The sequence below is a fragment of the Bacillus sp. FSL W8-0848 genome (assembly GCF_038007805.1).
Lineage (GTDB): Bacteria > Bacillota > Bacilli > Bacillales > Bacillaceae > Bacillus > Bacillus glycinifermentans.
This window is the reverse complement of the sequence record NZ_JBBOYB010000001.1, coordinates 771,525-829,195: the sequence shown is the minus strand read 5'-3', so window position 1 is coordinate 829,195 and position 57,671 is coordinate 771,525. Positions and strand designations below refer to the sequence as shown.

At 46.8% G+C, this 57,671-nt stretch carries 49 protein-coding genes and 3 pseudogenes (1 of these 52 only partly in view); 11 read left to right on the top strand and 41 right to left on the bottom strand.

Annotation, left to right across the window (positions count from 1 at the left end):
- Positions 1-68: 68 nt before the first annotated feature.
- The 4 genes from NSQ39_RS04325 to NSQ39_RS04310 all read right to left on the bottom strand — a co-directional run bounded on the left by NSQ39_RS04325 (position 69) and on the right by NSQ39_RS04310 (position 4,038).
- Entirely contained in the window at positions 69-449 is a 381-nt protein-coding gene (locus NSQ39_RS04325) for a LysR substrate-binding domain-containing protein (RefSeq protein WP_175075911.1), read from the bottom strand.
- Between the two features lie 19 nt (positions 450-468).
- Positions 469-861, bottom strand: a complete 393-nt coding sequence (locus NSQ39_RS04320; protein WP_175075892.1) for a LysR family transcriptional regulator — start codon at positions 859-861, stop codon at positions 469-471.
- Positions 862-943: 82 nt separating this feature from the next.
- Positions 944-2,563, bottom strand: a complete 1,620-nt coding sequence (gene maeA, locus NSQ39_RS04315) for an NAD-dependent malic enzyme (RefSeq protein WP_175075891.1) — start codon at positions 2,561-2,563, stop codon at positions 944-946.
- A gap of 26 nt (positions 2,564-2,589) precedes the next feature.
- Positions 2,590-4,038, bottom strand: a complete 1,449-nt coding sequence (locus NSQ39_RS04310; protein ID WP_202049264.1) for a DASS family sodium-coupled anion symporter — start codon at positions 4,036-4,038, stop codon at positions 2,590-2,592.
- Positions 4,039-4,285: 247 nt separating this feature from the next.
- Here NSQ39_RS04310 and NSQ39_RS04305 point away from each other — a divergent pair, with 247 nt between their 5' ends.
- The gene (locus NSQ39_RS04305; protein WP_175075889.1) at positions 4,286-5,239 is read left to right on the top strand and encodes an AEC family transporter; all 954 of its coding nucleotides are present in this window, start codon (positions 4,286-4,288) and stop codon (positions 5,237-5,239) included.
- Positions 5,240-5,633: 394 nt separating this feature from the next.
- Here NSQ39_RS04305 and NSQ39_RS04300 read toward each other — a convergent pair whose 3' ends face one another.
- Positions 5,634-6,404, bottom strand: coding sequence for a hypothetical protein (locus NSQ39_RS04300; protein ID WP_046130408.1), 771 nt, complete (start codon positions 6,402-6,404; stop codon positions 5,634-5,636).
- A 178-nt stretch (positions 6,405-6,582) separates the two neighbouring features.
- On the opposite strand from NSQ39_RS04300, the gene NSQ39_RS04295 reads away from it, so the two are divergent.
- Positions 6,583-6,921 (top strand): ArsR/SmtB family transcription factor, encoded by a 339-nt coding sequence (locus tag NSQ39_RS04295; protein ID WP_046130486.1) that lies wholly within the window; start codon positions 6,583-6,585, stop codon positions 6,919-6,921.
- Positions 6,908-7,126 (top strand): hypothetical protein, encoded by a 219-nt coding sequence (locus NSQ39_RS04290; RefSeq protein ID WP_046130409.1) that lies wholly within the window; start codon positions 6,908-6,910, stop codon positions 7,124-7,126. The genes NSQ39_RS04295 and NSQ39_RS04290 overlap by 14 nt, the downstream gene beginning before the upstream one ends.
- A gap of 84 nt (positions 7,127-7,210) precedes the next feature.
- On the opposite strand, the gene NSQ39_RS04285 is transcribed toward NSQ39_RS04290, so the two are convergent.
- The 11 genes and pseudogenes from NSQ39_RS04285 to NSQ39_RS04235 form a co-directional block, all read right to left on the bottom strand.
- Positions 7,211-7,930, bottom strand: a complete 720-nt coding sequence (locus tag NSQ39_RS04285) for a YebC/PmpR family DNA-binding transcriptional regulator (RefSeq protein WP_046130410.1) — start codon at positions 7,928-7,930, stop codon at positions 7,211-7,213.
- A gap of 108 nt (positions 7,931-8,038) precedes the next feature.
- Positions 8,039-8,943 (bottom strand): annotated as a pseudogene (locus tag NSQ39_RS04280) (DMT family transporter).
- Positions 8,944-9,001: 58 nt separating this feature from the next.
- A pseudogene (locus NSQ39_RS04275) lies at positions 9,002-9,613 on the bottom strand (aminotransferase-like domain-containing protein); the annotation flags it as partial.
- Positions 9,614-10,085: 472 nt separating this feature from the next.
- The gene (locus NSQ39_RS04270; RefSeq protein ID WP_082094083.1) at positions 10,086-10,208 is read right to left on the bottom strand and encodes a PhrK family phosphatase-inhibitory pheromone; all 123 of its coding nucleotides are present in this window, start codon (positions 10,206-10,208) and stop codon (positions 10,086-10,088) included.
- On the bottom strand, positions 10,208-11,317 hold the full coding sequence (locus NSQ39_RS04265; RefSeq protein WP_175075887.1) for a tetratricopeptide repeat protein: 1,110 nt from the start codon (positions 11,315-11,317) through the stop codon (positions 10,208-10,210). The genes NSQ39_RS04270 and NSQ39_RS04265 overlap by 1 nt, the downstream gene beginning before the upstream one ends.
- 236 nt (positions 11,318-11,553) lie before the next feature.
- On the bottom strand, positions 11,554-14,712 hold the full coding sequence (locus tag NSQ39_RS04260) for a type I restriction endonuclease subunit R (protein ID WP_341014292.1): 3,159 nt from the start codon (positions 14,710-14,712) through the stop codon (positions 11,554-11,556).
- Between the two features lie 20 nt (positions 14,713-14,732).
- The gene (locus NSQ39_RS04255; RefSeq protein ID WP_335498734.1) at positions 14,733-15,944 is read right to left on the bottom strand and encodes a restriction endonuclease subunit S; all 1,212 of its coding nucleotides are present in this window, start codon (positions 15,942-15,944) and stop codon (positions 14,733-14,735) included.
- The gene (locus tag NSQ39_RS04250; protein ID WP_341014289.1) at positions 15,934-17,526 is read right to left on the bottom strand and encodes a type I restriction-modification system subunit M; all 1,593 of its coding nucleotides are present in this window, start codon (positions 17,524-17,526) and stop codon (positions 15,934-15,936) included. The genes NSQ39_RS04255 and NSQ39_RS04250 overlap by 11 nt, the downstream gene beginning before the upstream one ends.
- 21 nt (positions 17,527-17,547) lie before the next feature.
- Positions 17,548-18,117 carry a restriction endonuclease subunit S gene (locus NSQ39_RS04245; RefSeq protein ID WP_341014287.1) on the bottom strand — a complete coding sequence of 190 codons (570 nt, stop codon included), beginning with the start codon at positions 18,115-18,117 and terminating at the stop codon, positions 17,548-17,550.
- A 233-nt stretch (positions 18,118-18,350) separates the two neighbouring features.
- Positions 18,351-19,739 (bottom strand): 23S rRNA (uracil(1939)-C(5))-methyltransferase RlmD, encoded by a 1,389-nt coding sequence (gene rlmD, locus NSQ39_RS04240; protein WP_046130417.1) that lies wholly within the window; start codon positions 19,737-19,739, stop codon positions 18,351-18,353.
- A 51-nt stretch (positions 19,740-19,790) separates the two neighbouring features.
- Positions 19,791-20,702 (bottom strand): diacylglycerol kinase, encoded by a 912-nt coding sequence (locus NSQ39_RS04235; protein WP_046130418.1) that lies wholly within the window; start codon positions 20,700-20,702, stop codon positions 19,791-19,793.
- Between the two features lie 176 nt (positions 20,703-20,878).
- Here NSQ39_RS04235 and NSQ39_RS04230 point away from each other — a divergent pair, with 176 nt between their 5' ends.
- Together NSQ39_RS04230 and NSQ39_RS04225 are read left to right on the top strand one after the other, a co-directional pair.
- On the top strand, positions 20,879-21,832 hold the full coding sequence (locus NSQ39_RS04230) for a nucleoside hydrolase (protein WP_175075885.1): 954 nt from the start codon (positions 20,879-20,881) through the stop codon (positions 21,830-21,832).
- A gap of 13 nt (positions 21,833-21,845) precedes the next feature.
- Positions 21,846-22,385 carry a GNAT family N-acetyltransferase gene (locus NSQ39_RS04225; protein WP_175075884.1) on the top strand — a complete coding sequence of 180 codons (540 nt, stop codon included), beginning with the start codon at positions 21,846-21,848 and terminating at the stop codon, positions 22,383-22,385.
- A gap of 40 nt (positions 22,386-22,425) precedes the next feature.
- Here NSQ39_RS04225 and NSQ39_RS04220 read toward each other — a convergent pair whose 3' ends face one another.
- A complete protein-coding gene (locus NSQ39_RS04220; RefSeq protein WP_175075883.1) occupies positions 22,426-25,530 on the bottom strand; it encodes an efflux RND transporter permease subunit in 3,105 nt (1,034 codons plus the stop codon).
- Between the two features lie 146 nt (positions 25,531-25,676).
- On the opposite strand from NSQ39_RS04220, the gene NSQ39_RS04215 reads away from it, so the two are divergent.
- Positions 25,677-26,525 (top strand): TetR/AcrR family transcriptional regulator, encoded by an 849-nt coding sequence (locus NSQ39_RS04215; RefSeq protein ID WP_175075882.1) that lies wholly within the window; start codon positions 25,677-25,679, stop codon positions 26,523-26,525.
- A 45-nt stretch (positions 26,526-26,570) separates the two neighbouring features.
- Here NSQ39_RS04215 and NSQ39_RS04210 read toward each other — a convergent pair whose 3' ends face one another.
- On the bottom strand, positions 26,571-27,617 hold the full coding sequence (locus tag NSQ39_RS04210) for a 2,3-butanediol dehydrogenase (RefSeq protein ID WP_175075881.1): 1,047 nt from the start codon (positions 27,615-27,617) through the stop codon (positions 26,571-26,573).
- 277 nt (positions 27,618-27,894) lie between these two features.
- On the opposite strand from NSQ39_RS04210, the pseudogene NSQ39_RS04205 reads away from it, so the two are divergent.
- Positions 27,895-28,152 (top strand): annotated as a pseudogene (locus NSQ39_RS04205) (glycosyl hydrolase); the annotation flags it as partial.
- 38 nt (positions 28,153-28,190) lie between these two features.
- On the opposite strand, the gene gatB reads toward NSQ39_RS04205, so the two are convergent.
- From gatB to gatC, 3 genes are read right to left on the bottom strand one after another with little or no spacing between them, the layout of a single operon-like run.
- A complete protein-coding gene (gene gatB / locus NSQ39_RS04200; protein ID WP_175075880.1) occupies positions 28,191-29,621 on the bottom strand; it encodes an Asp-tRNA(Asn)/Glu-tRNA(Gln) amidotransferase subunit GatB in 1,431 nt (476 codons plus the stop codon).
- A 13-nt stretch (positions 29,622-29,634) separates the two neighbouring features.
- Entirely contained in the window at positions 29,635-31,092 is a 1,458-nt protein-coding gene (gatA, locus tag NSQ39_RS04195; RefSeq protein WP_175075879.1) for an Asp-tRNA(Asn)/Glu-tRNA(Gln) amidotransferase subunit GatA, read from the bottom strand.
- An 18-nt stretch (positions 31,093-31,110) separates the two neighbouring features.
- Positions 31,111-31,401, bottom strand: coding sequence for an Asp-tRNA(Asn)/Glu-tRNA(Gln) amidotransferase subunit GatC (gene gatC / locus NSQ39_RS04190; protein WP_046130426.1), 291 nt, complete (start codon positions 31,399-31,401; stop codon positions 31,111-31,113).
- Between the two features lie 434 nt (positions 31,402-31,835).
- Between gatC and putP the strand changes: the two genes are divergently transcribed.
- A complete protein-coding gene (gene putP, locus NSQ39_RS04185; RefSeq protein WP_046130427.1) occupies positions 31,836-33,314 on the top strand; it encodes a sodium/proline symporter PutP in 1,479 nt (492 codons plus the stop codon).
- 36 nt (positions 33,315-33,350) lie between these two features.
- On the opposite strand, the gene NSQ39_RS04180 is transcribed toward putP, so the two are convergent.
- Positions 33,351-33,557: a DUF3951 domain-containing protein gene (locus tag NSQ39_RS04180; protein WP_175075878.1), complete on the bottom strand. Its 207-nt coding sequence runs from the start codon at positions 33,555-33,557 to the stop codon at positions 33,351-33,353.
- A 93-nt stretch (positions 33,558-33,650) separates the two neighbouring features.
- Here NSQ39_RS04180 and NSQ39_RS04175 point away from each other — a divergent pair, with 93 nt between their 5' ends.
- Positions 33,651-34,349: an MgtC/SapB family protein gene (locus NSQ39_RS04175; RefSeq protein ID WP_096892051.1), complete on the top strand. Its 699-nt coding sequence runs from the start codon at positions 33,651-33,653 to the stop codon at positions 34,347-34,349.
- 30 nt (positions 34,350-34,379) lie between these two features.
- Here NSQ39_RS04175 and NSQ39_RS04170 read toward each other — a convergent pair whose 3' ends face one another.
- The 7 genes from NSQ39_RS04170 to NSQ39_RS04140 form a co-directional block, all read right to left on the bottom strand.
- The gene (locus tag NSQ39_RS04170; RefSeq protein WP_046130430.1) at positions 34,380-35,573 is read right to left on the bottom strand and encodes a CamS family sex pheromone protein; all 1,194 of its coding nucleotides are present in this window, start codon (positions 35,571-35,573) and stop codon (positions 34,380-34,382) included.
- Between the two features lie 15 nt (positions 35,574-35,588).
- The gene (gene ligA, locus NSQ39_RS04165; protein ID WP_046130488.1) at positions 35,589-37,592 is read right to left on the bottom strand and encodes an NAD-dependent DNA ligase LigA; all 2,004 of its coding nucleotides are present in this window, start codon (positions 37,590-37,592) and stop codon (positions 35,589-35,591) included.
- 34 nt (positions 37,593-37,626) lie between these two features.
- Positions 37,627-39,843 (bottom strand): DNA helicase PcrA, encoded by a 2,217-nt coding sequence (gene pcrA, locus NSQ39_RS04160; protein ID WP_175075877.1) that lies wholly within the window; start codon positions 39,841-39,843, stop codon positions 37,627-37,629.
- A 58-nt stretch (positions 39,844-39,901) separates the two neighbouring features.
- Positions 39,902-40,588, bottom strand: coding sequence for a heptaprenylglyceryl phosphate synthase (locus NSQ39_RS04155; protein WP_175075876.1), 687 nt, complete (start codon positions 40,586-40,588; stop codon positions 39,902-39,904).
- A gap of 144 nt (positions 40,589-40,732) precedes the next feature.
- On the bottom strand, positions 40,733-41,032 hold the full coding sequence (locus NSQ39_RS04150) for a YerC/YecD family TrpR-related protein (protein ID WP_046130432.1): 300 nt from the start codon (positions 41,030-41,032) through the stop codon (positions 40,733-40,735).
- Between the two features lie 2 nt (positions 41,033-41,034).
- Positions 41,035-41,970 (bottom strand): DUF3048 domain-containing protein, encoded by a 936-nt coding sequence (locus NSQ39_RS04145; protein ID WP_231947475.1) that lies wholly within the window; start codon positions 41,968-41,970, stop codon positions 41,035-41,037.
- Between the two features lie 73 nt (positions 41,971-42,043).
- A complete protein-coding gene (locus NSQ39_RS04140) occupies positions 42,044-43,783 on the bottom strand; it encodes an adenine deaminase C-terminal domain-containing protein (RefSeq protein WP_046130434.1) in 1,740 nt (579 codons plus the stop codon).
- Positions 43,784-43,906: 123 nt separating this feature from the next.
- Here NSQ39_RS04140 and NSQ39_RS04135 point away from each other — a divergent pair, with 123 nt between their 5' ends.
- The gene (locus NSQ39_RS04135; protein ID WP_046130435.1) at positions 43,907-44,137 is read left to right on the top strand and encodes a YgaP family membrane protein; all 231 of its coding nucleotides are present in this window, start codon (positions 43,907-43,909) and stop codon (positions 44,135-44,137) included.
- Between the two features lie 294 nt (positions 44,138-44,431).
- Here NSQ39_RS04135 and NSQ39_RS04130 read toward each other — a convergent pair whose 3' ends face one another.
- Entirely contained in the window at positions 44,432-45,661 is a 1,230-nt protein-coding gene (locus NSQ39_RS04130) for a cytochrome P450 (protein WP_175075875.1), read from the bottom strand.
- Between the two features lie 139 nt (positions 45,662-45,800).
- Between NSQ39_RS04130 and NSQ39_RS04125 the strand changes: the two genes are divergently transcribed.
- Positions 45,801-46,379, top strand: coding sequence for a TetR/AcrR family transcriptional regulator (locus tag NSQ39_RS04125; protein ID WP_046130437.1), 579 nt, complete (start codon positions 45,801-45,803; stop codon positions 46,377-46,379).
- Positions 46,380-46,426: 47 nt separating this feature from the next.
- Here the strand turns inward: NSQ39_RS04125 and purD are convergent, their stop codons facing one another.
- The 11 genes from purD to purK all read right to left on the bottom strand — a co-directional run.
- Positions 46,427-47,695 (bottom strand): phosphoribosylamine--glycine ligase, encoded by a 1,269-nt coding sequence (gene purD, locus NSQ39_RS04120; protein ID WP_175075874.1) that lies wholly within the window; start codon positions 47,693-47,695, stop codon positions 46,427-46,429.
- A gap of 13 nt (positions 47,696-47,708) precedes the next feature.
- Positions 47,709-49,247, bottom strand: a complete 1,539-nt coding sequence (purH, locus tag NSQ39_RS04115; protein WP_046130439.1) for a bifunctional phosphoribosylaminoimidazolecarboxamide formyltransferase/IMP cyclohydrolase — start codon at positions 49,245-49,247, stop codon at positions 47,709-47,711.
- A complete protein-coding gene (purN, locus tag NSQ39_RS04110; RefSeq protein ID WP_175075873.1) occupies positions 49,244-49,831 on the bottom strand; it encodes a phosphoribosylglycinamide formyltransferase in 588 nt (195 codons plus the stop codon). Before purN ends, purH begins: the two co-directional genes overlap by 4 nt.
- On the bottom strand, positions 49,828-50,868 hold the full coding sequence (gene purM / locus NSQ39_RS04105; protein WP_046130441.1) for a phosphoribosylformylglycinamidine cyclo-ligase: 1,041 nt from the start codon (positions 50,866-50,868) through the stop codon (positions 49,828-49,830). The genes purN and purM overlap by 4 nt, the downstream gene beginning before the upstream one ends.
- A gap of 123 nt (positions 50,869-50,991) precedes the next feature.
- Complete coding sequence (gene purF, locus NSQ39_RS04100) at positions 50,992-52,422, bottom strand: amidophosphoribosyltransferase (RefSeq protein WP_046130442.1); 1,431 nt, start codon at positions 52,420-52,422, stop codon at positions 50,992-50,994.
- Positions 52,398-54,626 (bottom strand): phosphoribosylformylglycinamidine synthase subunit PurL, encoded by a 2,229-nt coding sequence (purL, locus tag NSQ39_RS04095; protein WP_175075872.1) that lies wholly within the window; start codon positions 54,624-54,626, stop codon positions 52,398-52,400. The genes purF and purL overlap by 25 nt, the downstream gene beginning before the upstream one ends.
- Complete coding sequence (purQ, locus tag NSQ39_RS04090) at positions 54,610-55,293, bottom strand: phosphoribosylformylglycinamidine synthase subunit PurQ (protein ID WP_175075871.1); 684 nt, start codon at positions 55,291-55,293, stop codon at positions 54,610-54,612. Before purQ ends, purL begins: the two co-directional genes overlap by 17 nt.
- Entirely contained in the window at positions 55,290-55,544 is a 255-nt protein-coding gene (purS, locus tag NSQ39_RS04085) for a phosphoribosylformylglycinamidine synthase subunit PurS (RefSeq protein ID WP_046130445.1), read from the bottom strand. Before purS ends, purQ begins: the two co-directional genes overlap by 4 nt.
- Position 55,545: 1 nt before the next feature.
- On the bottom strand, positions 55,546-56,262 hold the full coding sequence (purC, locus tag NSQ39_RS04080) for a phosphoribosylaminoimidazolesuccinocarboxamide synthase (RefSeq protein WP_046130446.1): 717 nt from the start codon (positions 56,260-56,262) through the stop codon (positions 55,546-55,548).
- A gap of 75 nt (positions 56,263-56,337) precedes the next feature.
- Positions 56,338-57,633, bottom strand: a complete 1,296-nt coding sequence (purB, locus tag NSQ39_RS04075; protein WP_046130447.1) for an adenylosuccinate lyase — start codon at positions 57,631-57,633, stop codon at positions 56,338-56,340.
- Positions 57,630-57,671, bottom strand: the end of a protein-coding gene (gene purK, locus NSQ39_RS04070) for a 5-(carboxyamino)imidazole ribonucleotide synthase (protein ID WP_175075870.1). 1,101 nt of this gene lie beyond the right edge of the window; the window shows 42 of its 1,143 coding nt (coding positions 1,102-1,143); the start codon falls outside the window, past its right edge — the gene reads right to left on this strand; its stop codon occupies positions 57,630-57,632. The genes purB and purK overlap by 4 nt, the downstream gene beginning before the upstream one ends.

The following is a 57,671-nucleotide window of genomic DNA, read 5'->3' as shown; positions in this document are numbered from 1 at the left end:
CATCATATGTATCGGCTGACTTTCAAGGAAATTCAGGTACCCGCCGTTTTTTTGACATAAAAAAGATTTTACCGGGCGATTTCGGTAAAATCCTTGTGCGCTTCGCACGCCTCTTTTTCGTGGGCTTGAAACAGTTCGATAATTGATTTTTCTTCTTCGCTCAGCGTATGGTTTTTATTAAAGCAAATCGATACGTAAAAATAAGGGATGACCTCTTCATCAAGAGGAACCATCGCGATGTCTTCCGCGTCTGAAACGACCATTCTGCTTAACAGGCTGATCCCGCAGTCGACGGCGATCAAAGCTTTCAGCGTCTGGATTTTATCCGTTTGATAAACGACCTTCGGCTTGATCCGGTATTTTTTTGAAAAGTACTGAAAGGCCGTGCGGTGTACGAACGATTGGCCGAGCAAGAGCATCTTTTCATGCTCTACTTCCTGAAAGTTAATGTTGCTGCGGCCGCTGAATCTATGCTGCCTGGAGGTGCATTACCAAATTAATGAAAGGCAAAAGCCCTTTATCATCGATCTGCTTCATGATATCAGCGGCGTAGTAGCCTCCGATGATCGGCGGCAGCCCGAGGCGTATCGTCGGGTGGTTAAACTCTCTGATTTCCCTGACGGTGTTTTCGACTTCTGTTAAAATATGCCCGGCTTTTTTCTGCAAAAATTGGCCGGCAATCGTCAATTCGACGGAGCGGTGCGACTTATTGATCTCGAACAGCTTCACGCCGAGCTCATCTTCGAGGCGGTGAATCGCAAAGGTCACGGATGGCTGTGACACATAGAGGGCTTCTGCGGTCTTTGTAAAACTTCTCGTATAGCAAAGCGTCTGAAAATACTCTAAATCTTTTAAGTTCATATCACAGGTGTCTCCTTTGTTAAAAGGCTATCATTTGTAAATGATAGCCTCTCTTCCGGAATGCTTACAAGTGACAGTTTTGTTAATATCCCGGCTCCCATATTAAACGGCTGACTTCTTCTTCGGCATGTGTGATTTCTTTTTGATTGACTCCGTCTTCAACCGCCTGATTCACAACGGCTTCAGCGACGATTTTTGAGACTTTTCTCATCTCGGCGACCGGAGGCAAAATGGCCGCTCCTTCAACTTGCGGATTGACCAAATCGCCGACGGCCCGCGCCGCGGCTGACAGCATGTTTTGCGTGACGATTTTCGCTTCGGCGGCGATGATTCCGAGGCCAAGTCCAGGATACATCAGCGCATTGTTGCCTTGCCCGATCTGATAGGTGACGCCATTGTATTCGACATCATCAGACGGAATTCCAGTACATACCAGGGCTTTGCCGTCCGTCCATTTGATAACGTCGGCTGCTTGTGCCTCGATCAGCTTCGTCAGATTTGAGATCGGGAAGATCGCCGGACGCTCGACGTGTTTCGCCATTTCTTTGATCGCACCTTCAGTAAATGCCCCCGGCGTAGTTGATGTCCCGACCAAAACAGTCGGTTTCACGAAGGCGATAATGTCTTGTAAATCTTTATACTGCTTGCCGTTCATTTCGCCATGAGGACGTGCGAATTTTTGTTGGCCGTTCGTGAGATCCGGCATGTCATCCGTCAATAATCCTTGTTTATCGACTAAATAAAACCGTTTTTTCGCTTCTTCTACAGTGATGTCCTCCGTCCGCAGCATCTCTTCCAGAATTTGATTGGCGATTCCGACACCAGCCGTCCCTGCCCCGAAAATCAGCACCTTTTGTTTATTTAACGGGATGTTTGACACTTTCATCGAACCTAAGAGAACCGCTAAAATGACGATCCCCGTTCCCTGAATATCGTCGTTGATCGTGCAGATGTCTGATTGATATGTTTCGAGAATCTTGGCTGCGTTCGCACGGCCGAAATCTTCCCAGTGAAGCAATGCTTTCGGGAATGAATTTGTGACTTCTTTCACAAATTTGTCGATAAATTGGTCATAAGCCTCGCCTCTCACCCGTTCGTGTTTATTTCCCAGGTAATGAGGATTGTCCAACAGCTCTTTGTTATTCGTCCCGACATCAAGGACTACGGGGAGAACCTGGTTCGGATTAATGCCCGCAGCCGCCGTGTAGACGGCTAATTTCCCGGTTGCGATTTCAACTCCGTTGATGCCGCAGTCGCCCATCCCTAAAATCCCTTCGCTGTCTGTCACAACGATTAACCGAATATCCCGTCCGCCGGCAAAGCTTTCAAGCGCCGCTTTCATATTGTCCTGATCATGGATTGACAAATAGACGGCATCCGGGGAAACAAAACGATCGCTGTATTCCTCAATCGCCTCAGCTACGACAGGATCATAGACGACCGGCATAAATTCGACAAGGTGCTTTTCCATCGTATAGTAAAAAAGCGTCCGGTTTGTTTTGTAAATATCCATTAAAAAGATTCTTTGCTCAAGACGAGTTCCCTTTTTTTGATATTGGCTGTAAACTTGCCGCTCCTGTTCGTCAATCGTTTGAACGACGGGCGGAATCAAACCGTTCAGCCCTAATGCATCACGTTCTTCTTGTTTAAATACGGTTCCTTTATTCAATAATGGGTTCGTTAAAATACCAATATTTGACATACTATTTCCTTCTCTCTTTTTTATATTTACATGATTCCGATCATGTGCCACCAAAGCATGCCAAGGCCTGTCCAAATCGCAAACGTCAAAGCGGATACGGCGAAGCCGAGGCTGAACCACGCTTTTGAGGAAACATACTCAGAACTGAAATAAAGCGGTCCTGCCAGCGTTCCGTAATTGGTCGGCTGCGCGCACAGCGCCGTCAGGAAAGCCAAATACAATGCGGATGCGACAGGCGGAGCGCCCATGCCGATCAAAATCGCCAAAAACGGCGTATAGAACGCATTGACGTGAATGATCAGGCTCGTAAAGAAATAATGACTGTAATAGTAGATCAAACCTAACACAACGAAAGCGACGCCCCATGACAAACCATGGACCTCCGCGCCTACAGCGTTGCTGAACCATTTGATAACGCCGAAGCGATTGAGCTGAGCTCCCATCATCAACAGCGGTCCGAGCCAGACGAGCAGGTTCCAGGCGCTCTTCTGTTCCGGAATATCAGACCATTTAATAACGCCAAAGAAGACGAGCATCGTGACCCCGATAAAGGCCGCAATCGTTGTGGAGACGCCGAGCGCATTTCCGAAAATCCACAATAAAATCATGACGAGAAAAGAAATCAGCATGTAGATTTCCGAGCGTTTGACCGGACCCATTTTCTCCAGTTCCTTTTGCGCCATCGCCGGTGCTTCGGGCATTTTCGTAATTTCCGGTTTATAGACCAGATAGATGAACAGCGGGATCACGACTAATGAGACAACCGCCGGCAACAACCCGGCCAACGCCCATTGCCCCCACGAAATGTGGACACCGAGTTTGTCCGCCAATGACACCGCGATCGGGCTCGTCGAAATCGCCGTCAGAAATATAGCCGATGTCAGCAGATTAGCGTGGAATCCTAAAATCACAAGGAAAGAGCCAATCTTTCGCGATGTGCCGAGCTTCGGATCAGAACCGTACGATTTCGCCAGCTGCTGGATAATCGGAAAAATGATTCCCGCCCCCCGCGCCGTATTACTAGGAATGGCGGGCGATATCACCAATTCGCATAACACAAGGGCATATCCTAACGTCAATGTCCGTTTGCCGAACAGTTTGACGAACAGATAAGCAATCCTTAATCCGAGTCCTGTCTTCGTAAATCCGACGGCCGCACAATATGCCGCCACAATCAACCAAATCGTGCTGTCACTATAGCCTGAAAAAGCAACTTCACCGCTCACCGTATGCGTCACTGTTAAAATGATCAAATCAATAAATGCATAAAGTCCGAGCGGAGCCGCATTCAATATGCAGCCAAGAATCGTTGCGAGGAACAATGCCAGCACATGGCCGCCCTGAAGAGAAATGCCTTGCGGATAGTGTAAAAACCAAAGCACCGTTCCAACAATGATAGAAATGAGAAACGGAATCGGCTTAAACGCCAGCTGCCGGGCTTTTCTTTCAGGACCGCTTCCCTCAGCCACAACCATCAACTCCTTATTCCATTTTCGGTACGCTGCTATTGTAGACCCGGCGCCCGGCCAAAAACCCCTATATAATTTTTATACGATAATAAATAAAACTAATACGGCCCGCCCCGTCAGGCTATACGGCGTACTGATAAATCTTTCTTATCGGCCTATAAATAAACCGTATTTGTGAGTGTTCTCCCGGCTGAACTATTATTTTACGCAGGGAATATTTCATTTCCATAAATAAAGAAAAGAAGGAATGCACATGAACATTTGGACATCGATTTCAAGCGTCATTATCATTTTGTTATTAATTGCATTAGGGTATATTTTGAATGAGAAGGGCTGGTTTGTGGAAGGATTCAACAAAAGCATTTCAAACCTGATTACAAAAATAGCGCTGCCCTGCTCTATCTTTGTATCCGTCTTAAAGTTTTTCACGAAAGAAAAACTGATCGATTTATCCTCCAGCTTAATCTGGCCTCTGTGCGGGGTCATCATTTCCTATATCATTGCCTTTTTACTATCAAAAGCATTGCGGACGAGAAAAGGCAGAATCGGAACGTTCAGAGCTTCTTTTGTCAACGCGAATGCGATTTTCATCGGTTTGCCGCTGAACATCGCGTTGTTCGGCGAAAAAAGCCTTCCTTATTTCCTTGTCTACTATATTATTAATACGATTTCGCTCTGGTCGCTGGGAGCCTTTTTAATCGCCAAAGACAGCAAAGACGAAGCGCACAGCACGCAAAAAATAACGTTCAAAAAGCTGATTTCGAAGCTTTTGCCGCCTCCGCTCCTGGGCTTTCTGATTTCAATTGTGTTTCTATGGTTCCAAATTCCGGTGCCTGAGTTCGCGAATTCTGCGCTGACATACGTCGGCAACCTGGTCACGCCGCTGTCATTGATTTTTATCGGGATCGTCCTTAACAAATCCGGGCTGAAAAGCATCCGCTTTGACAAAGATACAATCGGCGTTTTACTCGGGCGCTTCATCATTTCGCCGCTCGTGCTGTTTTTGCTGCTTCTGCCGATCCCGCTGTCATCGCTGCTGAAGCAAACATTAATCGTCCAATCGGCTACAGCGACGCCGACCGTCACCCCGATGCTCGCCGCAGAAGCAGGCGGCGATGTCGACTTTGCGACAAACACCGTTGCGACAAGTACGATTTTGTTTATGTTTGTTGTGCCGATTTTGATGCAGTTGCTGCAGTTTGTATAAAGATTAAAGCAGACCGATTTTTTGTGCGGTCTGCTTTTTGCAGAATCCCCCCCTGTCCTAGCTTTTTGTACAAAGACAAGTTATTTCTCGAAGCTACACATAGCTGATTCACACCTCCTAAGGTTCAAATCCAAGTGCGATCATTCATTTAAACAGGGGTATAATCAAATGTCTTAAAATTGTCGGGGCACTCTAAAAATAAATACAGAGTGCCGTAAGCAATCTTAATGAATAAAATATAACTAACTAACATCTTCGAAAAACAACAAAGGCTGAGATGTAGCAAGAAAGAAAAAAAATAGGAAATGACTCTTTTTACTTCAAACGAAAAATGACAGCGTTTAAGCTGTCGAAATTTAATCTAACGAACAAATTATATTTTTTTACAGGGCTATCACTCAGTAAATTTGTAATTTTGATAAACGACAGCAAATTTCTTTTTCTTATTTAGCTTACTTAACTTGATTGTACTGTATATTTCTGATGTGAAAGATTTATATATACCTGAAATCCCCAGTTTCCATTTATACGAACCTCTTGCATTCATATCATGCCCTACTTTTACAGCTTTACCATCAGGAACCGATGTAGAAGAACTAGTGATAATCATTAAAGGATCTGTTCCAGATGTACCATTATCGGATGCATACCTCATTTTCAACCCAAAACTCCCTACCGTATAGTGATTTCGCAGCACGAGAGATCCTAATGTGATACCAAGTGATTTCACACTAACCCTGCATGTAAATCTTCTAGCACCGTATTTTTTTTGGAGTATGTTTCCCTTTGAAAAATCGTATCCAGAAGTCTTTACGAATTCATCTTCAGGTGCCTCAACAACATCAGAAGATTCTAATTCAATAGTCGTTCCCATGCCTAAATCTATTTCTTGATTTTCACCTAATTCAACATCAACTTCATTTAAAGTATTTTGTACTCGTTTCCCTACTTTTTCAAGATATTCAGTCTTCTCCGCATGAGTTGCATCCTCTAAAGCTTGGATAAACTCTTGTTTTTTAACTTGAGTTGATAAATCGCTTTCATCAATTTCAAAAATTTTTTCTTCCAAACTTAAATCTTGTGTTTTTTCCTTTGCACTAGCAGTCCCTAAGGCAGTAGGGAATACTAACAAAAAGGAAAATAATAAGGCTAAAGATCTCTTCATTCCAATCACTCTCCAAATAAAGTAAATTTATTGGGTGTATTTAACTGGAAGTCTATTCAACTAATGTTAATATTATCATATATAATCTCTCTCAAAATTCACACAATTTAACAAACAAATCATTTTTTTGAAAAAACACCTTTTTTTTAGATGCACATGTGTTAAATTATTGTTACATATGAATAAAATAAATGAACCAAACCAATTAATCTTAATTGCAAAGGCCCTTGGAAATCCATTTCGTTTACAGATTTTAACCATCTTATTAAAAGGAGGTTGCTATGTTAGCGAGCTTGCACGCAAGTTAGGAATCAATAGGACATTACTTTATTTACATTTAACCAAACTTGAGGAGGCAGGAGTTATATTTAGTGAAATGAAAGTTTCATCAGATGGTAAAGCTCTAAAGTATTATTATCTAAAGGAATTTTCCTTTACGATTGATAATGATTTGATTGAGAAATTAGCAAAACAAAAATCTACAGAATGTAAGGAGAATAAAGATGGGAGCCGTTGATATCATCACAATTTTAATACCTATATATTATGCAGTAATGGCTGCGCTTGTCATCGTGGGTATCGTTGCCTTAACCAAGGTTGTCAAAAGGTATTTAAGGAACGGTAAACTGGCTGAAGAGAAATTCAAACTTGAAAGCGAGGAAATAAAGGAGATCAAGCAGCGTCTTGATAAAATTGAAGCATTATTAAAAGACGTAGAATAGTATATTCCCCATTCAGCAGTTATGTACAATGGGGCTTTTTTGCAAAAAACCACCCATGATTTCAATCACGGGTGGTGATGAGGATTACTCTCCTAAATCGACATTATGATAAACTTGCTGAACATCCTCCAAATCTTCCAGAGCATCGATCAGCTTTTCAAATTGAGCCTGAGCATCCTCGGGAAGCGTTACTTCGTTTTGCGCGAGCATTGTCAGCTCTGCGACCGTGAACTCGGAGATTCCGGCGTTTTGCAGCGCTTCCTGCACGGCGTGGAATTGATCAGGCTCGGCGTAGACGATCACGGCGTCGTCTTCTTCGATGATGTCGCGGACATCGATGTCGGCTTCCATCAACAATTCAAGCGTTTCATCCGCCGTTTTGCCTTCAAAGCCGATGACAGCCGTCGGGTCAAACATGTATGCGACAGATCCGCTCACACCCATGTTTCCGCCATTTTTGCCAAATGTGGAGCGCACATCAGCAGCCGTGCGGTTGACGTTGTTTGTCAACGCGTCAACGATCACCATCGCTCCGTTCGGACCGAAGCCTTCATAGCGCAGCTCGTCGTAATTTTCCTCAGAGCCGCCCTTCGCTTTTTCGATCGCCCGCTCAATAATCGCTTTCGGGACATTGTATGTTTTGGCGCGCTCAAGCACGAACTTCAGCGCCTGGTTTAATTCGGGATCCGGTTCGCCCTGCTTTGCCGCCACATATATTTCACGTCCGAATTTGGCGTATATCCGGCTCGTATTCGCATCCTTAGACGCTTTCTTTTCTTTTATATTGTTCCATTTACGGCCCATAATGTAACCACTCTCTTTCCATTTCATTCACAAAATCTATTATACCGCAGGGCTTGGCGATTTCATCAAATTGATGCATTAAATTTGCGACATTTTTTTGGAAATCTGCTAGGATGCGAGATTTTGGCCGTCCTCTTTCACAACCACGGTGACAAATATCCCGGCGATCACAAGCGTGATTCCGATCAGGTGGATCATGGTAAATTGCTCCTTCAGAACGATGCCGGATAAGACGACGGCGGAAACGGGCAATACCGACGTGAAAATCCCGGAAATGCCGGCGGAAACCTTCGCCACACCGCTGTACCACAAGTAAAAGGCAAGCACCGTGACGATCAGCGCATAATAAAGCACGTATGACCAATCAAGAAAACCCGGTGCTGTGAAATCGAAAGACAGCGCTTCGATGACGGCAAAAGGAAGAAAAAACAAAAACCCGAACAGCGACACAAACGTGCAATCGCCAAAGCCGAAATATGCGGGGACAACAGTTTTGCCAAAAGCGTAAACATCGCCTCGCCAACCACAGCAGCTGCGATTAATAGATTCCCGATCAAAGCGTGCGGGCTTCCTGCCGCGTCAGCTCCAAACAGATTGATCGTCATCACGCCCATGACAGCGAGCACGATTCCAATCGCCATCCGCTTTTCGATTCGTTCTTTCAATAGAAAAAAAGCCAAAATCCCGGCAGCCATCGGCGTCGTGCTCGTAATCATCCCGCTCTCCCTCCCCGTCGTCAGCTTGACGCCGTAAAGCATGCAGACGCTGAACAGAAAAACGCCGGTAAACGACTGCATCACTAGCACAAACACGTCTTTTTTCGTAAGCGCCGGAAACCCTTTTTCAAAAACAATAAGCAAGGCGATTAAAACGGCCGCCGCGATCAAAAAGCGAATTCCTGACGAAAGAAACACCGGAATCGTTTCGACCATCAGCTTGCCGACGACGACAGAGCTGCCGACGATCGCCATCGCAAGCGCCATTGAGGTGTAAGCCTTCAGTTGATGCTGCATCGATTTTCTCCTGTCTTTATGTATTTAGGGAAATTGTATCAAATTTCCGGAGCATTTTTTATTTTTTTCCGCTTTCTGTCGCTAACGTCTTGATGATCAGGCTTAATTGATAGATTCCCTTTTTAAGATCGCCGGGGGAGGCAAAAGCATAGGATAGCCTGATAAAATTCCCGTTTTCCTGCGCATAGATGCTCCCGGAATTCAGAAGAATGCCTTCTGCCAATGCTTTTGCATAAAGAGATTTCATCGACAGGGGCGGCAGTATGTTCAGCCAAATAAAAAAGCCGCCCTTTGGCACGCTCCATGACGCCAATCCTTTCAAGTGTTCTTCCAAAACCTCCAAGACAAAATCCCTTCTCTTTTTAAGCTGTTCCCTGACGTTTTCGAGGTGCTTCTGATAATGTCCGGTTGTCAGCCATTCGGCGGCCACTCTTTGAGACAGCGAGCTTGAACCGTAGTCTGTCTGCATTTTAATATCTGATAAACGTTCGACGACAGGCTCAGGCCCGACGATCCAGCCGATCCTGAGTCCCGGGCTCAGCGTTTTGGAAAAGCTTCCGATGTACAAAACATGCCCGTTTTGATCCATCGACTTGATCGGAGGGGGCGGAGCCTGGTCGATCCACAGCTCGCGGTAAATATCGTCTTCAATGAAAGGAAGAGCCTCATTATTATCAACTTGAACAACCTGAACCCCTAAAGGCGTCAATCGTTCCTTTGCGACAGGCACATTAGGCAAATAACTTTCTGTAGCATATGCTGACGGTGGAAAAGGGCCCAATTTGGATAAAAACTCCCCGCCGCCTGTTCCCATATCCAACATTGATGTGGCATCTTGAATAAGAGAAAGAGCCATGCTTCCATATGACCATGAGAACAGCCCGCTTGTCATTCTTCCTGTGTCAGTAATAAATGAAAAATCCCAGCCGACAAAAGGTTCATCTGCATGTTTTAATAACGAAAAAAATTTGTGATCATTCATTTTTCATCCCTCCAATTCGTTAAAAGATTTCATACGCCTTCATGCGTTGGAGGGCTTCTTGCAAATGTGAAAGGATGTTATGTTTCGTGTTCTTTCGGTTTCTTCTTAAATTACACCCCATTTCATGATTGCAAAAAAAGAAGCCCTAAAAAGGACTTTATTAACCCCCGACAGGCAATTCCGCTACTTGAACACTTCCTGACGCCGTATTATGGCTCTGGGATAAAGCAGCACCGCCAAAGATCACAACTGTTAACGACAAGCAAAGAATGATTTTTTTCATTACAATCCCTCACTCCCTAATGATCTCATTTTGTTTTCGGCTTTCATGGCTATTTTAGCAAATTCTAGTGCTTTCTTGTAATCTCCTTTGTCTTCAAAATAGCTTGATATGAGCAAAGAAAGGTCGTAAACGCCGTCTAAATCGTTCATCTCATCCAAGGAATGGATGTCATCTTTGATGCTCCCTACGTTTTCACGACAATACAGTTCATATATAATATTTATTTTCTTTTCATAATGCTTATTCCCGTTTTTCTCTAATTCCTCTTGTCCTTTTTGATAATAGTAAAGAGCCGCCTCTGTTTCGCCGATTTTGAAAAACTCCCTGACCAGCATGTAAAGAGAGTTGATATAATAACTCGATTCACGCCACTCTGGATTGCTCAAGGCGTGCTGTACTGCCAGGATACAATCCTGGGATCGGTCTGAATAAGAATAAAGAATGCTGATATTGTGGTGAAGCATCGCCTCTAAAAATGGATCGCCAATCTCTTTTGAAATTCCAATCGATTCCGCGAAGTATTTCTCTGCGTCTTTAAAGCGCTGCATTTGCATATAATTTGTCCCCATGACAACCTGAGAAATCGCCAGCTTCTTTTTATACCCGTCATACATCTTGTAAATATTCATCGCATCTTTTGCATAATTGAGAGAAACCGCATTTTGCCGGAGAGACATGTACAGCCAGGACACTTTGAAATAAAACTCAGCCGCTTCAATATCATCGGGAATCTTCGCTAATTTTTTCTCGGCAACCTTATAAAGGCTGATCGCCCGTTCAACATTCTTGTTGTATGCTTCATGCATCGCCTCAAAAAAGTAAAAATAGTAATCAATCATATCATCCGTCTGTTCGATACTCTTGATTTGCGAGGCATTAAAATAAGATTGGCGCGGCAAACGTTCTCCCCTTGCATCATAAAGCATCATCCGATACCGTTCTTCAAGAAGCGAGTAGTAGACCAGGACATTTTGGTTTTCTTCCATTTCTGTAAACATCGACTTAGCCTTTTCAAAAAGCATTTTTGCCTGTTCAATATCGTGCTTTTTAATCGCCAAATGGAATTCGTTCAAGACACCCGCTACAACCTCAGAAGCGACCTTGTTCATATCAAGCCCCCTCATTTCATTTAAGATTGTTGTTTATCTTTAACATGATCTTATCATATGTGTAAATTTTTGTAATGCCCTTTTGTCAATTAGTGAAGTGGCTCTATGTTAGAGTAAACTGGTTAAACAACAAAAAGTCTTGGTAGTGTTTGACCAAAGCTTTTAATTCAAATCTAAATATTACTTATTTCATTAATCGTTTAAGTCCTGAAAAAGTAATTTTGATCCAAACGGTTTTATCTCAACTCATCATCCAAAGGTACAATGACTTCATCTAATGTCTTTCTCCACTGCCGCTTCATTTCTGGTCCATATTTCAATGGTTTTGCATCTGGATGTACGGCTTTATACTTCTCAAATTGTTTACTGTTGATGATTCGACCAATATTCGGAATCGGATCTGTTCCTATTACATATTGTATCGCGGACAAATGCAGCTCATCTTCTTCCACAAACCACGTATTTGCAAATTCATGAATCGCTTTGTCACGTGCTCTAGTGAAGAAGCTTCGTTTCACTGCAAGAATATCTTCCTCTGCATCTATTTCATTGGCATCAATAGCATTTAACATCGTGCGGTATACGTCTTTAACAATTTCTGATTTCTTCAGTTTTTGAAGTGCATTTTCGATCTCGTCGCGGATGTTCTGATTATTGGCCGAGTATGTTTCTAATAGTCGGTCAATATAAGTTGAGTCGATATCATAGATCTTAACTGCATTTTCTCCATAGAATTCAATGTCTGAGAAATCTGGTCCCGGTCCATCTTGGTTCCCTTCATCTTCGAGTGAACCCTTAACCGTGTTATATATACCAATGTATTCTTCTAAGGTTTTCACCTGCTCTTGAAGTGCTGTTGATTTCTCCATATCATCGTTGTAGTCATTATATGTAACTAAAGCTTCGTATGAATTGTTTAGCTCTTGAAATGCTTTCACGAACTCAATTCGGATTTCAAGAGATGTGTTCTCATCAATATCGGTTGGATTTGGAACTAACGCAGTTAGCGCTTTGTGAGCCTTTTTAAAGCGTTTCTTCGTTTCATCATAAGTCGGATAAACAAGACTAGATTCCTCTTGTGCTTGTGAATATAATTTCGTCGCATTCTTTACATTTTGCTCCATTGTTGAAGGTTTCCGGTATGTCACAATTAATCCTTTTTTCTTTCCTGGATAAGTACGATTGGTTCTAGAGAATGCTTGAATCAAATTCGCATAACTTAAATTTCGATCCACAAATAATGTTTGTATCGTTGGTGCATCGAAACCAGTCAATAACCGATCGACAACAATGACAAGGTCAATTTGTTTACCAAATTCTTTGAACTCTGCTTTCTTACGAGCTAAACGATTGTTAATATCACCATTATATCGTTCAATATCTTCTATCGACCAAGCAGTGTGATAATAATCGTTATATTCCTTAATAATCTCTTTCATTTCATCTTGAATTTGTTTCGAATTGTCTTCGTTTTCTTGAATCGAATAGGTGATCGCAATTCGTGGAAAATCCGGATCTTCAATCGTACGTCCGGTTCGGATCGGATGTCCAGCAAATTCTTTCGTCAACCATTCTGGATCTTTCGTCATTTCCTTGATTGCCCGATAGTAGAGCTTCGCCATATCAATGGAACTTGTTGTTAAAATGGCAGACTTTTGCGGGCGGCCGTTTTGGAAATCAAATTTAGTATAGGCATTATCCGGTCTGAAAATTTTGTGAATAACTTTTTGAATATGATCATCATTTTCAAACGAAGATGGTTCAAGATATGCTTCCTTTTCTATTCCGTCCATTTGATCAATGATGTGATTAATTTCATCTGCAGTCAAATTGGCGTATTTTTCATTTTGACGCAGTTGATTAAAAATATAATTATTTAATGATGTTGGATCAATCGTATCTTCGTGCTCTACTTGAAACCCTAAAACAGCACCATCATCTAATGCATTTTTAATGGTATAGGTGTGCAAAACTTCTCCATATTGATCACGAGTGGTGCGAGCTAATTGACCTTTTGCCTGTTTTTTATTTTCGTTAAATATCGGTGTACCTGTAAATCCAAACCAAGTTGAATTTGGAAAGAATCCCTTAATGACTTGCATCCCTTCTGCACTTAACGCACGATGGCACTCATCCACGACAAAGACAATATGTTGCCCTAGTAGTTTCTTAAAGCGCTGAGTACCTTTTTGCTCCTCTTGCCTTTGGGCATAGCGCAAGGCAGCTTCTAATTTTTGACGAGTGGTAATAATCACTGTATTGGAATTGGCATCAGACAGTAGAGTATCACTTAACTCCTTCGCACTTCCAGTTCCGACAATCAAGCTATTCGATATTGCATCACCAGAAGAAATACCGGTATTAAACTCGGAAGCAAACTTGATGAATTCGGTCGTCGTTTGATTATCTAAGTCTTTTCGATCAATCAGCATAATGGTACGATCTACACCTGCTTTGCGAGCTAATAACTTCGTAGAAACAAAACTTGTCAACGTTTTTCCTGAACCAGTCGCATGCCAAACATAGCCGGATTGATGTTTCATGGCAGATGTAAACAAGGCTTGGATCGCATGAATTTGATACGGCTTTAATACTATTACAGCTTTGTTGTCTTGATCCTCACTTACAATTGTATAATCGGCAATCAATCGATGGGCATCTGGAATATTTAAGACTTGTTTTACAAATTCATAGAGATTTTCTACTTTTCGATTGTCCTTTGTTCGCCAGTTAAAGACAAATTTCTTGTGCATGTCTTTTGGCATCGCATTGGCAAAATAGCGAGTCGTTTGTTCGTTAGAGATAACAAATAATTGAAGAGTAGAAAAGATATTATTTCTAAACATCCCTTCTTCTGAGTATTTCTTGATTTGATTAAAGGCTTGAAATACGCCGTCTTTGGCACTGACCTTTTTCAATTCAATTTGAACAATTGGCAACCCATTGATTAAGAGTGTTACGTCAAATCGGCGATCACGACCATCAACGTTAGACTTTTGTTTCGCAATCTGATGAACAACTTCGTATGTAGAAATTCCGCCACCTATGTCTTGGTTAGAATACAGCACTAAAGACATCGAACCTAAAGAGACATCTTCACGTTCAATCGTAATCCGGGCAATTCCATTTTCCCCTTTGAGCCACCTAGCAGCATCAAAGGGGGTCTGTGTTTTCAATAGTAATTCTGTTTTAATCGTATCGAATTCTTTATCAGTAATTGGATGTTCCCCAATTTCTGATAAGTTATTTTGTGTAATCTTTTGACGCAAGTTCTTCCATAGATCTTCTTCAGATTTTAAATCAGGACGATAATTCCACTGATTATGCCCTTCCCCTAACACTTCGATCAGGCGACGTTCTACCTCTGCTTCGTCTTTATGCTGGATCGTTGTCATGTTTACCCCCTCTTTATTCGTTAGACAAACATTTTTTGTAGGAATGCTTTTTTCGTTGCTTTTAAGGCTTCTAATTCGCTTTCATGGAGAACAATCGTGTCGTCTAGTTGTTTGAAGAAGTTGCCGATTTGAGTTTGTTCTTCTACACTTGGAAGGTTTATGAGAAAATTACTTAATGCTTCCTTTGTTATTGTTTTTATAGTTCCTCCTGGAGCCTTCTGCTTTTCCTTCTCAAACAATTGTTGAATAACGTATGCAAAATAATATTTGTTTATTGGTACCTTATAATTTTCAAAAATCAATAGTGTTCTATCAACATAAGAAGAGTATTGTGTAATAGCAACCCTACCAATACTCCCTTGTAAAGTAATTATCACCTTTCCTTCCTCAACAAACACACTTTTGGGTTGTGCTAATTTACTAATCTTTTGCTTTGTATTATCAACCAATTTAAGATTTTCACCGACATCCACAACTTGTACAAAAGGCATCCCATTTTCTTCATCGTACCATTCCTTCTTCCCATATGGTTGTGGAAAAGAACCTCTACGATAATTAGCTATCTCTTCCAACTTTCTCTGTTCCCAATCTCCAGTAAACCCTGGGAACCGAACCTCCGGGACAGACTCCCCTTCTCTTGGAAACATTTTTTGCAAGAACCCCTGTTTTGTTTGTTTGAGGGTGGTTAGTTCTTGCTGATGAAGAGCAATCGTGTCGTCTATCTTTTTAAAGAAAGTTCCTATATCAGTTTGTTCTTCCACCGAAGGCATTATTAAAGGCATATTAAAAAAAGTATCTGAATGAATTCTTTTAGCTTTTCGAGATCCATTAGCAATCGTTCCTTGATATAGATAAAATTGTTTTCTTGATACGTATTCAAGAAAGAAAAATGAGTTAAGATTTTCTGCGATATCAAATGCAGGTGAATCTAATGTTGATTCATAGCCATCTAGATTATCAGGAATAATTCCAAAAGCTTGATGGAGAAAATCTAACTTCCCATAAATAAATTGGCCTGCTTTGCGAATATAGTATTTGGTTTCTTCACTACCTTGGTAAATTTCTTCCTTTGGAACGACGCCTTTTCCCCAAAGTTTTACTGTCAATTTTTTAGCCTTAAGACCATTTGTCCCTGAAATTCTACTTTCAGTCAAAAATTCCCCAATCTTACGCTCCTCCCAATCTCCGCTATATCCAGGAAATCGAATTTCTGGTGTATTGTTATTTTCCACGATTAAACACCTCTAACGCACCCTTGATCCATTCAGCATTTTCTTCATCAAATTGTAGCGAAGAAATCATGTCATATAAGCTAGATTCTAGTTCTACTTTTTCTTTTCGAATATCTTTGATCTTTGAGCCAATCGCAGCCATATCAACAGGTTCTTCTTCCTCAAAGGTATCTACATATCGAGGAATGTTCAAATTGAAATCATTCTCTTTGATTTCCTCAAATGTAGCGACATGGGCATATTTCTCAACATCTTCTCGCTTCTTATACGTTTCGACAATCCTATCAATATGTTCTTTAGAAAGTTTATTTTGGTTTTTTCCTTTCACGAACTCCTTACTTGCATCAATAAATAACACATCACGAGTGCTACGATTTTTCTTCAAGATGATGACTGTTGTTGGAATCGAGGTTCCAAAGAATAAGTTTGCTGGCATGCCAATCACGGCATAAATACTACCATCTTCTAATAATTTCTTACGAATCACACCTTCTGCAGCTCCACGGAACAGGACCCCATGCGGTAAGACGATGGCCATTGTTCCCGAATCTTTCAAATGGTAGAACCCATGTAAAAGAAAAGCAAAATCCGCTTTTGATTTTGGCGCTAACTTTCCGTAACGATTGAAACGAGAATCATCTAAAAATGTAGCATCTGCAGACCATTTTGCAGAGTATGGAGGATTCATAAGAACGGCATCAAAGGTATAAGGCTCTTCTGTCGGCCAATCTTTGTTCAATGTATCCCCATTGCGTAACCGCATATCTTCCTTATTCACACCATGTAAGATCAAGTTCATTTTCGCTAGATTATAGGTTGTTGTATTTAGTTCTTGTCCATGATACTTTACACTTTCAGGATAGTTAATATAGTTTCGAATATTCAACATCAAGGAACCCGATCCCATGGTAGGGTCAAATACGCTAAACAATTTTTTGTCTTCTTGACCAATCGCGGCAATACGAGCCATCATGTCAGATACTTCATGAGGGGTGTAAAATTCCCCCGCTTTCTTACCAGCTTCTGAGGCGAATTGACTAATTAAGTACTCATAGGCATCCCCAATAACATCACCATTATGTTCTATCACATTGACATCATTTAGTTTCTTCAGTACTTCTGTAATAGTGATGTTCCGCTGCTGATCATCTGATCCCAGTTTTTTTGATTTCAAATCTACATCATCAAACAATCCATTAAATTGATCATACCTCGTAGACAAATCGATAAAGGCTTTATTCAAGTCATTCAGCTGAAACGTATTTTGTTTCGCTTGATTGGCTAATACACTGAATAAATGCTTTGGCTCAATATCATAACCTAATGTATCGACTAACGTTTCAATCAAGTCATTTTTCATCTCATCATCTGCTAATAACTTCTGGTACAAACGAGTTTGTTTTTCTTGTGTGTTGTATTCATCTGTTGATTCACCTGCTATTTCAACTACTTCCTTTAATAATTTATCAGATAAGTATTTGTAAAAGATCAATCCTAATAAGTAGTTTTTATATTCTGATGCATCCATTTTGCTTCGCAAGTTGTCTGCGGCGCTGTATAATTTCGAATATAATTCAGCCATGGTTGTGTTCCTCACTTTTTTCTATTGTTGGTCTAATTGTTTTAATATTTCTAAATAAAGCTGCTCTTCAAGTTCTGCTTGCTTTTTCGCCAAAGCTTGACGCTTTCTTAAACAGAAATAAGCTTTTCCAATTATCCTTTGTTTCTCAATACTTGGTAACTGGATTTCCAACTCTTTTAAAATCGCTGGAGTTAATTTTGGCACAGCACTTCCTTGCATCGAAATTGCCATTTGCCTTTTCATTGCATACGATTCATTCAACGCATAACATAAATAGCTACGATCCAATTCATCATGTTCGATCATGAGTTTCGCAAAATTTTGATTAATGATTTTCCCTCGGTTTAAGTCACTCACTATTCCAGCTTTGGAACTAACAAAGCTGAAAACAACGTCTCCGGCATTGCTCAAATAGCTTTCTTTATGATTTGAATGTCCAGCATCAAAACTAGCTTGTGAGTCTAGAAATGAGCCATCTAAATCATTCATTAAATCCTCATATGTATAAGCAACTAATGTATGATCATTTTTAACGTTGCCTCTAGAAAGGTTTCTTCCTATCTTAACCGTTACAATATCTTCAAGTTTCATATCCCACCCTCATCGATAGAGTATTTCTTTAAAATTACTCAATCTAATTACAATTTGAATCATATCACTCTAAAAATACCCCGTCAACAATTTATCGTGTAATTTTTACGAATTACAACAAAAAAGACCGGGATAAATCCAGGCCTTCAAAAAAAGTTATCAAAGAGCAACATCAAAAAGATTAAGTCTTTGAAGAAGAAAAGATGTCATCCGTAAAGTTTTAAACTATTAGTTTAATCAACTGTACCTTTCAAAACCAACTTCGCCACACACTCCACATGGCTCGTATGCGGAAACATATCAACAGGCTGCACTTCAAGCGTCGCATACCCGCCATCCTCAAGCACCCGCAAATCGCGCGCCAAGGTTCCCGGATTGCACGACACATACACCACCCGCTTCGGCTTCATTTCAATAATCGTCCGCAGCAAAGCCTCGTCGCAGCCTTTGCGCGGCGGGTCGACGACAAGCGTATCAGCCTTGATGCCTTCCTTATACCACTTCGGAATCACGACCTCAGCTTCGCCAACTTCAAACTCGGCGTTCTCAATGCCGTTCAACTCAGCATTCCGCTTCGCATCCTCAATCGCTTCCGGCACAATCTCGACGCCGTACACTTTTTTCGCCTGCTTCGCCAGAAACAGCGAAATCGTGCCGATGCCGCAGTAGGCGTCGATGACGGTTTCTTCGCCGTTCAGTTCGGCGTATTCGAGCGCTTTGTCGTAGAGCACTTTCGTCTGTTCGGGGTTAACCTGGTAGAACGATCTGGCGGAGATGGCGAATTTGATGCCGCCGATGGTATCGTAGATGTATTCTTCTCCCCAGATGACCGTTGTTTCGTCGCCGAAGATGACGTTTGTTTTTTTCGGGTTGATGTTTTGGACGATCGATTTGACGTGCGGGAATGAGGCGGTGATTTCCTTCATGATCGCGTTTTTGTGCGGGAAATCGTTTGTCTTCGTGATGAAGACGACCATCATTTCGCCTGTCGCGGCGCCGTATCTGACCATGATGTGTCTGAGCCAGCCTTTGTGGCGCTCTTCGTCGTACGCTTTGATCCCGTAGCGATTGCAGATTTCTTTGATCGCTTGAACGACGCGGTCGTTTTCCGACTGCTGGATGAGGCATTTGTTCATGTCGATGATCTCGTGGCTGCGCTGCTGGTAGAAGCCTGCGACGAGTCCGCCTTCCCGTTCGCCGACAGGGACCTGGGCTTTGTTTCGGTAGTTCCACGGGTCTTCCATGCCGAGGGTCGGGTGGACGGTAATGCGGCTTAAGTCGAGCTTGCCGATTCGCTCGAGCACGTCTTTGACCTGCTTCTGCTTGTAAAGCAATTGGCCTTCGTAATTGATGTGCTGCAGCTGGCAGCCGCCGCACTGTTTGTAGATCGGGCACGGCGCTTTGGTGCGGAAGCGGCTTTCTTCCTTTACATCGATCAGACGGCCGAAGGCGAAGCCTTTTTTGACGCGCGTCACTTTGATCTTCGCTTTTTCGTCGGGCAGGGCGTTCGGGACGAAAACCGGGAAGCCGTCGACCTTTGCGACTCCTGCGCCTTCGTGGGTCAGATCTTCAAATACGACGTCGTAATATTCGTTTTTTTGTACGGGGGCTGTTTGTTTCATTTCCTTCACCTTCTATAAGAAAAACTTGGCCGCGTCTGTATGAGACCAAGTTCAATCATCGAGTCTTTGTGCTTTTTCTTTTGACATGACGACGTTGATGTGGCGGTAGAGGTTTTCGAATTCTCCGGGCAGTTCGCCGCCGTATTCGCCGTCAAGGTTTAAGAGCATTTTGTCCTTCTGCTTCACTTTTACGCGGTTCGCTTTCGTATAAATGACGTGTTCGTTGTGGATGTGGTCGCCGCGGAGCGCGAGTCCGGCAAGCCGGATAAATTCGGCGAGGTTTGTCCGTTTTAAAATAATCAGGTCAAACATGCCGTCATTCAGGCTTGAGTCCGGGGCAAGCTTTTCGAAGCCGCCGACCGAATTGGTGAGCATCACCAAAAACAGCATCACTTCGCCGTGGAACAGCTTGCCGTCGTATTCGATTTCGACTTCTGTCGGCTTCAGCGACGGAAGCATTTCCATTCCTTTTAAATAATAAGCGAGCTGGCCGAGCATCGTTTTCAATTTGCTTGGTACGTCATACGTCAGTTCGGTCAGGCGTCCGCCTCCGGCGATATTGATGAAATACTGGCCGTTTACGCGCCCGATGTCGATCGGACGGGGTTCTCCTTCTAGTATTGTGTCAACGGCCTTTAAAATATCCTCTCTCGGTATGCCGAGAGCTCTTGCGAAATCATTTGTCGTCCCGACCGGTATGACCCCCAGGTTCGGACGGACTTCCAACGGCGCCAGGCCGTTGACGACTTCGTTCAGCGTCCCGTCGCCGCCTGCTGCAACAATTAAATCAAACTCTCTCTCTGCGGCGCTTCTGGCGGCCTGTACGGCGTCCCCTTCTCCCGTCGTTGCGTGGCATGATGTCTCGAAGCCCGCCTGTTCGAATTTTTGGAGAACTTGGGGAAGATTTTTTTTGAAAATTTCGCGTCCGGAAGTCGGGTTGTATATGATTCGTGCACGTTTCATGTTCATCATCCTATTAGAGTATCCGTATCATTTCTTTACCAACAACCTTTAATTATACTAGTTGTTGAAAAAATCGCAACTAAATGGATGCCAATCTTGGTAAATAAGAACGTGAAAAGACTTTGAAGGTCGATTGATGTAAAATAATAAATATTAAGAAAAAAGGGTGTGATCACGTGAAGAAGCTTGTTTATTTCAACCATGACGGAGGGGTCGACGATCTCGTCTCCTTATTTTTGCTATTGCAAATGGACGATATCGAATTGATCGGGACATCTGTCATACCCGGTGACTGCTATCTGGAGCCTGCGCTGAGCGCAAGCAGAAAAATCATCGACCGCTTCGGCCCGTACCGTGTCGAGACGGCGGCATCTGATTCAAGAGGGGTCAACCCTTTTCCGAAGGAGTGGCGCATGCACGCCTTTTATGTTGACGCCTTGCCGATTTTAAACGAAAAAGGGACGGTAGAGACTCCCATTTCCGACCTTCCCGCCCACCTTCATCTGATTGAGAAGGTAAACGGCAGCAAAGAACCGGTGACATTGCTGTTTACCGGACCGCTCACGGATTTGGCGCGCGCGCTTGAAAAAGATCCGTCGATCGAAAAGCGGATTCAAAAGCTCGTCTGGATGGGCGGCACCTTTCTTGAAAAAGGGAATGTCGAGGAGCCCGAGCACGACGGGACGGCGGAATGGAACGCGTTTTGGGACCCGTACAGCGTGAAGACGGTGTTTGCGAGCGGCATTGCGATCGATATGGTCGCGCTTGAAAGCACGAACCAGGTGCCTTTGACAAACGGCATCCGCGCCCATTGGGCAAGCCTGCGTAAACATATCGGCATTGATTTCATCGGCCAATGCTATGCGCTGTGCCCGCCGCTTGTACATACGGAGACGAACTCCACCTACTACCTGTGGGATGTGCTGACAACGCTGACGCTCGGCAGGAAGGACATGATCGGCTCAAAAACGGTCAATGCGATCGTTCACACGGAAAGCCCGCGTCAAGGAACGACAGAGGCACATCCAGACGGAAGGCCGGTCGAAGTCGTCGATCAGGTCGACAGGGAAGCGTTCTTTTCCTACTTTGAAGAGTTAATGAAAAAAGCCGACAACGTACCGGCAGTATAAGGAGGGCAGTGGCGTGAAAAAAGGAGAGTCGATTTATATCAGGCCGCTGACGGCGGATGATGCGGAAGCGTGCCTGAAGCTGCAGACGGACAACCGCGGGTTTTTCGAACGGTTTTCGATGGAACGCTCTGCTGATTTTTATACGCTTGAAGGGCAAAAAAAGCGGCTGCAAACGTTTTGGGAACAAATGCAGCAAGACGAAGACTATTATTTCGGGATTTTTCTTCAGTCAGATGATGCGCTGATCGGCACGGTCAACCTCTTTCAAGTGCTGCGCGGCTCTCTGCAAAGCGCGTTTATCGGCTATTTTCTCGATGAAAAGCATAACGGGAAAGGCTATACGACAGAAGCGGTCAAGCTGATGGTCGGCTATGCGTTCAATGATTTGAAACTGCACCGCATCGAAGCCGGCGTCATGCCCCATAATCCCGGATCGATCCGCGTGCTCGAAAAAGCGGGTTTTCACAAAGAAGGTCTTGCCAGAAAAAACGTCAAAATCAACGGAAAATGGGAGGATCATCAGCAATTGGCGATCATCAACCCCAATGATTAAAAAAAGCCTCAGCTGTCAAAAGCTGAGGCTTTCTTATATCCTACTCTTCTTCCATTCCCGGCTTTTTCCGGCGGAATTTGGCCAAAATTTCATATACGATCGGCACAATAACCAATGTCAGAAGGGTCGAACTGATCAGACCGCCGATAACGGTAACGCCGAGCCCTTTTGAAATGACCTGGCTGCCGCCTTCGAATCCGAGCGCCAGCGGAATCAAGGCGCCGATTGTCGCAATCGCCGTCATCAGGATCGGGCGGAGTCGTGTAGAGCCGGCTTCAAGGAGCGCTTCTCTCGTAGACAGTCCTTCCGCTTCTTTATGAATGACGCGGTCGATCAGGACGATGGCGTTTGTGACGACGATTCCGATCAGCATCAGCATGCCGATCATCGCGTTCAAGCTGATCGTTTCACCTGAGACGTAAAGCCCGATCAAGGCTCCGATGACTGTAAACGGCAGCGAGAACAGAATCGCAAACGGCGCCAATGCTCCGCCGAACGTAATTACGAGCACGAGATACACGATCGCAACAGCTGCAAGCATCGCGAGTCCGAGCTTCGTAAAGGAATCGGCGATATCTGCGGAAACGCCGCCTGTATCGATCGTAACGTTGTCAGGAAGGTCAAGCTTGTCAATTTTCTTCTGGACATCGCTTGATACCTTTGTAATGTTGTCTGTCTTGATTTCCCCTGTGACATCGGCATAGACTTTTCCGTCGCGTTTTGAAACGGTGTCAGATGTTGTGCCTTCTTTTACTTTTGCCACATCGCCGATTTTCACTTCCTGGCCTGTCGCCGATGTGAGTTTTTTGTTTTCTAAATCTTTGACGCTCTTATACTCGTCTTTTTCTGTTTTAATGTTGACATCAAGCTCTTTGCCGTCTTTTTTGACGGTTGTCAGTGGAGCCTGCGACGTTTCCGTCATTAAGGCCTGAGAAATTTGAGACGCCGTCAAACCGAGTTTGCTCAGCTTCTCCTGGTCAGCGACAAATGTATATTCGTCATATGTGCTGGACAGGCCTGACTTCACGTTTTTCAGATCTTTTTGATCTTTCATTATCTTTTCGATGTCTTTGACAGTGCCTTTAATATCTTTTTCAGAATCGCCGTACACATAGTACGTTAATTCGTTGTTATTGCCCGAAGAGTTGAAATTCTGCGTTTTCCATTCTCCGCGTTTGGATTTTTTCTGGATTTCTTTCAGCACGTTGTCTTTTTCTTTGTCAAAATCAGGCGTATCGTCTTCATATTTAATATAGAAGAGCGCGCCGTTTGAATTCCCTTGGGCGAGCGGGCTGCTTGAGCCTAAGGAGTATTGAACCGTATCGACGTGCTTGCGGTCCAATAAGAGCTTTTCGGCTTTTGCGGCTTCGTCTTCCGCCTCTTTTTTCGTTTCGCCCGGTTCAGGCGTGTATGTGATCTGAATCGTTTTTTCTTCTTCAGACGGCAGGTAGCTTGCGCCGATCAGCGGAACGAGGAACAAGCTTCCGAGCAGCATCAGAATCGCGATGATCGATGTAATCCATTTATGGCTGAGCGCCCAGTTTAAGATTTTTTTATAGGCGTTTGCCAGTCTTCCAGGCTTATGTTCTTTCCCTTTTACAGGTGCTCCCGTCAGCGATTTTTTGAACAGGCTGTGCGCGAGCATCGGCACGAGCGTGATCGAAATCAGGAGTGATGCGGCAAGCGCAAATACGATCGCCAGGGCGAACGGGATGAACAATTCGCCGATCTGGCCGCCTACCAGTGCGAGCGGCAGGAATACCGCAATCGTTACGATCGTTGATGACATGATCGGTTTGAACATTTCTTTCGTCGCTTCGCGGACCAATGCTTTTCCGCGGAGCGGTTCGTCTTTCAGCCTCATGCGGCGGTAGATGTTCTCGATGACGACGATCGAGTCGTCGACAACCCGGCCGATCGCGACCGTCATGGCGCCGAGCGTCATGATATTCAGCGTGATATCAAGCTGATTTAAGACTAGCAGCGCGATAAGCAGAGACAACGGAATGGAAACGATCGAAATTAATGTTGATTTAATATCTCTTAAGAATAAGAGAATGATCACAACCGCAAAGAGCGCTCCGAAAATCGCTTTGTCCAGCATCGTTTCGACCGACTGGGTGATCGGTTCAGCCATGTCTAACGTAGCGCTGTACTGGAAGCCTTTGTGGTCTTCTTTGAATTGCTTCAGTTCTTTTTTGACGTTGTCGGCAACTTCTACCGTATTTGCATCATTTGCTTTGACGATATTGATGCCGATGCTGTCTTTTCCGTTCGTGCGCGAAATCGATTCGGCTTTTTTCACGTCTTTAATGCTGGCAATCTCAGAAAGCTTGACAGTCGGCACTTCTGTACTTGCGCTTTGCCGGACCTGTGCTGCTGCACTGCTTGCACTTGAAGCAGATGCAACCGGAATTCTCATATTCTTCAAATCTTTGATTGTTTCGATATCGCCGCTGACGACGACGGATTTTTCTTTATTGCCGAATGTGTACAATCCAAGCGGAGTTGTCACATTTGACCCTTGAATCACTTGCTTGACTGTGTCTTTGTCAAGGCCGTATTTTTTCATTTTGTCTTCTTTAAAAGAAAATTCGACTTCTTCAACCTGCTGTCCGGATACTTGAACAGAGGCTACGCCTTCAATGCCTTCAAGCTTAGGAACGAGGCTGTTTTCCACGTTTTTCGTAAGCTCTTGAAGGTTGCTTTTGTCGCTTGATACGCTGAGCGTCAGGATCGGGAAGGAGTTCATGCTGTAGCGCGAAATTTCCGGATCTTTCACGTCATCGGGAAGATTGACGTTTTCCAGCGCTTCAGCCGCTTCTGTTTTCGCCTTGTCCATATCTTTATCATAATCGTATTCGATCATCACCGATGATGCGTTTTCGTAAGATGTGGACGTCACAACGTGCACGCCGTCAAGGTTTTGCACCGCTTGTTCAATCGGCTTTGTGACATCATCAGCCACTTGGCTCGGGGCAGCCCCCGGATATGTCGTATTAATCGAAAGGTATGGCATGTTTACGTCAGGAATGGATTCCTGCTTCATATTCAAACCCGCATAAAGGCCGGCAACCGTAACAATAATCGTCATCAGCCACACAGCGAACTTGTTCTTCAGCACAAAATTGATGATAGAATTCATTACGACCTCCATTTTAAAAAATATTTTCTGAATACTGATTGACTGACTGGTCATTCTATACAATAATAAACGTCAAAAGTAAATAGCGTCAACTTATATATGTTAAAATTAAATCAATTTTAATGTTGTTCAAAAGGAGTACTTTCATGACTGAAAAAGAAGAAAAAATCATTAAAGCCGGCCTTCGCCTGTTCGCGAAAAACGGGTTTGCCTCTACGACCATTCAGGAGATTTCCAATGAATGCGGCATTTCAAAAGGAGCTTTTTATCTGCATTTTAAATCGAAGGACGCGCTTCTTCTCGCAATCATTAAGTATTATATCGATAGAATGACAGAAAATATGAAGAAGATACGGCAAAAAAATGCTCCTCCGAAGGATATTTTCAAGGAGCAGATTGCTTATCAGTTTGAAGAAAGCAAAGAGCATCGAGACTTCATCCTCGTGATGATCAGCGAGCACAGCATCCCGGAAAACAGCAAAATCGAGGAATATTTTAAAAATGTCAGCGGAAAATTTCATGAAGCATATCAGGAGGCGCTGCTGGCGGCCTACGGCGACGCCGCAAAGCCTTTCCTCGATGACTTGACGGTCATGGTGCAGGGAATCGTGCACTCTTATCAAAATTTATTTATCTTCAACGAGCTCGACATTGACTTTGATGAGCTTGCCGGTTTTATTATCAGAAGGGTCGACGAGATGATCGGCGGCATGACGCAAAGCGGCGAACGGCCGATTCTTGCAGAAAAAACGTATCTGCTGTACCATGACGGCCAGCAAAAAGTTGATAAAAACGGGATTCTTGAGGAGATCGCAGCATACAGGAATCAAGCGGATCTGGCCGAAGACATCCACATCACGCTTGATGTGCTGGAAGAGGAGCTGAAACTGGAGGCTCCGCGGAAGCCCGTAATTCAAGGAATGCTGACGAACCTGGAACAGGAGGAAAGCGTGCGTCATCTCTTTCAGATGATTTCCCGTTTTCTTGATCGCTAAAAAAGAAACCAGATTCCCATAAAAATAGGAATCTGGTTTCTTTATTTATTCAGCTTTGACCAGGATTTTCACTTGATCTCTTTCTCTCAACAATCCTTCGAAGCCCTCTTCGATGACTTCATCAAGCGTAATTCGTTTCGTGACCAGTTTGTCAGCCGGGAAATACCCTTGAGCCATCAGACTGATGACAGCGGGAAACACGTCGCGGTATCCGATGATCCCGGTTAGTGTGCGTTCTTTCATGACGATATCGTGAGGATGGATCGGCGCTTCTTTTTCAAAAATGCTGACGACCATCGTTTCCCCGTTGATTTTTGTTGCATGAATCGCCTGTTTTAAAACGGGCGGCACGCCTGTCACTTCATAGGCTACATCGACGCCGCCGTTTGTCCGTTTTTGGATTTCGGCCACTGCGTCGCATTGTTTTGGATCAATGACGATTGCACCAAGCTCTGCTGCTTTTTGGCGGCGGATGTCTGATAATTCGACAGCGTAGATTTCCGATGCGCCGGACGCTTTTAGCGCTTCAATCACAAGCAAGCCGATTGGGCCTGTCCCAAAAACGGCCGCTTTGTCGCCGACTTTCAATTTGCTTTGACGGACGGCATGAAGCGCAACGGCTGACGGTTCAACAAGCGCACCTTGTTCAAATGATACGTCATCCGGCAATTTATGAATCATTTCCGCCGGCACGGCTGCATACTCGGAAAATCCGCCGCCTCCCCCGGCGAGCCCGAAGAATCCCATTTTATCGCACAGATTATACATTCCTTGTTTGCAAGCTTCACATTCGCCGCACGCGTAGATCGGTTCAACCGTTACACGATCGCCGGCTTTGACATTTGTAACCCCCTCTCCTACTTCCACGACCTGCCCCGAAAATTCGTGTCCCAAAACGACCGGGGCTTTATCGCCGCTTAGCGGGTGTGTTTCAGTCGGAATGAAAATAGGACCTGCGGTATATTCGTGAAGATCGCTTCCGCAAATCCCGCACCATTCTACTTTGACTTTCACTTTGCCCGCTGCCGCCTGGGGTTCGTCGATTTGTTCCAATCGCAAGTCTTTCGCATCGTGCCATCTAAGCGCTTTCATTTTCATCATCCCCTAGTAAAATATTTGTTTCCCTCAGTGCTATTATACTCTTTTTCGAAAGGTCTTTCGAACTATTTGCAATGAAATTTCTCGTTAAATGCAAAAACTATCGCGGCAGTAATTTAACGGGGGCGGAAATATTCCTGATGAAAACCAAACAATCGTCCCATGTTCCTTTTTTTATTCTATTACAATTAGTAGATTTTGAATTGATGTATAAAAAGAACAGGAGGTTTTGCTGCGATGAAAAGAAATACAGTATGTTTTGTCATCGCATTATGACGAGCTGACATCTCTTAACAAGCCGTTTGCCTTCACAGAAGTCGGGCCGCAGGAAACGAACGGCAGCCTGGATTACGAACTATTTATCAATGCGATCAGACAAAAATATCCGAAAACAACCTACTTCTTGGCCTGGAATGACGGCTGGAGCCCTGCGGCAAATAAAGGAGCGTCAAATCTCTATAATGACAGCTGGACGCTGAATAAGGGAGAAATATGGAACGGCGATTCATTAACGCCTGTCGTTGAATAAAAAACCCTTGGAGACATCGTTTCTCCAAGGGTCTTATATTACCGTTTATTAATTTCTTCAAGAAGAAGCTTGTTGACCATCGGCGGATTTGCCTGGCCTTTTGAAGCTTTCATGATTTGGCCGACGAGGAAGCCGATTGCACGGTCTTTTCCGTTTTTGAAGTCCTCGATCGACTGCGGATTGTTGTCGAGCGCTTCTGTGACAAGCTTTCTGAGCGTAGCTTTGTCAGAGATTTGCACAAGGCCTTTTTCTTTGACGATTTTTTCAGCGTCTCCGCCGTTTTCGATTAATTCTTTGAAGACTTTTTTCGCGATTTTCGATGAAATCGTGCCTTTTTCGATCAGCTTGATCAGACCGGCAAGGCCTTCCGGCGTAAGCGCGACGTCTGCGAGCTCTTTTTGCTGTGCATTCAGGTAGGCCGAAACTTCACCCATCAGCCAGTTTGAAGCGAGCTTGGCGTCGGCGCCTTTTTCGACGGCTGCTTCGAAGAAGTCGGACATTTCTTTTGTCAGCGTCAAGACTTTCGCATCATAGGCAGGCAGGCCGAGCTCCTCGATGTAGCGCTTGCGGCGCTGGTCCGGAAGCTCTGGAATGCTGTCTTTTACGCGCTGTTTCCATTCGTCGTCGATGTAAAGCTCGACGAGGTCCGGTTCAGGGAAATAGCGGTAGTCGTCAGAACCTTCTTTGACCCTCATCAAAATCGTCGTTTTTGATGCCTCATCATAGCGGCGCGTCTCCTGCTGAATGACGCCGCCTGACAGAAGTACTTGCGCCTGGCGTTTTTCTTCATGCTCAAGGCCTTTTTGGACGAAGGCGAAGGAGTTCAGGTTTTTCAGCTCTGTCTTCGTGCCGAATTCCTTCTGTCCGATCGGGCGGAGCGAAATGTTGGCGTCGCAGCGGAGCGATCCTTCCTCCATCTTACAGTCGGAAACGCCCGTATATTGAATGATCGACTTCAGCTTTTCAAGATACGCGTACGCTTCTTCAGGCGTGCGGATGTCCGGTTCTGAAACGATTTCGACGAGCGGCGTACCTTGGCGGTTGTAGTCGACAAGGGAGTATCCGTCGCCTGTGTGCGTCAGTTTGCCGGCATCCTCTTCAAGATGAAGGCGCGTGATGCCGATGCGTTTCGTTTTTCCGCCGACTTCGATTTCGATCCAGCCGTTTTCGCCGATCGGTTTATCGAATTGGGAAATTTGGTACGCTTTCGGGTTGTCAGGGTAGAAATAGTTTTTCCGGTCAAATTTCGTCTCTGTCGCGATTTCGCAGTTTAACGCCATCGCCGCTTTCATGGCAAAATTGACGGCTTCTTTATTCAAGACTGGCAAAACGCCCGGATATCCCAAATCGATGACGCTTGTCTGCGTATTGGCCGCGGCGCCGAATGGCGTCGGCGAGCTTGAGAAGATTTTCGATTTCGTTTTTAGCTCAACGTGGACTTCAAGTCCGATTACCGTTTCAAAGTTCATGTTTTTTCACCCCTTACAGTTCAGGTTTTGCTTTATGATGGTCTGTCGCCTGTTCGAATGCATGGGCGACGCGGTATACTGTGCTTTCGTCAAAGTGTTTGCCGATGATTTGCAGGCCGAGCGGCAAACCGTTCGCAAATCCGCACGGTACGCTGATTCCCGGTACACCGGCAAGGTTGACCGGGATCGTCAGGATGTCGTTCGCATACATTGTGAGCGGATCGCTCGTTTTTTCGCCGATTTTAAACGCAGGCGTCGGCGTTGTCGGTCCGATGATGACGTCATAGTTTTCGAATACGTCTTCAAAGTCTTTTTTGATCAGCGTTCTGACCTTTTGCGCCTTTTTATAGTAAGCATCGTAGTAGCCTGAGCTTAACGCGAACGTGCCGAGCATGATGCGGCGCTTCACTTCGTCTCCGAAGCCTTCGGAACGCGTTTGTTTATAAAGGTCGATCAGGTTGTCCGCATTGTCGGTGCGGTAGCCGTAGCGGATGCCGTCGAATCGGGCAAGGTTCGCCGAAGCTTCTGATGAAGACAGCAGGTAATACGTCGCAAGCGCGTATTTGCTGTGCGGCAGGGATACTTCTTCCCATGTCGCGCCAAGGCCTTCAAGCACTTTCAGCGCTTCAAGGACGGACTGCTTCGCTTCTTCGCTTACCCCTTCGCCGAGGTATTCTTTCGGAACGGCGATTTTTAAGCCTTTAATATCGCCTGTCAGCGCAGACAGATAGTCAGGCACGTCCACATTGGCGCTCGTCGAATCCATTTTGTCGACGCCCGCAATCGCCTGGAGAAGGTATGCGTTGTCCTCGACGGATCTTGTGATCGGTCCGATTTGATCCAATGAAGACGCAAATGCGACAAGGCCGTACCTTGACACGCGGCCGTATGTAGGCTTTAAGCCGACGACGCCGCAGAAAGAAGCCGGCTGGCGGATCGATCCGCCCGTGTCGGAACCGAGTGAAAACGGCACTTCTCCCGCCGCAACCGCCGCCGCGGAGCCGCCGCTTGAGCCGCCCGGAACGGTTTCTAAGTTCCACGGGTTTTTCGTTTTTTGGAAGCCTGAATTTTCTGTGGAAGACCCCATCGCAAATTCATCCATGTTCAGCTTTCCGATCGTAACCGCTTCTGCATCGTGCAGGCGCTCAACAACCGTAGCGTCATAGATCGGGTCGAAGTTTTCCAGGATTTTGCTCGCACACGTTGTGCGAAGATCCTTTGTGACGATATTATCTTTGATTCCGATCGGCATCCCGAACAAAAGGCCGTGCTCGTCCCGGCCGCCTACCGCTTCATCCAGCTCTTTGGCATAAGCGCGGGCTTTTTCTTCATCAAGCTGTAAAAAGGCCTGCACCTTTCCGTCGACTTCGTGGATCCTCTTATACGATTCATCGACTAAGTCCGATATGCTGATCTCTTTTTTATGTATGAGTCTTTTCAGTTCAGATATTTTATGGTCAAACAGTGACATGTTCTCTTGCTCCCTCCTTTAGTCCAGAATTGACGGCACGCGAATATAGCCGTCTTTATGATCAGGTGCGTTTTTGACGACTTCCTCAACCGGGAGGCCTTTATCCGGGACATCTTCCCTCATGATATTCTTCATTTGCAATACATGTGTCGTTGGCTTGACATTCTCTGTATCGACTTCATTCAGCTCTTCGGCAAAAGAAATAATGCTGTCAAGCTGTTCGGTAAACATAGCCGCTTCCTCATCCGTGATCGCCAGTCTGGCCAGATGGGCAACATGCTTTACTTCTTCTATTGAAATACGCGACATTACACAAACACCTCCAAGATGATTCTCGCTTAGTCATATAATACTGATCATATCAAATTTCAGCCTTCTAAATCAACAAAACCGCGGAATCCCGGCCCTGATTCTATTGTATACTAAAAACGCCCGGTAGTGGGCTGTACTAAAATTCAGAACATTTTTACTTTTGTATTTATTTGCAAACGTTTTCATTGTGATGCCCATCGGAACGGCTGCGTCCTTTTTGCAAAAAAACGGGCGTGTCCTCCGGTTGATTGATGCGGAATAGTTTGATAGGTTAGGTAACTAAGTACGATCACATGGCAGCGCCTGGTTTTTCCAATGCTTGATTTTAAAGACGAGGCCCTGCAAATCAATCTTCGTACACAGCAAATCAGTATTGTTAAAATTTCAGGAGAGGTGATGCCACATTATTGTAAAGAGGAGAGATACGAAACGTGAGTATTGAAGTATTTATTTCGCTTGGCATTTATTTTGCCGCCATGCTCTTAATCGGCTGGTATTCCTACCGAAAAACATCCAATTTGAATGACTATATGCTCGGAGGAAGAGATCTCGGGCCTGCTGTTACGGCTTTATCGGCCGGCGCATCTGACATGAGCAGCTGGATGCTGATGGGACTGCCGGGAGCGATGTATGTCACAGGACTTTCGAGCGGCTGGCTTGCCGTCGGCCTGACAATCGGAGCTTATGTCAACTATGTGCTTGTCGCACCGCGCTTGCGTACATTTACGGAAGTGGCGAATGACGCGATTACCATTCCAGACTTTTTCGAAAATCGATTCAATGATACGACAAGAGTCCTGCGTCTGGCGTCAGCCCTCGTCATCATGGTGTTCTTTACGCTGTATACGTCAGCTGGCATGGTATCCGGAGGAAGGATGTTTGAAACGGCGTTCGGCCTTGACTACAGGATCGGTTTGTTCTCTACCGCCCTCGTCGTAATTGCCTATACGCTGTTCGGAGGATTTTTGGCTGTCAGTCTGACCGACTTTGTGCAGGGTTTGATTATGTTTATTGCATTAGTGCTCGTGCCGATCGTTGCCTTTACTCAGTTGGGCGGAGTTACGCCGACATTTAATATGATAGAAGAAGTCAATCCAAGCCTGCTGGACTTCTTCAAAGGAACGACCGTCATTAGCATTATTTCTTTTATTGCCTGGGGATTGGGCTACTTCGGGCAGCCGCACATCATCGTCCGTTTTATGGCGATTTCATCGGTGAAAGAGCTGAAACCCGCCCGCCGCATCGGAATGGGCTGGATGATCGTCTCAGTAGCCGGCGCATTACTTACGGGGCTGATCGGCGTAGCTTACGTCCATCAAACAGGTATCAGCCTGAAAGATCCGGAAACGATTTTCATCGTATTTTCGAACATTCTGTTTCATCCGTTGATCACCGGATTCTTGCTTTCCGCGCTGCTTGCGGCGATCATGAGTACGGTTTCATCCCAGCTTCTGGTCACCTCAAGCGCCATGACCGAAGACCTGTACAGAACGTTTTTCCGCCGCGGGGCAACAGATAAAGAGCTTGTCCTCGTCGGACGGTTGAGCGTCCTGTTGGTCGCCGTCATCGCCCTTCTTTTATCATTAAGTCCGAATGACACGATTTTGAATCTCGTCGGCTATGCGTGGGCCGGATTCGGTTCTGCGTTTGGACCTGCGATTCTGCTCAGCCTCTACTGGAAGCGGATGAATCAGTGGGGCGCACTGGCAGGCATCGTAACCGGCGCTGTTACAGTGCTGCTCTGGATTATGACCGGACTCGATCAAACGACCGGCATATACGAAATGATTCCGGGCTTCTTCCTGAGCCTCGCAGCGGTTGCCGCCGTCAGCCTCATGACGCATAAACCCGCTGAAAAAGCGGCTGAGATGTTTGAGGAGATGGAAGAAAAACACCGTTCTGCATCATAGACGAAAAGGCCGTCCAGGGTATTCCCTGCGGCCTTTTTATTTCCCTTCTCCTGAATCGTCATCCTCCCGGCCTTCCTGTTCTTTTTTTTCCGCATGGAATTCTTTTGATGTCTGTCCGGCAATATAATCAAAGGGAGTGTAGTGGTTTTGAACGGTTTTCTTGCGGATAAACATGTTATACGCAGCGATAAGGATAACGGAAACGACCGTGAGCGGAAAAAGAAGTGATTTAAAAATCAGCAATGTATACCCCCCCTCCTGAAAAACCTGTTGTACACCCATCTTCTCTGTGAGAAAATCATATCAATTATGAAAGCAATATAAAAGAAAGGAGACATGCGCATGGATTGGCACATCGATATGGATACGCTGATGAAGCTTGGAATCGCGACATTGGTCGGGATGGTCATCGGCCTTGAAAGGGAATTGAAAAATAAGCCGCTCGGCTTGAAAACGTGCATTGTCATCGCCATCAGTTCATGCGTGTTGACGATGATCAGCATTGACGCGGCCTATCATTTTCCAAGGTCAAACAGGATCATGATGGATCCTTTGCGTCTGCCTGCACAAATCATTTCCGGGATCGGCTTTATCGGAGCCGGCGTAATTTTGCGCAAAAGCAATGACGTCATTTCCGGGCTCACCACCTCAGCAATGATCTGGGGAGCGGCGGGTCTCGGCGTCGCCATAGGTGCAGGCTTTTATAAGGAAGCATTTATCAGTCTCGCATTTATTTTAATAAGCGTCGAATTTTTGCCGTGGGTCGTCGGCAAAATCGGCCCGAACCGCCTGCAGGAGAAAGAAATCCGCGTCCGCATGTCATTGTCCGACAAGGACAAAATGACGGACATTCTCAAGGAAATGAAAGCGAAGCATATCCGCATCCACTCCGTCCGGATCGATGACATGCCTGAAAAAGAGTTTGCGGTGATGGAGACGAAAGTGAGGGTTCACAGGAAGCGGTATGTGACAGATGTGTATTACGATATTAAGTCGATTGACGGAGTCGTCGGGGTGAAGTGCGATACGATGTAAAAAAGAAGCAGCCGAATAGCTGCTTCTTTTTTATGAATCATAAATATGAACGGTCGGTTCTTTGGCTCCTGGCTTTTTGAGGATGAGGGCTTCCTGGCCGTCTGATGACGTAATGTTGATCTCGACGTTCAGCTCGCTTTTGCCGTAATAATCCATCACTTCCCCGGTCAGAAATTGCGTAAATGCAATGACTTCGCTTTTGCCGTAGAACTGCATCGGAATGTTGATTTTCATTTCCTGCATTTGGTCGTCTTTATACAAAGCCGTTCCGACGACGCCTGTGTAGTTTGGAAAGTATGTTTCGATTTTATTTTTAAAGCGGTTGAACAGCTCCGCATCGTCCGGATGCTTTTCTGTTCCTTCCGTTGACGGGAAGAATGTGTATTCTTCATTGATATTATCCCAGCCCGAGATATCGCTTGTGCCTGCTTTCACTTCGGTTTTGGCGATAAAGTTTCCGGGCACGATCGACGATTTCGGCGCCTGCTTGTACAGGACGATCGTGAGCGGAATGTTTTTGAGATCCTTCATGTTCCGGATGCGTTTTGCCACTTCCTGTGCGATCTTTTCGCCCTCTTGCTTCAGTTTCTTGGTGCTGATCGTCACTTCTTTTTGTGGATCGCCGACATTTTCGCGGTAATAGTAAACCGAGTTAAGCGCCAGGCCGATCACAACTCCGCCAAGCTCGATCGTATCCTTGTCTTTTCTGACGAGATAATCGTGTTCAAGCATATGAGCCAGATAAATCGGGCTTTCCTCGTTTTGTTTTTCGGCAGATCCGCTGCCGGAAAGAGCCGGATTCAGCCCGAGGTTTTTAAAATCCTTATCCTTTTTCTCCGCTTTTTTCAGGTCGCTTCCCGTTTTTTTGCGGGCCAGCCAGCTAGAGACCGTATCTTCATCCAAATACTGCCCTTCCTGAAAAAGGTAGTCTTTCGTTGAGAAAGAGTCTTGGGCGAGGCGCATCATGCCCGTTTCGAATTCATCGATGTCAAGCCTCGTGTTCATCTGTTCGGTCGTCAATCCGCGCGCCTTTCCGGCTTTAAAAGGAAGAACCATTTTATAATACGAATCAGAGATGTTGTATTTCGGAACGATGGCTTTTTCTTTCGACTTTTTCGTCTTTTGCACCATCTCCTGCTCCTCTTCTCCCTTAAAATTCGACGGCGCACAGGCTGAGAGCATCAGCATCCCCGCAGCAGCCGCCAAAATCAATGCTTTTTTCAATAGAAAACACTCCTCTTATTTCTTTAGCTCTCTGATCAATCTTGCTTCATCCCATACTTCGATGTTAAGCTCTTCAGCTTTGGCCAGTTTGCTGCCCGCCGCTTCGCCGGCAATGACAAGATCGGTTTTTTTGCTTACGCTGCCTGTGATTTTTCCCCCGAGCGCTTCGATTTCCGCTTTCGCGTCGTTACGCGACATTTCGCTGAGCTTTCCGGTCAGCACGATCGTTTTCCCCGCAAAGTAGGAGTCGCTGTCTTCGGCTTTTACTTTTTTCGGGCCTGTATACACGGTGTTCACGCCGAGCTGTTTAAGCTCATCCAAAAGCTTGAGCATCTCTTCTTTTTCAAAATAGGTGACGATCGCATCAGCCATCTTTTCGCCGATTTCATCGACTTCCAGCAATTCTTCTTTTGATGCCGTTTTGAGGCGGTCAATCGTCTCAAAGTGCATGGCGAGCGTTTTCGCCGCTTTCTCGCCGATAAAGCGGATGCCGAGGCCGAAAAGAAGCCGCTCCAGCGAGTTTTCCTTCGATTTTTTGATCGACTGAAGCAGGTTGTCGGTCGATTTTTCTCCCATTCGTTCGAGGTTGATGAGCTGCTCCCGCGTCAGCTTGTAAAGATCGGCGACATTCTTGACCAAATCCTCGCGGAACAGCTGGGTGATGACGCGCTCTCCAAGCCCTTCAATATTCATCGCATTGCGGGAGACGAAGTGAATCAGCCCTTCCCTGATCTGGGCCGGACATTCCGGATTGATGCAGCGCAGCGCGACTTCTCCTTCGATTCTGACGAGTTCGCTTCCGCATTCAGGGCATTCGTCAGGCATGCTGAATTCCTTTTCTTCGCCTGTCCGCTGTTCAACGAGCACATTGACAACCTCGGGGATGATGTCTCCCGCTTTTTTGATGACGACTTTGTCATACAGCCGGATATCCTTCTCCTTAATTAAATCTTCGTTATGAAGGGAAGCCCTTTGGACCGTCGTTCCCGCCACTTTTACGGGCTCAAGGATCGCCGTCGGCGTTACAACGCCGGTGCGGCCGACGCTTAATTCGATGTCCAAAAGCTTTGTCACGACCTCTTCGGCCGGAAACTTGTAGGCAATCGCCCAGCGCGGGCTTTTCGCCGTAAATCCGAGCTCTTCCTGCTGATCGAGGGAATCGACTTTAATGACGATGCCGTCGATTTCATACGGAAGATCGGCCCGCTTTGTTTTCAGCTCGTCAACGATCTCGATTACCTCTTCGATTGTGCTGCATTTTTTACGTTCATGATTCGTTTTAAAGCCGAGTTCATCAAGAAAATCAAGACCCTGGCTTTGCGTTTCGACGCCCATTTCGTCAAGCTCCGCTATACTGTAGACGAAAATATCGAGGTTTCGTTTCGCGGCAATTTTCGGGTCAAGCTGTCTCAATGAGCCGGCGGCCGCATTCCGCGGGTTCGCAAACGGCTCTTCCCCCCGCTCAAGCCGCGCTTCGTTCAGCAGTTCAAAGGAGCGCTTCGGCATATAAGCCTCCCCGCGCACCTCAATCGACAGGGGGCGCTTCATTTTAAGAGGGATGTTTCTGATCGTCTTCAAGTTTTCGGTAATATCTTCGCCCGTCGTTCCGTCTCCCCTTGTCGCGCCTCTGACAAATACCCCGTTCTCATAACGAAGCGAAACAGCAAGACCGTCGATTTTGAGCTCGACGTTGTACTCGACGTCTCCGACCGACTGGCGGACCCTTCGGTCAAAGTCGCGCAGATCCTCTTCATTAAACGCATTGCCGAGACTCAGCATGGGCGTTTTGTGCTGCACCTTTTGAAAAGCGTCCAAAACAGCCCCGCCGACGCGCTGTGAAGGCGAATCAGGCGTTTTCAGATCCGGGTGCTCTTCTTCAATCGAAATGAGCTCCTTCATCAGTTTGTCATATTCGGAATCCGGCACACTCGGATCGTCAAGCGTGTGATATTCGTAGTTGTATTTGTTGATCAATGCATGCAGTTGTTCCACACGTCGTTTAGCTGCTTCTTTTTCCATCGATTTCGTCCTTTCATCCTGAGGTCTTTTGCCATTATTGCTTTTCAATTGGCGCAAAGGCCGCGAGCAGACGTTTCACTCCGATCGGACTCGGAAAGGCGATGTCAAGCTCAGTCGATTCACCTGCCCCTTTCACGCTGACGACCGTGCCTGTGCCCCATTTTTTATGAGAGGCTTTGTCTCCGACGGCCCATTCGATTCCGTCGCCGCCCGTTTTCGTGTAAGCCGTCGCCGGACGGGTGACAGGCGCTTTACGCTCCGGTTTTCGTCCGAACGGAGACGCCGTATTCTTCTTCTCGTTTAGATTGTCCAATAATTCTTCCGGTATTTCCGCGATGAATCGCGATTCCGGGTTAATATTCGTTCTGCCGAACAGCGTTCTCATCCGCGCGTTCGTTAAATAGAGCTCTTCCTCAGCCCGCGTAATGCCGACATAAGCGAGCCTCCGCTCCTCTTCCATTTCCGCTTCCTCCATCAGGGAACGGCTGTGCGGGAAGACCCCTTCTTCAAGCCCCATCAGAAAGACGACCGGAAATTCGAGTCCTTTGGCAGCGTGAAGCGTCATCAAGATGACGGCATCTTTATTACCGGATTCCTCTTCCTGCTGATCAAGCTGATCGATATCGGCGATGAGCGCAAGGTCCGTCAAAAAGGCGACGAGCGACTTATCTTCGCTTTGCTGTTCAAAGTTTTTCGTCACGGACAAAAACTCGTCGATATTCTCTAACCGGCTCTGGGCTTCGAGCGTTTTTTCCGCCTTCAGCATGTCGCGGTATTCGGTTTTTTCAAGGATTTCCTCTGTCAGTTCTGTGACGGATAAGTATTCCTGCATATTCGTCAAGTTTTCGATCATCTGTCTGAAGTCGTCAAGGGCGTTGGCCGCTTTCGCGCTGAGGCCGATAAAGTCGACCTGTCCGAGCGCTTCAAACAGAGACAGCCCGTTCATGTCCGCGTATGCGGCGATTTTATCGACGGAAGTCGCACCGACGCCGCGCTTCGGCACATTGACGATTCTCGCAAAGCTGATATCGTCATCCGGATTAGCGACAAGCCGCAGGTAGGCGAGGATGTCTTTAATTTCCTTCCGGTCATAGAACTTTGTGCCGCCGACGATGTTGTAATTGATGTTCGCTTTCATCAGCGTTTCCTCAATGACGCGGGACTGGGCGTTTGTCCGGTATAAAATCGCGATATCGGAGTAGGAGCGCTTGCCGGATTGGACGAGCTCCCTGATTTTCCCGGCTACAAACTGCCCTTCGCCAAATTCGTTGTCCCCCCTGAAATAGGAGATCTTCGCCCCTTCGTCATTTTCCGTCCACAGGTTTTTCGGTTTTCTGTTCGAGTTGTTTTTGATCACTTCGTTGGCTGCGTTCAAGATCCGCTTCGTCGATCTGTAGTTTTGCTCCAGCAAAATGACGCTTGCGTTCGGGTAGTCTTTTTCAAAGGACAGGATGTTGGCGATGTCCGCTCCGCGCCATCTGTAGATCGACTGGTCCGAGTCCCCGACGACGCAGATGTTTTGGAAGCGCTGCGCCATTTTTTTGACGAGCAGATACTGCGCCCTGTTCGTATCCTGATACTCATCGACATGAATGTATTGAAATTTGCGCTGATAGTATTCTAGCACCTCAGGCACCCTCTCAAACAGACGGATCGTCGTCATGATCAAGTCGTCAAAATCGAGGGACTGGTTTTTCCGCAGTTTTTTCTGATAATCTTTGTAGACGTCGCTGACAACCTGCTCAAAAAAGCCGCCTGCCGTTTTCTCGTATTCCTCAGGATCGATCAGTTCGTTTTTCGCGCCGCTGATGGAGCCGAGAATGCTCCGCGGGTCAAACTTTTTCGGATCGATGTTTCTTTCCTTCAAGATTCCTTTAATGACAGAAAGCTGATCTGACGTATCAAGAATCGAGAAATTGCGGTTGATCCCGATCCGGTCGATGTCCCTCCGCAAAATTCTCACGCACATGCTGTGGAAAGTCGAAATCCAAATGTCATCCGCACCTGGTCCGAGAATGCTTTCCACGCGGTCTTTCATCTCTCTCGCCGCTTTGTTCGTAAACGTGATCGCCAGAATGTTCCACGGAGCGACGCGCTTTTCCGCCATCAAATACGCGATCCGATGGGTCAAAACCCGCGTTTTTCCGCTTCCCGCGCCGGCCATGATCAAAAGCGGCCCTTCCGTTGTTTTGACCGCTTCCTGCTGTACGTTATTTAATCCATTCAATAATTGGTCGCTAATATAATTCAATCCGTTCACCGCCTCTTCAAACATATGTTCTATTATAAACCAATCCGGTTTGTTCCGCTTATTTTTTTACCGCATCCACCGTTTTCAGCGCTTGTCCGAAAACTTCGTAAACCGCGTTCCCGACAACGACGACGTCTGCGTATTCGGCCATTTTTGCCGCTGTTTCGGGATCTGAAATGCCGCCGCCGTAAAATAAAACCGTATCGGTCAGAACGGCCTTCGCTTCCTTCACCGTCTCGGCATCCCCGAGCATTCCGCTGTATTCCAGATAAAAGACCGGCATCGAAAAGAGCTTTTCAGCCAGCCGCGCATAGGCTTTGATGTCTTCCAGTCCAATCTCTGCATCGGCGTCTGTCAAAGCCGCCGCCTTGCAGTCCGGGTTTAAAATGCAGTAGCCTTCGACGATGATCTCTTCAGGAGACATCAGCTCGCCGTATTCTTTCATCGCTTCTTTATGTAGGCCGACGATCCAGTCGGGGTTTTTGCTGTTCAGTACGGTCGGGATAAAATAGAGGTCAAATCCCGGCACGATCGCATCAATCGCGGATACTTCAAGGACGCACGGCACTAAAAAACGACGCACTTTCGACATCAGCCGGAGCACATCATCCTCTGTGATGTTGTCGCTACCGCCGATCAGAATCGCATCCGTTCCCGATTCGCACAGCTGCTCGAGCTGTTCATCTGTTATCTCTTTATTTGGATCGAGTTTAAAGACGTGCTTCCACTCGGTAATATCGTACATAAAAAAAGCTCCTCCAATCGTTCTTGCCATTTAAATATTATAACAAATTCACCCCTGTTGGAAAAACGGATAACGAAGAAAGTAAGAGTGGAAATTTTGGACATAAAAAACCGCCGGGCTAAAGGGGCCAGGCGGTTTGAAAGATCATTCTGATTCTTCTTTTACACGGTCCAGCGCCATAATATAGGCGTCATTTCCGTAATTCAGGCAGCGTTTCACCCTGGAAATGGTCGCCGTGCTCGCTCCGGTTTCCGTTTCAATTTTGTGGTACGTGTTGCCGTCGCGGAGCATTCTGGCGACTTCGAGCCGCTGAGCCAGCGATTGTATTTCATTTATCGTACACAGATCATCGAAAAAACGGTAGCATTCTTCGAGATCTCTCAATGATAGGATGGATTGAAAAAGCTGGTCGAGCTCTCTCCCGCGCAATTTATCGATCTGCATCGTTACACACCTTCTCCTTTGCTAATAGAAACCTTGCTGAGATCGGGAATGATGTTGATCCACGTTTTTCCCGGAACGAAAGGAACGGTTTTTCCGTCCTTTACCGGCACAAGCCGGCCTTCTTCGTTTTTCCAATCGACTTGATGGACTTCCCCGTTCTGCAGAAGCAGCCCTTGTCCGCCTGAACGCAGGTCGATATCCCTTCTCCCGTAGGCATCTTTGATGCGATGTTCGGCTTCCACTATTAGTATATTTTGAAGAATGATCGGTTCTTCAGTTTCAAGGTCTGTTGTCAGCATGCCGTCTGACATTCTCATATAACCGTCAACCTTTTTATCATAACCAAAATCTACTTGGTTTGTAACGTTTTTTGTCCCGTAATCTAACCGGATGCGGTAAGGCGTCCCTGATGTTGGACGGGCTTTTTTAAACGTATAAGGTTCTGGAGCGGCTTTCATGGAATATCCTTTGTCAGCGGCTGCTTTTTTAATATTTTCAAATGAAGTATACGAGTTATGGGGCGCCTCCCGGAAGTCCGCTCTCCAAAACAGACTGCCGTCATAATCCATTCCGTTGATATGATCCGCCGCACCGCTTTCAAGCCGGTTTCTTGCACCCGGACTCCAGCCGTGATGCACCAGTATGCCGTCAAAACCGAGAGCCAGATCAATGAAATACTCTCTGGCGCTTCTGACGGGACCTGCGGTTTCAGGCATTTCGCTTTGAAAAATCGCCAAAAATCTTGTAATCGGTCCTTCGCTCAAACTCTCAATCACGATGTCTGCCTTGCTTAACCCCGACTGCGGCCTTGCCTTTGGATGATTGTTCACCACAACGGCGAGCGGCCGCTTGCGAATCTCTCCATCCGCTTTCATTCCCGTCAGCGGATAGGTATTCTGCACATTCTGCTCATTGCTTATCCCGCATGACATCAGCATTGCGGCACAGGCTATAGACAGCAGTACCCTCACATATCGATTGATCATACATTAGCTCCCGCTCTTTTATATTTTAACGCATTATCGATGGAAAGAGTACAGTTTTTTTCATGACATCAAAGATCCCTTTCGGCGTCACCCTGATGTAGGGCAGATGGGTGCTTTGGAGAAACAGCAGGGTATAGACAGGATCGCTGAACATGTATCCTCTTTCAAAAAGGAGGTCTTTCAGCGCGCTTTCCCGTTCAAGCACCTTCTGAAACGCCTCTTTTGACGCCCCGCCGCTTAAATGAAGAGGAATTTCGTGGAGGATTTTTCCGTTTTCGGCTAATACGATGCCTCCGCCGATTTCCTTCATTCGCTCAAAAGCCAGCAGCATGTCATCTTTATTTTTCCCGATTGCAATAATGTCTCCCGTCGTCGAATATGAGCTGACAAACCCCTGCACGCGTGTGGCAAAGCCTTTCAGCATCGTATTGACCCGCCATCTGCCGTTTTTGTCGAACAGGGCGAGATAGCTTTCATCATGATCAAATGAGAGCTGGTTGACGGAGTTGTCAATCTCAATCGTATAAGGCTCCATGATGACGGCATTCCTCATCTTCAATCCGAGCGGCATGGAAAACTGCAAATCATCCATCGTTAGATCATATGAAAGGTTCAGAGGGACAAGACCGCCTTTTTTCCAGTCCGTCTCTCCAAACAGCTCCATGTCCGCCCCGTCAGATTTCAAGATCCGGCCTTTCGCAAGCACCGTTACCGGAGCCGGATTTTCAGGGCTTTCCAATATGTTCAATGTCGCATATCTGCCCGGTGCGACGACGCCGAGAAGATCTTCAAGCTGATAGTATTTCGCAATATTGAAAGAGGCCATATTATATGCGTCGATCGCCGGAACGCCCTCTTCAAGAGCGATTGAAATGAGCTTGTTTGTCATGCCTTCCTTATAAAAATTCGGCGTTGCGCCGTCAGTCGTGTAGAACAAGTGGTCGTAATGGCGGAATCCCTCTTCGTGAAGGTCGCGCAGGATCGTTCTGAGATCAGGGCGTATCGAAGAATGCCTTAATCCGGCATAATAGCCCAGCTCAAGCCGCTTTAATACTTCCTTTCCCGTCATGGCTTCATGATCGGCATCAGCGCCGAAAAGCTTCATTTTTGTGAGCGTTTTCTCTGATGCGCCCGGAAAATGGCCTTCGATCCGTTTCCGCCTTCTTTTCGTGCATTGCATGCAGTGCAGGATTAAGTCATCTCCGTCCAAAAGGCGCGGCCAGCCCGTCATTTCTCCGCCCTGAATCACGTCAGGGTGCTCGCCCCAGTGCTTCCGGTAGTCGATCGAAAGAATCCGGTCTTCGTCAGGCACCTCTGTCTGCAAATCATACCTTGACCACCAATAGTAGTGAACAGGCTGTTTTTTCAGCTCCTCCAAAATAGAAAACGCTTTCTTTTTTCCGCAATGCAAAAGCAGGAACAAGTTGTCATTGACGAATGTCGTCGTTCCAAACTGTGACACATATTCGGCCAATGTTTGGGGATTATAAATTTGAAAAGGATGGGCATGCGGCTCAATATACCCGGGTACAATGTATTTTCCTTCACAATCTATGGTAGTTTTAACAGCCGTTTTCGGAAGATCGCGGCCGACATAAACGATTCTGTCACGATGAATCCATACGTTTGCAGAGATCCATTGCTTTAAATAAGGGTTCAATACGTTTGCATTTCGTAAAAGGAGCGTTGGGAGCAGCCTTGAACTTACAACATCAACTTGCGATCTGATGTCTTTGTTTTTCCAATTTAAGGTGCGTTCGAACATTCACATACTCTCCTTTACATGTAATGACCCTATGTTAACACATTTACTATTGTCACGCATTACCAATCCGTTACAATTTTTCGAAAACACAATTATTTAATTATTTAAATCGGAGGAATCATCATGAAACAAAACATCGGACTGTTTGACGCCGTATTTCGCATCGCCTGCGGTCTTACGATTTTATCCGCCGCAGCCGCCAAGTTTACGAGAAAGCCGTGGTGCAGAATGACGCTTTTCTGCATGTTTATGGGTGCGCTCAAAACCGCTTCCGGCATTTTACGATTTTGTCCCATGACGTATGTCTGCCAAACGTATATGAAACAGCAGGGAGAGACTGGCGAACAATCATAAAAAGCACCTTTTGGGTGCTTTTTTACATTGAATAGCGTCATTTTTGCAAATGCTCTCTTGTACAGTCTTCACATAAAATCAAGCCGTTGCTCTCCAAAAACCTTTTGACATGGGTGATATCCGACGGGTTTGTCCATGTAAAAAATGTCTCGTCTTTTGATATTTGTTTTTTACACCTTTTGCAGGTTACATGGCTCATATGCTTTCTCCTTCCCTATCACTGCCTTAAAAAAATGTTGCTAAAGGTTGGGCGGTTTTTCCACCGACAACAAAAAAGCACCATTTCAGGTGCTTTTAAAATGAGTATGGCGCCGTTTTCCCTGCTGACTTCACCCGCAGACGAAAATGTTTCAAGCCATACATGCTGCTGTCGGCCATCGGCACGATCGCAAGCTTTTCCATCGAGGAATACTGCTTGAGGAGCGCCTCAAGAGCGATCGCCGCTTCCAGCCTCGCGAGCGGGGCGCCCAAGCAGAAGTGGATGCCGTGCCCAAATCCGATATGCGGGTTCGGATGGCGGTGAATATCAAATTCGTGCGCCCTCTCAAATTTCGCTTCATCACGGTTGGCGGATGCAAGGAAAGCGACCACACCTTCTCCTTTTTTCAAGCTCACTCCTCTGATTTCGGTATCCTGTTTAACGAAGCGCACGATCATCGGTGCGGGCGCCCGGAAACGGACGGCTTCCTCGACGGCCTGCGGAATCAGTTCAGGATGCCCGGCGAGCTCGTCATATGCACCCGGTGTTTCGAGAATGCTGTAGACCGCATTTGAAACCAAATTCGTCGTCGTTTCATTCCCCGCCATCAAGAGCAGATTGCAAAACGGAACCAATTCATCTGGAGAAAGCTTGTCCCCTTCTTGTTCTGCTTTGATCAAAAGCGAAATCAGGTCATTGCCGAGGTTTTGTCTTTTCTCTTCAATCATCTTTTCAAAAAATGCGGTCAGTTCTTCTTCGCCTTGATCCCTGATGTTTTTCCACTCGTTCACATCTTCCGGCCGATCGCTCTTCGGCAGGCTGACCAACAGGTCGGACCATTCTTTGAAATGATGCTTATACACTGAAGGAACGCCGAGCAATTCCGAAATGACAATGACGGGCAACGGATATGAAAAATCCTGTACAAGGTCGATCTCTTCCCTGCCGCGGACATCAGTGAGCAGTTCATTCGTCAGTTCGCGAATGCGCGGCTCCCACTCTTTCATGACGCGCGGTGTAAAAGCCCTGTTGACGATCGATCTGATTCTCGTATGTTTCGGCGGATCCATGCTGATCATCGTTTTCGCAAACGTATTGCCAGTTCCAATCTGAGGGAATTGATTTGAAAAAAAGTCTTTGTCGCTGATCACTCTTTTGACATCATTATAACGGAACACACTCCACACTTTGCTGTCTTCATCATAATGAATCGGTGATTCGGTGCGCATTTTTTCATACCATGGAAACGGATCATACGGGTCTTGTCTGTTCTTTCCGTTAATCAGCGCTTTCTGAATGGGGTTCTGCTGTTTTGTTTGACTCATTCGCTTTCACTCCTTCGGTTGCTTGTCAGCTGATTCATGAAGTTTAATATGTTAGTTTTAAATTAAAAGATTCCACCTGACTATTCAACCAACAAATGGAAAAGAAGTGTCGAAAAAGTGTTTTGAGGAGGCGGCTGAAGTGGCTGACAGCTACCGAGGGGACAAGCGGATCACAAAATCGAAAACAAACTTAAAAAAAGCCTTGTTTGAACTGCTTGCTGAAAAAGAATGGGGAAAAATCTCTGTGCAGGATATTACGCAACGGGCAAACTTGAACCGAACGACATTTTATCAGCATTATCAAGATAAGTACGATTTGCTTCATCAAAATATGAGAGACATGTTTGAAGCGATGAAAGAGGATATCTTTTCGCCGCTTGATATAGATTGCAGCGGGGAAAAGCCTGAAGCGTACTGGTATGTGCTGCGCTTTTATCAGCATTTGCAACAGAACTGCGGTGATTTTGCGATTATCATCAATCGAAGATATGAGCTGAACATTAAGGAGCTGCTCAATGATTTTTGGAATGACAGCTTTTTGACGGGAATCAAAAAAACGGCAGCTGCTGATACTGACCGCTCAGTGCCTCTTGATATCCAGCGGCGGTTTGTGATTTCCGCCTTTGCGGGGACAGCCGCATGGTGGCTTGAAAACGGCATGCCTTTTCCGCCCGAATTGATGGCTGAATCGATGATCAAGATGATCCAAAAAAATTGACTGCAAAAAAAGAGACAAAACGGATGCTCCGCTCTGTCTCTCCATCGTTATTTCTGCGCTGCCTTGAGCGCACGCGCGCCGATATCCGTCCGGTAAAACAGCCCCGGTTTTCTTACTCGTTCCACCGCTTGATAGGCTGCTTCCCTTGCCGCATCAAACGTCTCTGCAAACGCTGTGACATTGGCGACGCGGCCGCCGTTCGTCACAAACTGATCGCCGCTTTTTTTCGTGCCTGCGTGAAAGACGACGGTCTGTTCCATGTCAGGCTCAAGCGCGCCGATCGGCGTGCCTTTTTCATAGCTTTCCGGATAGCCTTCAGATGCAAGAACAACGGTGACTGCCGCCGTATCCTTCCACTTGAGCTCCACTTCTTTGTCCGCGAGGAGGTCAAGCATCACTTGCACAAGGTCTGATTCAAGGCGCGGGAGGACGACCTGTGTCTCCGGATCACCGAATCTGGCATTGAATTCGATCACTTTTGTTCCTTTTTCGGTCAGCATTAAGCCGGCATATAAAATGCCCGTAAACGAACGTCCTTCGTTGACCATCGCCTTGGCGGCGGGCTCCAAAATCGTTTTAACGGCGTCTTCGACAACCGCACCGGAAATCTGCGGAACAGGAGAATAGGCGCCCATCCCCCCTGTATTCGGGCCTTTGTCTCCGTCAAAAGCGCGCTTATGGTCCTGCGCGATTACCATCGGATACACTTTCTCACCTTTGACAAAAGCCATCAGCGAAAATTCTTCACCGCTCAAAAATTCCTCGATGACGACAGACGCGCTTGCTTCGCCGAACTTTTCATCTTCTAAAAAGTCATGCAGACACTGAATCGCCTCTTCGGCTGTCATCGCGACTGTGACGCCTTTTCCGGCGGCGAGGCCGTCCGCTTTGATGACGATCGGAGCGCCTTTTTCCTCGACATACGCCTTTGCATTTTCAAAAGATGTAAACGTTTCGTATTCTGCTGTCGGAATCTGATATTTTTTCATGAGATCTTTGGCAAACTGCTTGCTGCCTTCAATTACAGCTGCTTTTTTCGAAGGTCCGAACACCGGAAGGCCCGCTTCTTCAAATGCATCAACAAGCCCTTCGATTAAGGGGACCTCAGGGCCGACGATCGTCAGTCCGATATTGTTTTCCTTTGCGAAAGCGAGAAACCCCTCGTGATTGCCTTCGTCAAGATCAACGAGTACGGCGGTCCCGGCCATTCCGTCATTGCCGGGCGCTGCATATACAGTGCTGACAAGAGGGCTTTGCGCCGCTTTCCAGGCCAGTGTGTGCTCCCTGCCGCCTCTGCCGATAATCAATACGTTCACGCTGGTCACTCCCTTAATGTTTGAAATGGCGGATTCCGGTGAACACCATCGCGATGCCGTATTCATCCGCTTTTTTAATCGAATCTTCATCACGAACTGAGCCGCCCGGCTGAATGATCGCCGTCACACCGGCTTTAGCCGCTTCTTCGACTGTATCAGGCATCGGGAAGAAGGCATCTGATCCGAGCGCGCTTCCTTTCGCTTTCCCGCCGGCTTGCTCAATTGCGATTTTCGCGGAGCCGACACGGTTCATTTGCCCGGCGCCGACGCCGATCGTCATATCGTCTTTTGCCAGGACAATCGCATTCGATTTGACGTGCTTCACGACTTTCCAAGCGAGTTTCAGGTCTGCCCATTCCTGTTCGGTCGGCTCCCTTTTCGTAGGTATCGTAATGTCAGCGTCGTCAAAGCCGTGCATATCCAGATCCTGAATCAAAAGCCCGCCTTGAACAGATGTCAGCTGCTTTTCGTTTTTCACAGGCTGATTGACATCAAGCGTCAAGAGACGAAGGTTTTTCTTGGATGTTAAAATATCAAGCGCTTCTTGGCTGAATGCCGGTGCGATAATGATTTCCAAAAAGATCTGGTGAAGAGCTTCGGCAGTCGCTTTGTCAACTTCACGGTTGAGCGCGATGATGCCGCCGAAAATCGACGTTTCGTCAGCGGCGTATGCTTTGTTAAACGCCTCTTCGATCGTGTTGCCCGTCCCGACGCCGCAAGGGTTCATGTGCTTGACGGCAACCGCAGCCGGCTCTGTGAACTCGCGGACGATTTGAAGTGCCGCATCCGCGTCTTTGATGTTGTTGTAGGAGAGCTCTTTTCCGTGCAGCTGTTCAGCTGAAGCGATTGACCCTTTGACAGGGAGCGCGCTTTGATAAAAGACTGCTTCCTGATGCGGATTTTCGCCGTAGCGGAGCGATTGTTTTTTCTCAAACGTGACGGTGAACTGTTCAGGCTCTTTTTCACCGGTTACGTTTGTTAAGTAGTCAGCGATCAACGCGTCATAAGCTGCCGTGTGGCGGAATACTTTTGCCGCAAGGCCGCGTTTTTTCTCAAGGGATACCCCGCCAGCTTCTTTGATTTCGTTCAGCACCGGCTCGTAGTCTTGAGGGTCGACGATGACGACGACATCCTGATGGTTTTTCGCGGCGGCGCGAAGCATGCCCGGTCCGCCGATATCGATGTTTTCAATCGCTTCTTCGTATGTGACGCCTTCCTTTGAAATCGTTTCTTTAAACGGATAAAGGTTGACAACGACAAGGTCGATCGGCTGGATACCCTGCTCATTCAGCTGCGCCATGTGTTTTTCGTTGCCGCGTACGGCAAGAAGCCCGCCGTGAATATTCGGATGAAGGGTTTTCAGACGGCCGTCCATGATTTCGGGAAAGCCTGTCACTTCAGAAATGCCGATGACGTCAACTCCGTTTTCCTGAAGAAGTTTGCTTGTGCCGCCTGTTGAAATCACTTCAACGCCAAGCTCTGTCAATTCTTTTACAAAAGGGACAATGTTCGTTTTATCAGATACGCTGATTAATGCGCGTTTGATCGTCATTCCTTCTCACCTCTGCCATTTAGTTCAAGAAGCTCTTTGATTACTTCGGGATAAAGCTCATGCTCCAATTTGTGTATCTTTTCTTCGAGAGACGCGAGTGTTTCGTTTTTTTCAAGCTCAACGGCGCGCTGGGCGATAATCGGACCGGTATCCATGCCTTCGTCAACATAGTGAACCGTGATGCCTGCCACTTTCACGCCTGCTCTGTACGCTTGTCCGATCGCGTCGATGCCGGGGAACGCCGGCAGGAGCGACGGATGGATGTTGATGATTTTATTCCGGTAAGCCGAAAGAAGCGTATCGCCGATCAGCCTCATATACCCCGCCAGGACAATCCATTCCGCTTCGTGGAGGCGGAGCTGTTCAACGATCACCTGTTCAAAAGCCGCTTTATTTTCGAATGATTTCGGCTGGAATGCAAACGACGGGATTCCGGCTCTTTCCGCCCTATCAAGCACTTTCGCATCGGGCTTGTCACAGACGACAAGGACGATTTCGGCATCCCAGTTCTCTTCTCTCATTCTTCTCTCGATCGCTTCAAAATTCGTTCCGCTTCCAGATGCAAATACCGCGAATTTTCTCATGAAAGACCGGCACCGCCAAACACAACGCCGCTTCCGGCTTTCACTCTGCCGATAAGATAGGCTTTTTCACCTTTGTTTTCGAGCGTTTGAATCACGTCTGTCATATCCTTTTCTTTTACCGCAAGGACAAAGCCGATTCCCATATTGAAAACATTGAACATTTCCTCGGATTTGAGGCCGCCTTTCTCCTGAATGAACGGAAAGATAGGAGGGACGGGCCATGAGCCGATGTCGATTTCAACTCCAAGGCCATCAGGCATCATGCGCGGCAGGTTTTCGATAAAGCCGCCGCCGGTCACGTGCGCCATGCCGGCGATTTTGCCTGATTTCACCGCTTCAAGGACAGGTTTGACATAAATTTTCGTCGGCTCTAAAAGCTCTTCGCCAAGAGGCCGTTCAAAAGGTGTATACGTCTCATCAAGATTCAGACCGGCATCTTCAAGAAGAACTTTCCGAACGAGAGAGAAGCCGTTGCTGTGAAGTCCGCTTGAAGAAAGTCCGATTAAGAGATGTCCTTCGCCGATGTTTTCGCCCGTGACGATGCCATCTTTTTCAGCAGCTCCGACCGAGAACCCGGCAATATCGTATTCATTCTCTGTATAAAGACCAGGCATTTCCGCCGTTTCTCCGCCGACAAGCGCTGATCCCGACTGTACGCAGCCTTCAGCGACGCCTTTTACAATCTCTTCAATTTTGACGGGATCGGCTTTTCCGACCGCAAGGTAATCGAGGAAGAAAAGCGGCTCCGCTCCTTGAGCGAGCACATCATTGACACACATAGCGACGGCATCGATACCGATCGTGTCATGCTTGTCCATCGCAAAAGCGAGCTTTAGCTTTGTGCCGACACCGTCCGTTCCCGAAATCAGAACCGGCTGTTTGTACGGCAGTTCGGACAGGTCAAACATGCCGCCAAACCCGCCAAGACCGCCCATTGCGCCGATTCGCTTCGTTCTTTCCACATGTTTTTTCATCCGTTTTACGGCTTCATATCCGGCTTCAATATCAACCCCGGCGTTTTTATAGCTTTCAGACAACACAATCACTCCTTATTCCGCGCTTGTCCATTCGTGATATTCAAAATCAAAAGAGCAGCCGCATCGCTTCTGCTGCCCTTTATTCATTTCAGCAGGCCAGGCGCTTCAAGCGCGCCGGCTGGTTTATTTTGTTAAAACGGCTTCTTTCACGTGAGGAAGAACAGTATCTTGATAAATCTCGGTCGGGTATTTTCCTGTAAAGCAGGCCATGCACTGGCCGCGGTTTTCGCCTTCATACTGTCTTCCGATCCCGGAAAGGAGCCCTTCAATGCTCAAGAATGACAATGTATCGGCGCCGATTTCCTGACGGATTTCTTCCACTGAATGAGAGGAAGCGATCAGTTCTTCGTGCGTCGATGTGTCAATTCCGTAAAAGCACGGATGGGCAATAGGCGGAGAACTGATTCTGACGTGCACTTCCGTCGCTCCGGCTTCGCGCAGCATCGTCACAATCCTGCGGCTCGTCGTGCCTCTTACAATGGAATCGTCCACCATGACGACGCGCTTGCCTTCAACGACTCCGCGGACGGCTGACAGCTTCATCCTGACGCCTTGCTCCCTGAGCGACTGCGACGGCTGAATGAACGTTCTGCCGACATAGCGGTTTTTGATCAATCCGAGTTCGTAAGGAATTCCCGTCGCTTCGGCATAGCCGATCGCCGCTGAAATGCTTGAGTCCGGAACGCCTGTCACCACATCTGCTTCAATGCCTGATTCCTCGGCGAGCTTTTTGCCGAGATTCTTTCTCGCGCTGTGGACGTTAATGCCGTTAATATTGCTGTCAGGTCTTGAGAAATAAATGTACTCCATGCTGCAGATCGAGCGGTTGATGTTGATGGAGAACCGCTCTGAGTTCATGCCTTCATCATTGATGATCAGCATCTCGCCCGGTTCTACATCGCGCAAATATGTCGCGCCGACCACATCAAACGCACATGTTTCAGAAGCGACAACATACGCGTCGCCGAGCATTGCGACAGATAGCGGTCTCAGTCCGTTCGGGTCAAGCGCCACGATCATTTCCTTTTCCGTCATGATCAGGAAAGCATAAGCGCCTTTCAGCATGGAAAGAGCATTTTTGATCTGATCTTTCAACTCGAAATGGCCGCTTCGCTTAATTAAATGTGCGAGCACTTCCGTATCAGAAGACGTTTGAAAAATGCTGCCCTGGTTTTCAAGCTGCTGTTTCAGCTGGGTTGCGTTCACCAAGTTTCCGTTGTGCGCAAGCGCCAGGCTGCCGTTGTTTTGCGAATGGAAAAGGAACGGCTGGACGTTTTCGAAGCCGCCGCCGCCAGCCGTAGCATAGCGGACGTGGCCGATCGCCCCTTTTCCTTTCACTTTTTCGAGCTCGCCGTTTTGGAAAACTTCCGTAATCAGCCCCTGGCCTTTGTGGGCGGACATGTGTTGGCCGTCTGTCGCCACGATGCCGGCGCCTTCCTGCCCCCTGTGCTGCAGGCTGTGGAGGCCGTAATACGTAATTTGCGGTGCTTCTTCATGCCCCCAAATCCCAAATACGCCGCATTCTTCGTTTAAGCCTTTGATTTCAGCAAGCATGGGATAGCTCCTTTCCATGCGCTTTTCAGCTCTTCTGTCTGCGCATGAATCCATTGTTTTCCTTCCTCGCTTTGAACCGTAAGCATGTTGTCCGATGTTACTTCACCGATAAGGTTGGCGTCTTTGACAAGCTTTTCGAACGCTTCCCGATCCTCTTTTTTCACAGAAACGATAAACCGTGATTGTGTTTCGCTGAATAATAATGCCGGTTCGCCCGGAAGCGTCACATTGGCGCCAAGTCCTTCAGCAGACATTGCACTTTCTGCCAGCGCAACACCGAGACCGCCTTCTGACACATCGTGCGCCGATTGGACCAAACCGGAGCGGATCGCTTGAAGAAGGGCTTTTTGCCTTGACTCTTCGACTTCAAGATCGATCGCCGGCGCTTTTCCGTAGATTTTTCCTTCTGTCAGCTTTTGCAGCTCGCTGCCCGCAAATTCAGGAAGCGTCTCTCCGATCACATAGATCAAATCCCCCGCTGCTTTAAATTGCTGCGTCGTAATGTGTTTCGTATCTTCGATCAGCCCGACCATACCGATGACAGGCGTCGGATAGATCGCGTTTCCGTTCGATTCGTTGTAAAGGGATACGTTTCCGCCGATAACCGGGGTGCCCAGTACGCTGCATGCCTCGCTGATGCCGTCGGCCGCCTTTTCAATCTGCCAGAAAATCTCCGGCTTTTCCGGATTTCCGAAGTTCAGGTTATCGGTGACCGCAAGCGGCTCTGCACCGGAGCAAATGATGTTGCGCGCAGCCTCGGCAACGGCGATTTTTCCGCCGATTTCCGGATCGAGGTACAAATAGCGGGCATTGCAGTCGGTCGTCATCGCGAGCGCTTTTTTCGTACCGCGGATTCTGAGAACCCCCGCATCTGAGCCCGGCGCAACTACCGTATTCGTCCGCACCATGTAGTCGTATTGGTCATAGACCCATTCCTTGCTGGCGATCGTCGGCTGCTGCAATAGACTAAGAAGCGTTTCTTTCGCATCATCCACCTTTGGTGCAGGGACGTCTGCTTCAAGGAATTCTTTGTAATACGCCGGAACCTTAGACGGCTTGTGGTAAACAGGCGCATCTTCCGCAAGGGCATCGACCGGAAGCTCGGCGACGATTTCGCCTTTATGGAACAGGCGCAGCATTTTGTCATCTGTTACGCGTCCGACGGCAACCGCTTCAAGATCGTATTTGTCAAAAATATCGATGATTTCCTGTTCGCGGCCGCGCTCGATGACTAAAAGCATCCGCTCCTGAGACTCTGAAAGCATCATTTCGTAAGGCGTCATTCCCGTTTCCCGCTGAGGGATCAAGTCAAGGTTCATTTCAATTCCGGAGCCGGCTTTTGAAGCCATCTCCGCGCTCGAACTGGTCAAACCGGCCGCGCCCATATCCTGAATGCCGACAAGGGCATCGGATTTGATCACTTCAAGACACGCTTCAAGCAGAAGCTTCTCCATGAAAGGATCGCCGACTTGAACCGCTGAACGCTTTTCTTCTGAAGCATCAGACATTTCCTCTGATGCGAACGTTGCGCCGTGGATGCCGTCGCGCCCCGTTTTCGCGCCGACGTACATGACGGTGTTGCCGACGCCTTTCGCCTGCCCTTTTTTAATATCTTCATGGTTGATCAGCCCGACGCACATTGCATTGACGAGAGGGTTGCCTTCATAGCAGCTGTCAAACTGCACTTCGCCGCCGACGGTCGGGATTCCGATGCAGTTGCCGTATCCGGCAATGCCTGCGACTACTTCTTCAAACAAGTACTTCACGCGCGGTGAAGTGAGTTCGCCGAACCGAAGAGAGTTTAAGACTGCGATCGGCCGCGCACCCATCGAAAAGACATCGCGGATGATGCCGCCTACGCCTGTTGCAGCTCCTTGATACGGTTCAATCGCCGACGGGTGGTTGTGCGATTCGATTTTGAACACGACCGCCTGATTGTCGCCGATGTCGACGATCCCCGCGCCTTCCCCGGGACCTTGAAGGACGCGGTCGCCTTTCGTCGGGAACTTCCGCAGGATCGGCTTCGAATTTTTGTAGCTGCAATGCTCTGACCACATCACCGAAAAAATCCCGATTTCCGTATAGTTTGGAAGCCTTCCGAGAATCGATTCGATCATGGCGAACTCGTCATCGCTGACGCCCATTTGCTGATAAAGTTTCTCTTCCTTAATTTGTTCTTTACTTGGTTCAAGCAGTAGCGACATGAGTTTCCCTCCAATTTTTCACGATGGACTGAAATAGTTTGAGACCGTCGGCGCTTCCGAGCATAGTGTCGACCGCGCGCTCAGGGTGAGGCATCATGCCCAGTACATTGCCTTTTGCATTCACGACGCCTGCAATGTCGGCGACGCTTCCGTTGATGTTGGTTCCATATGTGAACGCAATCTGGTTGTTTTCTTTCAGCCTGGCAAGCGTGTCTTCGTCACAATAGAAGTTTCCTTCACCGTGGGCAACCGGAATCGTAATCGATTCGCCTGCAGCATAAGAAGACGTGAACATGGTTTCATTGTTTTTGACGATCAGTTCGACAGGGCGGCAGATAAATTTCAAGTCTTTGTTGCGTCTCATCACGCCCGGCAATAATCCGAGCTCCTGCAAGATTTGAAATCCGTTGCAGACGCCGAGTACAGGCTTTCCTTCTTCGGCTGCTTTTTTGACGGCCGGCATGATGTTTGCAAAGCGGGCGATCGCGCCGCACCTTAAGTAATCACCGTACGAAAAGCCCCCTGGAATCAAAACGCCGTCATACTCCTCAAGACTTGTGTCCGTGTGCCAGACGTATTCCGCTTCTTCGCCGAGTTCGTCTTTGATGGCGTGGAACATGTCGATATCGCAGTTAGAGCCCGGTAACACAATCACCGCAAATTTCACTGTGCGACAACCTCCTCGACTTCGTATCTGTAATCTTCAATCACCGTATTTGCCAGAAGCTTTTCGCACATTTCTTTGACCAAAACGTCAAGGTCGCGGTCTGATTTTTCGATTGTAAGCTCCATGTATTTGCCGATGCGGACTTCCTGAACTTCTTTGTAAGACATGCTGTGCAAAGCATGCTGGACAGCGCTCCCCTGAGGATCTAGGACACTTTCTTTCAAGCTGACATAAACTTTCACTTTGTACATTTTACATGCCTCCAAGTCTTTTGAATATTTCTTCGTACGCATCAGTCAATCCGCCTAAATTCCGTCTGAACACGTCTTTGTCAAGTTTTTCATTCGTTTCTTTATCCCACAGACGGCACGTATCCGGCGAGATTTCATCGGCGAGCAGCACGCAGCCGTTTGCATCAAGCCCGAACTCAAGCTTGAAATCTATCAATCTGACACCGATCGCCGCGAAAATCTGCTGCAGCTCTTCGTTGACCTGTCTTGTGATCGATTTGATGGTTTCCACCTGATCGGGTTCAGCCGCTTGCAAAATCCAAATATGGTCTTCTGTGATCAGCGGGTCGCCGAGCGAGTCGTCTTTATAGTAAAACTCGATGAGCGGATGTCCCAGCTCAGTGCCTTCAGGAATGCCGAGCCGTTTGGACATGCTCCCCGCAACGACATTGCGGACGACGACTTCAAGCGGGATGATGTTCACTTTTTTGATAAGCTGTTCGGTTTCAGAAACCCTCTTCACGAAGTGATTTCCAATCCCTTTCTCATGAAGCCTCGTGAAAATCATGCTCGAAATTTCATTATTTAAGCGGCCTTTTCCGTCGATTTCGGCCTTTTTTTCTCCGTTAAAAGCCGTTGCAGAATCCTTGTACTCGACAAACAAAATATCGTCATCATTCGTAAGAAAAATCTTTTTCGCTTTTCCTTCGTATAAAAGTTCATTTTTCACAATATTCACAGAAGGCCTCCTAACCCGAATGTTGGAAATATTCCATCTCTTATTCTCCCGCCTGAATAAGGCGGGAGGTTCATGTTATGCCAAACCTAAGCGCTCAAAGATGAAGTCGACGTTTTTCAAATGATAATTGTAGTCGAAACAGTCGGCGATTTGTTCAGAGGTGAGTCGCGACGTAATGTTTTCCTCGGCTTCGACAAGCTGGCGGAACGGCACCTGCTTCTCCCATGCCTCCATCGCTTTCGGCTGTACTGTGTCATACGCTTCTTCGCGTGTCATGCCGCTGTCGATCAGAGCAAGCAGGACGCGCTGTGAATAGATCAGTCCGAGCGTGCGGTCCATGTTGCGCTTCATGTTTTCAGGGAACACGGTCAGGTTCTTCACGATGTTGCCGAAGCGGTTCAGCATGTAGTTCAGCGCAATCGTCGCATCAGGCAGAATGATGCGTTCCGCCGAAGAATGGGAAATATCGCGTTCGTGCCAAAGCGGTACATTTTCGTAAGCCGTCAGCATGTAGCCGCGGATGACGCGCGCCATTCCCGTCATGTTTTCAGAGCCGATCGGATTCCGCTTATGCGGCATCGCTGATGAGCCTTTCTGTCCTTTTGCGAAAAATTCTTCAACCTCGCGCGTTTCGCTTTTTTGCAGACCGCGGATTTCAACGGCAAATTTTTCGATGCTCGTTGCGATCAGGGCAATTGCCGCCATATAATCGGCGTGTCTGTCGCGCTGCAGCGTCTGTGTGGAAATCGGCGCCGGTTTTAAGCCGAGCTTTTCGCATACGTACTTCTCGACGAAAGGATCGATGTTTGCGTATGTTCCTACAGCACCGGAAATTTTTCCGACTTCGATGCCTTCCTTCGCCTGTTTGAAGCGCTCCAGGTTGCGCTTCATTTCTTCGTACCAAAGGGCAAGCTTTAAGCCGAATGTCGTCGGCTCTGCATGCACGCCGTGTGTGCGTCCCATCATGACCGTATATTTATGCTCTTTTGCTTTTTCTTTTAGGATGTCAATAAATCTCTCAAGGTCCTTGAGCAGGATGTCGTTGGCCTGCTTTAATAGGTAGGAAAGAGCGGTATCGACAACGTCCGTTGACGTCAGACCGTAGTGAACCCATTTTCTTTCTTCGCCGAGCGTTTCGGACACGGCGCGGGTAAAGGCGACGACATCGTGGCGCGTGTCTTTCTCGATTTCTAAAATTCGGTCGATATCAAATGACGCGTTTTGGCGCAAAACCTTGACGTCTTCTTTAGGAATGACGCCAAGCTCCGCCCATGCTTCACATGCCAAAATTTCGACTTCAAGCCATGCCTGAAACCTGTTTTCATCCGTCCAAATCGCGGCCATTTCCGGTCTTGAATAACGTTCGATCATTGTTCTCTTCCTCCATCTCTTTCAGTCCACTTTTCAGT

Bases quoted from the DNA above. Each gene is read 5' to 3' on its own strand.
- NSQ39_RS04320 (WP_175075892.1), bottom strand. From the start codon at position 861: ATGAACTTAAAAGATTTAGAGTATTTTCAGACGCTTTGCTATACGAGA.
- maeA (WP_175075891.1), bottom strand. From the start codon at position 2,563: ATGTCAAATATTGGTATTTTAACGAACCCATTATTGAATAAAGGAACC.
- NSQ39_RS04310 (WP_202049264.1), bottom strand. From the start codon at position 4,038: ATGGTTGTGGCTGAGGGAAGCGGTCCTGAAAGAAAAGCCCGGCAGCTG.
- NSQ39_RS04305 (WP_175075889.1), top strand. From the start codon at position 4,286: ATGAACATTTGGACATCGATTTCAAGCGTCATTATCATTTTGTTATTA.
- NSQ39_RS04300 (WP_046130408.1), bottom strand. From the start codon at position 6,404: ATGAAGAGATCTTTAGCCTTATTATTTTCCTTTTTGTTAGTATTCCCT.
- NSQ39_RS04295 (WP_046130486.1), top strand. From the start codon at position 6,583: ATGAATAAAATAAATGAACCAAACCAATTAATCTTAATTGCAAAGGCC.
- NSQ39_RS04290 (WP_046130409.1), top strand. From the start codon at position 6,908: ATGGGAGCCGTTGATATCATCACAATTTTAATACCTATATATTATGCA.
- NSQ39_RS04285 (WP_046130410.1), bottom strand. From the start codon at position 7,930: ATGGGCCGTAAATGGAACAATATAAAAGAAAAGAAAGCGTCTAAGGAT.
- NSQ39_RS04270 (WP_082094083.1), bottom strand. From the start codon at position 10,208: ATGAAAAAAATCATTCTTTGCTTGTCGTTAACAGTTGTGATCTTTGGC.
- NSQ39_RS04265 (WP_175075887.1), bottom strand. From the start codon at position 11,317: ATGAACAAGGTCGCTTCTGAGGTTGTAGCGGGTGTCTTGAACGAATTC.
- NSQ39_RS04260 (WP_341014292.1), bottom strand. From the start codon at position 14,712: ATGACAACGATCCAGCATAAAGACGAAGCAGAGGTAGAACGTCGCCTG.
- NSQ39_RS04250 (WP_341014289.1), bottom strand. From the start codon at position 17,526: ATGGCTGAATTATATTCGAAATTATACAGCGCCGCAGACAACTTGCGA.
- NSQ39_RS04245 (WP_341014287.1), bottom strand. From the start codon at position 18,117: ATGAAACTTGAAGATATTGTAACGGTTAAGATAGGAAGAAACCTTTCT.
- rlmD (WP_046130417.1), bottom strand. From the start codon at position 19,739: ATGAAACAAACAGCCCCCGTACAAAAAAACGAATATTACGACGTCGTA.
- NSQ39_RS04235 (WP_046130418.1), bottom strand. From the start codon at position 20,702: ATGAAACGTGCACGAATCATATACAACCCGACTTCCGGACGCGAAATT.
- NSQ39_RS04220 (WP_175075883.1), bottom strand. From the start codon at position 25,530: ATGAATTCTATCATCAATTTTGTGCTGAAGAACAAGTTCGCTGTGTGG.
- NSQ39_RS04215 (WP_175075882.1), top strand. From the start codon at position 25,677: ATGACTGAAAAAGAAGAAAAAATCATTAAAGCCGGCCTTCGCCTGTTC.
- NSQ39_RS04210 (WP_175075881.1), bottom strand. From the start codon at position 27,617: ATGAAAGCGCTTAGATGGCACGATGCGAAAGACTTGCGATTGGAACAA.
- gatB (WP_175075880.1), bottom strand. From the start codon at position 29,621: ATGAACTTTGAAACGGTAATCGGACTTGAAGTCCACGTTGAGCTAAAA.
- gatA (WP_175075879.1), bottom strand. From the start codon at position 31,092: ATGTCACTGTTTGACCATAAAATATCTGAACTGAAAAGACTCATACAT.
- gatC (WP_046130426.1), bottom strand. From the start codon at position 31,401: ATGTCGCGTATTTCAATAGAAGAAGTAAAGCATGTTGCCCATCTGGCC.
- NSQ39_RS04175 (WP_096892051.1), top strand. From the start codon at position 33,651: ATGCGCATGGATTGGCACATCGATATGGATACGCTGATGAAGCTTGGA.
- ligA (WP_046130488.1), bottom strand. From the start codon at position 37,592: ATGGAAAAAGAAGCAGCTAAACGACGTGTGGAACAACTGCATGCATTG.
- NSQ39_RS04155 (WP_175075876.1), bottom strand. From the start codon at position 40,588: ATGTACGATATTACCGAGTGGAAGCACGTCTTTAAACTCGATCCAAAT.
- NSQ39_RS04150 (WP_046130432.1), bottom strand. From the start codon at position 41,032: ATGCAGATCGATAAATTGCGCGGGAGAGAGCTCGACCAGCTTTTTCAA.
- NSQ39_RS04145 (WP_231947475.1), bottom strand. From the start codon at position 41,970: ATGCTGATGTCATGCGGGATAAGCAATGAGCAGAATGTGCAGAATACC.
- NSQ39_RS04140 (WP_046130434.1), bottom strand. From the start codon at position 43,783: ATGTTCGAACGCACCTTAAATTGGAAAAACAAAGACATCAGATCGCAA.
- NSQ39_RS04135 (WP_046130435.1), top strand. From the start codon at position 43,907: ATGAAACAAAACATCGGACTGTTTGACGCCGTATTTCGCATCGCCTGC.
- NSQ39_RS04130 (WP_175075875.1), bottom strand. From the start codon at position 45,661: ATGAGTCAAACAAAACAGCAGAACCCCATTCAGAAAGCGCTGATTAAC.
- purH (WP_046130439.1), bottom strand. From the start codon at position 49,247: ATGACGATCAAACGCGCATTAATCAGCGTATCTGATAAAACGAACATT.
- purN (WP_175075873.1), bottom strand. From the start codon at position 49,831: ATGAGAAAATTCGCGGTATTTGCATCTGGAAGCGGAACGAATTTTGAA.
- purF (WP_046130442.1), bottom strand. From the start codon at position 52,422: ATGCTTGCTGAAATCAAAGGCTTAAACGAAGAATGCGGCGTATTTGGG.
- purL (WP_175075872.1), bottom strand. From the start codon at position 54,626: ATGTCGCTACTGCTTGAACCAAGTAAAGAACAAATTAAGGAAGAGAAA.
- purS (WP_046130445.1), bottom strand. From the start codon at position 55,544: ATGTACAAAGTGAAAGTTTATGTCAGCTTGAAAGAAAGTGTCCTAGAT.
- purB (WP_046130447.1), bottom strand. From the start codon at position 57,633: ATGATCGAACGTTATTCAAGACCGGAAATGGCCGCGATTTGGACGGAT.